At 59.3% G+C, this 54,745-nt stretch carries 48 protein-coding genes, 1 tRNA gene, 2 rRNA genes and 2 pseudogenes (2 of these 53 cut by a window edge); 35 read left to right on the top strand and 18 right to left on the bottom strand.

Annotated elements, in window-relative coordinates:
* From BA011_RS15585 to BA011_RS45100, 4 genes are all read left to right on the top strand, one after another.
* Window positions 1-2,620: ribosomal RNA gene (locus tag BA011_RS15585) — 23S ribosomal RNA — on the top strand (it extends 321 nt beyond the left edge of the window).
* Window positions 2,621-2,883: 263 nt separating this feature from the next.
* Window positions 2,884-2,998 (top strand): 5S ribosomal RNA (gene rrf / locus BA011_RS15580).
* Window positions 2,999-3,125: 127 nt separating this feature from the next.
* Window positions 3,126-3,202, top strand: a tRNA-Met gene (locus tag BA011_RS15575).
* Window positions 3,203-3,986: 784 nt separating this feature from the next.
* The gene (locus tag BA011_RS45100; protein ID WP_065281122.1) at window positions 3,987-4,235 is read left to right on the top strand and encodes a hypothetical protein; all 249 of its coding nucleotides are present in this window, start codon (window positions 3,987-3,989) and stop codon (window positions 4,233-4,235) included.
* An 84-nt stretch (window positions 4,236-4,319) separates the two neighbouring features.
* On the opposite strand, the gene rsgA is transcribed toward BA011_RS45100, so the two are convergent.
* From rsgA to BA011_RS15560, 3 genes are all read right to left on the bottom strand, one after another.
* Window positions 4,320-5,354 carry a ribosome small subunit-dependent GTPase A gene (gene rsgA, locus BA011_RS15565; RefSeq protein WP_420493430.1) on the bottom strand — a complete coding sequence of 345 codons (1,035 nt, stop codon included), beginning with the start codon at window positions 5,352-5,354 and terminating at the stop codon, window positions 4,320-4,322.
* Window positions 5,355-5,406: 52 nt separating this feature from the next.
* Entirely contained in the window at window positions 5,407-5,583 is a 177-nt protein-coding gene (locus BA011_RS44325; RefSeq protein ID WP_003549623.1) for a hypothetical protein, read from the bottom strand.
* A 326-nt stretch (window positions 5,584-5,909) separates the two neighbouring features.
* Complete coding sequence (locus BA011_RS15560; protein ID WP_065281120.1) at window positions 5,910-7,094, bottom strand: MFS transporter; 1,185 nt, start codon at window positions 7,092-7,094, stop codon at window positions 5,910-5,912.
* 443 nt (window positions 7,095-7,537) lie between these two features.
* Between BA011_RS15560 and BA011_RS15555 the strand changes: the two genes are divergently transcribed.
* Both BA011_RS15555 and BA011_RS15550 read left to right on the top strand, forming a co-directional pair.
* A complete protein-coding gene (locus tag BA011_RS15555) occupies window positions 7,538-7,834 on the top strand; it encodes a hypothetical protein (protein WP_027663749.1) in 297 nt (98 codons plus the stop codon).
* Window positions 7,824-8,414, top strand: coding sequence for a type II toxin-antitoxin system VapC family toxin (locus BA011_RS15550; protein WP_065282561.1), 591 nt, complete (start codon window positions 7,824-7,826; stop codon window positions 8,412-8,414). Before BA011_RS15555 ends, BA011_RS15550 begins: the two co-directional genes overlap by 11 nt.
* 203 nt (window positions 8,415-8,617) lie before the next feature.
* On the opposite strand, the pseudogene BA011_RS15545 reads toward BA011_RS15550, so the two are convergent.
* A pseudogene (locus BA011_RS15545) lies at window positions 8,618-9,310 on the bottom strand (transposase); the annotation flags it as partial.
* A gap of 173 nt (window positions 9,311-9,483) precedes the next feature.
* On the opposite strand from BA011_RS15545, the gene BA011_RS15540 reads away from it, so the two are divergent.
* The 10 genes from BA011_RS15540 (at window position 9,484) to BA011_RS15505 (ending at window position 21,711) form a co-directional block, all read left to right on the top strand.
* Complete coding sequence (locus BA011_RS15540) at window positions 9,484-10,104, top strand: (2Fe-2S)-binding protein (RefSeq protein WP_065281119.1); 621 nt, start codon at window positions 9,484-9,486, stop codon at window positions 10,102-10,104.
* 2 nt (window positions 10,105-10,106) lie between these two features.
* A complete protein-coding gene (locus BA011_RS15535; protein ID WP_065281118.1) occupies window positions 10,107-11,120 on the top strand; it encodes an FAD binding domain-containing protein in 1,014 nt (337 codons plus the stop codon).
* The gene (locus BA011_RS15530; RefSeq protein WP_065281117.1) at window positions 11,120-13,234 is read left to right on the top strand and encodes a xanthine dehydrogenase family protein molybdopterin-binding subunit; all 2,115 of its coding nucleotides are present in this window, start codon (window positions 11,120-11,122) and stop codon (window positions 13,232-13,234) included. The genes BA011_RS15535 and BA011_RS15530 overlap by 1 nt, the downstream gene beginning before the upstream one ends.
* A gap of 677 nt (window positions 13,235-13,911) precedes the next feature.
* On the top strand, window positions 13,912-14,640 hold the full coding sequence (locus BA011_RS15525; RefSeq protein ID WP_026158848.1) for a response regulator: 729 nt from the start codon (window positions 13,912-13,914) through the stop codon (window positions 14,638-14,640).
* Complete coding sequence (locus tag BA011_RS15520; RefSeq protein ID WP_237352485.1) at window positions 14,637-15,710, top strand: HAMP domain-containing protein; 1,074 nt, start codon at window positions 14,637-14,639, stop codon at window positions 15,708-15,710. Before BA011_RS15525 ends, BA011_RS15520 begins: the two co-directional genes overlap by 4 nt.
* A gap of 2 nt (window positions 15,711-15,712) precedes the next feature.
* Window positions 15,713-16,168 carry an ATP-binding protein gene (locus BA011_RS45095; protein WP_237352484.1) on the top strand — a complete coding sequence of 152 codons (456 nt, stop codon included), beginning with the start codon at window positions 15,713-15,715 and terminating at the stop codon, window positions 16,166-16,168.
* Window positions 16,169-16,511: 343 nt separating this feature from the next.
* Complete coding sequence (locus BA011_RS46125; protein ID WP_257785301.1) at window positions 16,512-16,640, top strand: hypothetical protein; 129 nt, start codon at window positions 16,512-16,514, stop codon at window positions 16,638-16,640.
* Window positions 16,641-16,795: 155 nt separating this feature from the next.
* Complete coding sequence (locus BA011_RS15515; RefSeq protein ID WP_151343483.1) at window positions 16,796-18,046, top strand: efflux RND transporter periplasmic adaptor subunit; 1,251 nt, start codon at window positions 16,796-16,798, stop codon at window positions 18,044-18,046.
* Window positions 18,047-18,055: 9 nt separating this feature from the next.
* Window positions 18,056-21,202 (top strand): efflux RND transporter permease subunit, encoded by a 3,147-nt coding sequence (locus BA011_RS15510; protein ID WP_065281116.1) that lies wholly within the window; start codon window positions 18,056-18,058, stop codon window positions 21,200-21,202.
* Window positions 21,203-21,291: 89 nt separating this feature from the next.
* Window positions 21,292-21,711 (top strand): DoxX family protein, encoded by a 420-nt coding sequence (locus BA011_RS15505; protein ID WP_186806559.1) that lies wholly within the window; start codon window positions 21,292-21,294, stop codon window positions 21,709-21,711.
* 224 nt (window positions 21,712-21,935) lie between these two features.
* Here the strand turns inward: BA011_RS15505 and BA011_RS15500 are convergent.
* A protein-coding gene (locus BA011_RS15500; RefSeq protein ID WP_130718853.1) for an IS3 family transposase occupies window positions 21,936-23,083 on the bottom strand; the annotation gives its coding sequence in 2 pieces (ribosomal slippage) (window positions 21,936-22,834 and window positions 22,834-23,083; 1,149 coding nt in all).
* A gap of 157 nt (window positions 23,084-23,240) precedes the next feature.
* Between BA011_RS15500 and BA011_RS15490 the strand changes: the two genes are divergently transcribed.
* The 6 genes from BA011_RS15490 (at window position 23,241) to BA011_RS15465 (ending at window position 31,670) form a co-directional block, all read left to right on the top strand.
* Complete coding sequence (locus BA011_RS15490) at window positions 23,241-24,170, top strand: XdhC family protein (RefSeq protein ID WP_065281115.1); 930 nt, start codon at window positions 23,241-23,243, stop codon at window positions 24,168-24,170.
* Between the two features lie 456 nt (window positions 24,171-24,626).
* Complete coding sequence (locus tag BA011_RS15485; protein ID WP_065281114.1) at window positions 24,627-25,286, top strand: ABC transporter ATP-binding protein; 660 nt, start codon at window positions 24,627-24,629, stop codon at window positions 25,284-25,286.
* Window positions 25,283-27,685, top strand: a complete 2,403-nt coding sequence (locus tag BA011_RS15480) for an FtsX-like permease family protein (protein ID WP_065281113.1) — start codon at window positions 25,283-25,285, stop codon at window positions 27,683-27,685. The genes BA011_RS15485 and BA011_RS15480 overlap by 4 nt, the downstream gene beginning before the upstream one ends.
* Window positions 27,675-28,745 (top strand): lipocalin-like domain-containing protein, encoded by a 1,071-nt coding sequence (locus BA011_RS15475; RefSeq protein ID WP_065281112.1) that lies wholly within the window; start codon window positions 27,675-27,677, stop codon window positions 28,743-28,745. Before BA011_RS15480 ends, BA011_RS15475 begins: the two co-directional genes overlap by 11 nt.
* 689 nt (window positions 28,746-29,434) lie before the next feature.
* Window positions 29,435-30,139: a carbonic anhydrase gene (locus tag BA011_RS15470; protein ID WP_065282558.1), complete on the top strand. Its 705-nt coding sequence runs from the start codon at window positions 29,435-29,437 to the stop codon at window positions 30,137-30,139.
* Between the two features lie 4 nt (window positions 30,140-30,143).
* Window positions 30,144-31,670 (top strand): SulP family inorganic anion transporter, encoded by a 1,527-nt coding sequence (locus BA011_RS15465; protein ID WP_065281111.1) that lies wholly within the window; start codon window positions 30,144-30,146, stop codon window positions 31,668-31,670.
* 100 nt (window positions 31,671-31,770) lie between these two features.
* Here the strand turns inward: BA011_RS15465 and BA011_RS15460 are convergent, their stop codons facing one another.
* The 10 genes from BA011_RS15460 to BA011_RS15415 all read right to left on the bottom strand — a co-directional run bounded on the left by BA011_RS15460 (window position 31,771) and on the right by BA011_RS15415 (window position 41,543).
* The gene (locus BA011_RS15460) at window positions 31,771-32,004 is read right to left on the bottom strand and encodes a YciI family protein (protein WP_065281110.1); all 234 of its coding nucleotides are present in this window, start codon (window positions 32,002-32,004) and stop codon (window positions 31,771-31,773) included.
* A gap of 88 nt (window positions 32,005-32,092) precedes the next feature.
* A complete protein-coding gene (locus BA011_RS15455; RefSeq protein ID WP_065281109.1) occupies window positions 32,093-32,671 on the bottom strand; it encodes a TetR/AcrR family transcriptional regulator in 579 nt (192 codons plus the stop codon).
* Between the two features lie 367 nt (window positions 32,672-33,038).
* Window positions 33,039-33,563: a DoxX family protein gene (locus BA011_RS15450; RefSeq protein ID WP_065281108.1), complete on the bottom strand. Its 525-nt coding sequence runs from the start codon at window positions 33,561-33,563 to the stop codon at window positions 33,039-33,041.
* The gene (locus tag BA011_RS15445) at window positions 33,560-34,342 is read right to left on the bottom strand and encodes a DNA-binding domain-containing protein (protein ID WP_151343482.1); all 783 of its coding nucleotides are present in this window, start codon (window positions 34,340-34,342) and stop codon (window positions 33,560-33,562) included. Before BA011_RS15445 ends, BA011_RS15450 begins: the two co-directional genes overlap by 4 nt.
* The gene (locus BA011_RS15440; RefSeq protein ID WP_065281106.1) at window positions 34,339-35,220 is read right to left on the bottom strand and encodes a DUF692 domain-containing protein; all 882 of its coding nucleotides are present in this window, start codon (window positions 35,218-35,220) and stop codon (window positions 34,339-34,341) included. The genes BA011_RS15445 and BA011_RS15440 overlap by 4 nt, the downstream gene beginning before the upstream one ends.
* Before the next feature lie 65 nt (window positions 35,221-35,285).
* Window positions 35,286-35,573, bottom strand: a complete 288-nt coding sequence (locus BA011_RS15435) for a DUF2282 domain-containing protein (protein WP_017961871.1) — start codon at window positions 35,571-35,573, stop codon at window positions 35,286-35,288.
* A gap of 1,397 nt (window positions 35,574-36,970) precedes the next feature.
* Window positions 36,971-38,170, bottom strand: a complete 1,200-nt coding sequence (locus BA011_RS15430) for a mandelate racemase/muconate lactonizing enzyme family protein (protein WP_065281105.1) — start codon at window positions 38,168-38,170, stop codon at window positions 36,971-36,973.
* Between the two features lie 16 nt (window positions 38,171-38,186).
* Window positions 38,187-39,548 carry a mandelate racemase/muconate lactonizing enzyme family protein gene (locus BA011_RS15425; protein ID WP_065281104.1) on the bottom strand — a complete coding sequence of 454 codons (1,362 nt, stop codon included), beginning with the start codon at window positions 39,546-39,548 and terminating at the stop codon, window positions 38,187-38,189.
* Window positions 39,549-39,611: 63 nt separating this feature from the next.
* Window positions 39,612-40,778, bottom strand: a complete 1,167-nt coding sequence (locus tag BA011_RS15420) for a mandelate racemase/muconate lactonizing enzyme family protein (RefSeq protein WP_065281103.1) — start codon at window positions 40,776-40,778, stop codon at window positions 39,612-39,614.
* 54 nt (window positions 40,779-40,832) lie between these two features.
* Window positions 40,833-41,543, bottom strand: coding sequence for a GntR family transcriptional regulator (locus BA011_RS15415; protein ID WP_065281102.1), 711 nt, complete (start codon window positions 41,541-41,543; stop codon window positions 40,833-40,835).
* Window positions 41,544-41,750: 207 nt separating this feature from the next.
* On the opposite strand from BA011_RS15415, the gene BA011_RS15410 reads away from it, so the two are divergent.
* From BA011_RS15410 to BA011_RS46110, 12 genes and pseudogenes are all read left to right on the top strand, one after another.
* On the top strand, window positions 41,751-43,229 hold the full coding sequence (locus tag BA011_RS15410) for an ABC transporter substrate-binding protein (RefSeq protein ID WP_065281101.1): 1,479 nt from the start codon (window positions 41,751-41,753) through the stop codon (window positions 43,227-43,229).
* A gap of 74 nt (window positions 43,230-43,303) precedes the next feature.
* The gene (locus BA011_RS15405; RefSeq protein ID WP_151343481.1) at window positions 43,304-44,263 is read left to right on the top strand and encodes a carbohydrate ABC transporter permease; all 960 of its coding nucleotides are present in this window, start codon (window positions 43,304-43,306) and stop codon (window positions 44,261-44,263) included.
* The gene (locus BA011_RS15400) at window positions 44,260-45,147 is read left to right on the top strand and encodes a carbohydrate ABC transporter permease (RefSeq protein WP_065281099.1); all 888 of its coding nucleotides are present in this window, start codon (window positions 44,260-44,262) and stop codon (window positions 45,145-45,147) included. The genes BA011_RS15405 and BA011_RS15400 overlap by 4 nt, the downstream gene beginning before the upstream one ends.
* 10 nt (window positions 45,148-45,157) lie before the next feature.
* Window positions 45,158-46,255 carry an ABC transporter ATP-binding protein gene (locus tag BA011_RS15395; RefSeq protein ID WP_065281098.1) on the top strand — a complete coding sequence of 366 codons (1,098 nt, stop codon included), beginning with the start codon at window positions 45,158-45,160 and terminating at the stop codon, window positions 46,253-46,255.
* A 33-nt stretch (window positions 46,256-46,288) separates the two neighbouring features.
* A complete protein-coding gene (locus tag BA011_RS15390; RefSeq protein WP_065281097.1) occupies window positions 46,289-47,452 on the top strand; it encodes a mandelate racemase/muconate lactonizing enzyme family protein in 1,164 nt (387 codons plus the stop codon).
* 21 nt (window positions 47,453-47,473) lie between these two features.
* On the top strand, window positions 47,474-48,223 hold the full coding sequence (locus tag BA011_RS15385) for a ribonuclease activity regulator RraA (RefSeq protein WP_065281096.1): 750 nt from the start codon (window positions 47,474-47,476) through the stop codon (window positions 48,221-48,223).
* Between the two features lie 134 nt (window positions 48,224-48,357).
* Complete coding sequence (locus tag BA011_RS15380; protein ID WP_065281095.1) at window positions 48,358-48,666, top strand: methyltransferase; 309 nt, start codon at window positions 48,358-48,360, stop codon at window positions 48,664-48,666.
* Window positions 48,667-48,792: 126 nt separating this feature from the next.
* Window positions 48,793-49,350 carry a c-type cytochrome gene (locus BA011_RS15375; protein ID WP_065282557.1) on the top strand — a complete coding sequence of 186 codons (558 nt, stop codon included), beginning with the start codon at window positions 48,793-48,795 and terminating at the stop codon, window positions 49,348-49,350.
* Between the two features lie 412 nt (window positions 49,351-49,762).
* Complete coding sequence (locus tag BA011_RS15370) at window positions 49,763-50,470, top strand: SDR family NAD(P)-dependent oxidoreductase (protein WP_017961853.1); 708 nt, start codon at window positions 49,763-49,765, stop codon at window positions 50,468-50,470.
* A complete protein-coding gene (locus BA011_RS46120; RefSeq protein WP_335727228.1) occupies window positions 50,409-50,834 on the top strand; it encodes an FAD-dependent oxidoreductase in 426 nt (141 codons plus the stop codon). The genes BA011_RS15370 and BA011_RS46120 overlap by 62 nt, the downstream gene beginning before the upstream one ends.
* Window positions 50,728-51,084 (top strand): annotated as a pseudogene (locus BA011_RS46115) (FAD-dependent oxidoreductase); the annotation flags it as partial. The gene BA011_RS46120 and the pseudogene BA011_RS46115, both read left to right, overlap by 107 nt.
* A gap of 29 nt (window positions 51,085-51,113) precedes the next feature.
* Window positions 51,114-51,857, top strand: a complete 744-nt coding sequence (locus BA011_RS46110) for an FAD-dependent oxidoreductase (RefSeq protein ID WP_420493415.1) — start codon at window positions 51,114-51,116, stop codon at window positions 51,855-51,857.
* A gap of 41 nt (window positions 51,858-51,898) precedes the next feature.
* On the opposite strand, the gene BA011_RS15360 is transcribed toward BA011_RS46110, so the two are convergent.
* The 3 genes from BA011_RS15360 to BA011_RS15350 are packed head-to-tail and all read right to left on the bottom strand — an operon-like array spanning window position 51,899 to window position 54,304.
* Window positions 51,899-52,234 (bottom strand): hypothetical protein, encoded by a 336-nt coding sequence (locus BA011_RS15360; RefSeq protein WP_017961851.1) that lies wholly within the window; start codon window positions 52,232-52,234, stop codon window positions 51,899-51,901.
* The gene (locus BA011_RS15355) at window positions 52,234-53,100 is read right to left on the bottom strand and encodes a DUF6772 family protein (protein WP_065282556.1); all 867 of its coding nucleotides are present in this window, start codon (window positions 53,098-53,100) and stop codon (window positions 52,234-52,236) included. Before BA011_RS15355 ends, BA011_RS15360 begins: the two co-directional genes overlap by 1 nt.
* Before the next feature lie 58 nt (window positions 53,101-53,158).
* A complete protein-coding gene (locus tag BA011_RS15350) occupies window positions 53,159-54,304 on the bottom strand; it encodes a mandelate racemase/muconate lactonizing enzyme family protein (protein ID WP_065281094.1) in 1,146 nt (381 codons plus the stop codon).
* A gap of 160 nt (window positions 54,305-54,464) precedes the next feature.
* Between BA011_RS15350 and BA011_RS15345 the strand changes: the two genes are divergently transcribed.
* Window positions 54,465-54,745, top strand: the start of a protein-coding gene (locus BA011_RS15345; RefSeq protein WP_017961848.1) for a FadR/GntR family transcriptional regulator. Its footprint extends 478 nt past the window's final position; only the first 281 of its 759 coding nucleotides appear in the window; the start codon lies at window positions 54,465-54,467; its stop codon lies off the right edge, out of view.

The following is a 54,745-nucleotide window of genomic DNA, read 5'->3' as shown; positions in this document are numbered from 1 at the left end:
CTAGGTATTGTGATAAGGTATCTACACCTGAATACATAGGGTGTAAGAAGCGAACGCAGGGAACTGAAACATCTAAGTACCTGCAGGAAAGGACATCAACCGAGACTCCGCAAGTAGTGGCGAGCGAACGCGGACCAGGCCAGTGGCAATTGTGATTAAAGTGGAACGCTCTGGAAAGTGCGGCCGTAGTGGGTGACAGCCCCGTACGCGTAGATATCATGATTGTCCTAGAGTAGGGCGGGACACGAGAAATCCTGTCTGAACATGGGGAGACCACTCTCCAAGCCTAAGTACTCGTGCATGACCGATAGCGAACAAGTACCGTGAGGGAAAGGTGAAAAGCACCCCGACAAGGGGAGTGAAATAGAACCTGAAACCGGATGCCTACAAACAGTCGGAGCCTGAAAGGGTGACGGCGTACCTTTTGTATAATGGGTCAACGACTTAGTGTAACAAGCAAGCTTAAGCCGGTAGGTGTAGGCGCAGCGAAAGCGAGTCTGAATAGGGCGATATAGTTTGTTGCATTAGACCCGAAACCGAGTGATCTAGCCATGAGCAGGTTGAAGGTTGGGTAACACCAACTGGAGGACCGAACCCGCATCTGTTGCAATAGATTGGGATGACTTGTGGCTAGGGGTGAAAGGCCAATCAAACTCGGAAATAGCTGGTTCTCCGCGAAATCTATTTAGGTAGAGCGTCGAGCGAATACCCCCGGGGGTAGAGCACTGGATGGGCTATGGGGACTCACCGTCTTACTGATCCTAACCAAACTCCGAATACCGGGGAGTACTACTCGGCAGACACACGGCGGGTGCTAACGTCCGTCGTGAAAAGGGCAACAACCCTAACCTCCAGCTAAGGTCCCCAAGTCATGGCTAAGTGGGAAAGGATGTGAGGATCCCAAAACAACCAGGATGTTGGCTTAGAAGCAGCCATCATTTAAAGAAAGCGTAACAGCTCACTGGTCTAAATAAGGGTCTTTGCGCCGAAAATGTAACGGGGCTGAAGCCATGCACCGAAGCTGAGGATGTGTAGCAATACACGTGGTAGCGGAGCGTTCCGTAAGCTGATGAAGGGAGACCTGTGAGGGCTCCTGGAGGTATCGGAAGTGCGAATGTTGACATGAGTAACGATAAAGAGGGTGAGAGACCCTCTCGCCGAAAGACCAAGGGTTCCTGCTTAAAGTTAATCTGAGCAGGGTTAGCCGGCCCCTAAGGCGAGGCAGAAATGCGTAGTCGATGGGAACCACGTTAATATTCGTGGGCCTGGTGGTAGTGACGGATTGCACAAGTTGTTCATTCTAATTGGATTGGATGGGCAGCGGAGCGGTTCCAGGAAATAGCTCCACCGTATAGACCGTACCCGAAACCGACACAGGTGGTCAGGTAGAGTATACCAAGGCGCTTGAGAGAACTATGTTGAAGGAACTCGGCAAATTGCACGCGTAACTTCGGAAGAAGCGTGACCCCATTTTACGCAAGTATGATGGGGTGGCACAGACCAGGGGGTAGCGACTGTTTATCAAAAACACAGGGCTCTGCGAAGTCGCAAGACGACGTATAGGGTCTGACGCCTGCCCGGTGCTGGAAGGTTAAGAGGAGAGGTGCAAGCTTTGAATCGAAGCCCCAGTAAACGGCGGCCGTAACTATAACGGTCCTAAGGTAGCGAAATTCCTTGTCGGGTAAGTTCCGACCTGCACGAATGGCGTAACGACTTCCCCGCTGTCTCCAACATAGACTCAGTGAAATTGAATTCCCCGTGAAGATGCGGGGTTCCTGCGGTCAGACGGAAAGACCCCGTGCACCTTTACTATAGCTTTACACTGGCATTCGTGTCGGCATGTGTAGGATAGGTGGTAGGCTTTGAAGCGGGGACGCCAGTTTCCGTGGAGCCATCCTTGAAATACCACCCTTATCGTCATGGATGTCTAACCGCGGCCCGTCATCCGGGTCCGGGACAGTGTATGGTGGGTAGTTTGACTGGGGCGGTCGCCTCCGAAAGAGTAACGGAGGCGCGCGATGGTGGGCTCAGACCGGTCGGAAATCGGTCGTCGAGTGCAATGGCATAAGCCCGCCTGACTGCGAGACTGACAAGTCGAGCAGAGACGAAAGTCGGTCATAGTGATCCGGTGGTCCCGCGTGGAAGGGCCATCGCTCAACGGATAAAAGGTACGCCGGGGATAACAGGCTGATGACCCCCAAGAGTCCATATCGACGGGGTTGTTTGGCACCTCGATGTCGGCTCATCGCATCCTGGGGCTGGAGCAGGTCCCAAGGGTTTGGCTGTTCGCCAATTAAAGCGGTACGTGAGCTGGGTTCAGAACGTCGTGAGACAGTTCGGTCCCTATCTGCCGTGGGTGTAGGAATATTGACAGGATCTGTCCCTAGTACGAGAGGACCGGGATGGACATATCTCTGGTGGACCTGTTGTCCTGCCAAGGGCATAGCAGGGTAGCTACATATGGACGGGATAACCGCTGAAGGCATCTAAGCGGGAAACCCACCTGAAAACGAGTATTCCCTATCAGAGCCGTGGAAGACGACCACGTTGATAGGCCGGGTGTGGAAGTGCGGCAACGCATGAAGCTTACCGGTACTAATAGCTCGATCGGCTTGATCGTTCTCATTGACTATGCTCATCGAACAAAGTTCGATGTGCCAGACCTTTTGTCCTGACGCGCCAATGGCGCTGCGGACGGCCCGCCAAACGATTGGCGACGGCCGCTGGCCTGTATGGGTGCCACAAGCACCCGCAGCCGGAAAAGATCCAAAGACGTGTTCAAAACCAGCGAAAGAGAACCAAATAGCGCTATTCGCTATTCGCTACTCCCTATTCGCTCAAAACAAACCCAGCTTCTCAAAACATATAGTTGCGCTTTGCCGACCTGGTGGTTATGGCGGGGTGGCTGCACCCGTTCCCTTTCCGAACACGGCCGTGAAACGCCCCTGCGCCCATGGTACTTCGTCTTAAGACGCGGGAGAGTAGGTCGCTGCCAGGTCTGCAAAACGCAACTATGTAAAACAATCTTCTCATCACAAAAACGGCCCAAAGCCGAGACAAAAGGGCCGCTCACAAGCGGCCTTTTGTGTTAGAATACATAAGCAAATCCCACGGATTTGCGCTGGCGCGGGGTGGAGCAGCCCGGTAGCTCGTCAGGCTCATAACCTGAAGGCCGCAGGTTCAAATCCTGCCCCCGCAACCAAATACGACAAAGTCCGCCCCGTGCGGGCTTTGTCGTATCTGGTAACGGATCGAGGAGTTAACGCCTCTTCAGGGGCCCGCAAGAAGGCGTAGCCGACGCAGCGGGACAGAAAACTACAAATCCTGCCCCCGCAACCAAATCTTCCCATAAAAACAATACGCAAAAAGCCCGCCTCGTGCGGGCTTTTTGCGTTCCAGAAAAGAGCAATATCGCTGGCGCGAAGACTTCATCTTCGCTGGCGACGGTAGCTCCTCGTCCTGCGGACCATAACCTGAAGGGTGAGCGGTCGATCGGGCCCGCCCGATAAAACAGTCCAGTGGACTGTTTTAAGACCCGAACGGGGCAAAGCCTGAAACCGAAACCAAATCCCTCTTAAAGATCAGCATCTACCTTCTTATCGCTGGCGGAAAAAAGCTTCGCTAGTTCGAAAAGCGGTATTAGCCAAGCGCCGCGCTTCCCAGGTCGGTGGGGAGCTGGGGTTGGGAGGCTTACTCGAACCAAATGTTCCATAAATAAGGGTTGCACATCAGCGGCTTATCCTGGTTAAGGCGTCGCCGGTTCACGCCCCTTCAAGAGCATTAAACGGGCAGGCCTCGGCTGAGTCATACCGATTTGCAACGATTGATTCGAGTCTTTCTCGCAACACCTGAGCGGGAACTGTCATCTTGGACGGATTTGGCTGGATTAGAGCGATTCAGCTGCGGTATCCGTAAGACTGCGAAGCGATTTGCGCGAGCGGGACAGCTAGAGACAGCACGTCCGCATCTCCTAAAGCAGGACCTTGATGAACGCGGATATGATAGCCGCCTGGGCGGTGGAAAATGGATTCCATGCGATGGATTCCGGGAATTATCGTCGCCATGACAATGCAGGCGTGATCACGATCGAGATAAAGAGGATGTCATTCCTCCTCATCGATGAGAGGCAAGGATTGCAACCGCGCCTCATATCGCGGTTGTTCAAAGACATATCCCTCACAAGCGGGAGCGGCCGCTTGCAGGGTCTTCTTCTTGACCGCAATCCCAATCATTGAGCGCTCACGCTTCCCCAGCCCAGCCAATTCAGGTGGCCGATCATGGCTGACGGCGGTGAGCACCGTCGCAGACATTCAACACTTTCAATATTTCTTCTTGCGAACGATCTTGTTGCCGCGGGGTCCGCTCACGACCGGTGTTCGGTCGCTGTTTTCGGCAAGCAGGCTCCGCCAGCGTTCGAGGCGATCGACGCCCAGGGCACCGCTTGCGACAGCTGCCTGGACCGCGCACCCAGGTTCATGGGCATGGGTGCAATCGCGAAAGCGGCACAGCGGCGCCAGTTCAGTTATTTCAGCAAAGAGGGTGTCTATACCGTCGGCAACATCACTCACGTAAAGCGTTCTTATTCCCGGCGTATCGATGACCCAGCCGCCGCCTGAAATTGCATGCAGGGATCGCGCCGTGGTGGTGTGTCGGCCCTGCGCGTCATATTCGCGGATGGTGCCTGTCTTTTGCTTTGTGTCAGATTCAAGCCCGGTCATGGTGTTCACCAGCGTTGATTTTCCGACACCAGAAGATCCCACCAGCGCAACCGTCTGGCCAACGCCGCACCAGGGCCTTAACAGGGAAACGGCGTCCGCGGAGCGCCCATTCAAGGCAATGACAGGCAGATCGCGTTGCAAGGTCTCGGCTTGCGCCTGGAACATGCTGGCATCTTCCGCGGTGTCAGCCTTCGTCAGCACAATCACCGGATTGCTCCCGGCCTGGTTGGCCATGATCAGGTAACGTTCCAGCCGAGCAAGATTAAAATCGGCATTGCACGAGGTCACGATCAACAGGGTGTCGATGTTGGCGGCAACAAGTTGCTGGCCACGCCCGCCTTCCGGGCGTCGTTGAAAGACGCTTTTTCGGTCGAGACGTCTGATGAGCATGTCAGTCAGTGCATCGGCCAGAACCCAGTCGCCGACCGCGTAGTCACCAGTACTGGTATTGGATGGAAATTCCAGTCCGACCGGCCCGGTGACATCGATTGCCTCGATGCGTGCCCGGTGAACCGAAGCGACGCGTCGGGGGATCAAGTCCGCTTCGCTGGGCTGGACCTGATCCGCGAAGAATTCAGACCACCCAAGCAGTTCCAGCGGTGAAGAAAGTTGGGAGCTGGTCAAATCTTGTTCCATTTTCAGTACGGCTGCCACAAAGGGTTTTTGAATGATCTTCCGTGGCTTTCGCCTAGCTGCGTGGATGATCCCGTTTTGGCAACGAGGTTGCGTAAGCAGCAGCTTCGCCGGGGTAGGGGAAATCGTCCCCGAGCTGACGGTCGCCATCGTAGACTTTGAAGGCAGGCCCTTCAACTTCAACGATCTTATAGCCATTCACGTATTCGATTTTCGGTGTTTTCCAGCCCATCAAAAGCTCTCCAGTCCGGTCCGAGGTTCTCTCTGAAGATGATGCCAAGACCTCATACTCGGCGACCTATGACCTATCAGGTGCTTCACGATTAGCCAACGCCGGTTCGATCCCGCTCAAGGCTGTCGTTCATCTGCAAATTCGACAAAGAGCCACCGCCAGGCTGGTTTACACGTGATCAATGGCGCACGATGGCGATCTCCCCCGACCAGAACGCGGGACAATCTCGCAAGGCTTAGGGAAAACACCATGCATGCCGCTACGACGTGCTCGTGTGGCCCTTGCGCTGAACCAATCGAGCGGCCGGAAACCGGCAGAGCAATCCGTCACCCGTTGACGCTGCGAGCAGTCGCAGCGCTACCGCCGCCGGCGGCCCGGCGCGTGGCAAGCGCCTTTGCCGAAAAGAACGCGTAAATGACCAGCGGAAGGCAGACGAGATAGGATATACGGATGCCAGCATGTTCGGCAATGAGACCGAGGAGCGGCGGCGCCAGGAAGAAAACGACGAAGCTCATCTGGCCGAGGGCGGCGACGTTGAGATGCGCCGCGCGATCTGTGCGCTGGGCCGCCGCCGAGACGGCCAGAGGATAGACCGCGCTGCAGCCGGCGCCCATCAAGGCAAAGCCCGCCAGCGCGACATAGGGATGCGGCGCCCCCGACACGGCGCAGATGCCGATAGCCGAAAGAACAAGCAAGATCGTGGCGACGGCCCGCGCGCCAAACCGATCGACCAGCGGATCGACGAACAGGCGCGCCAGCGCCATACAGAGGGTAAAGAGCGTCAATCCCAGTCCGCCAATGAAGGGCTCGACCGAAAACACATCGCGCATATAGATCGCCGACCAGTCGATCCCGGCACCCTCGACGAGAAAGGCGGCGATGCCGATCACGCAGAGCGGCATTAGGCCCCAGGTGGGCAGCGCTACCAGCGGTGCCTTACCTTCATGCAACGCGATCCGCGCCGGCGCACTCCGCATGCCGGAAATCGCCCAGATGCCGATGACAAGAACCGCGACAAAGGTCACGGCGAGATGGAGTTCCATCGAAATGCCGGCTTGGCGGACGACTGAGGAGACAAGCGCCGTGACGAAGAAGCCGAGACTCCAGAAACCATGCGCCCTGTTCATCACGCCGCGCCCTAGCTGCGCTTCGATGCGGTCGATCTCAACATTGAGATTGATCTCCAGCGCCCCGGCGAGCAGCCCTTCGATGAAGAGCACACAGAACACGACCGGCGCCGCACCGATCCACGGCACCAGCGATAGCAGCGCAGCCGTGCCGAGAACAGTAATGAACGCCGTCGTCCGCGCGCCGAGCCGGGCGATCAAGGGCGAAGATAAAGTCAACGAAATCAGGGCGCCGATCGCAGCCCCTATCAGCGTTAACCCAAGCTCGGACTTATTGACGCCAAGCGCAACCTGCAAATCCGGCATCCTCGACAGCAGCGCCCCCAGCGACACAGCGAAGAGAAAGAAGCAGACATAGATCCGCTGCTGCGGCGCGATTTTCATGATGCAACTCCGGGGATTGACGCGTCGAAGCAAAACACGCGCGCATGGACCGGTGATGTCTATCTCACAGGGCCTAAGATCGAAACTTGTTTTTGAGGGAATGCTTCGGAGAAGGTGATCTTGGGGACCGGCGCGATTTGCCTAGCCGCGGTGACGTGCGCGTGCCGTTTGATCAAGCTTGCAAACTGCGCCGCCGCGATTCTGAACGCGAGCTTCCCTTCGCCGGCAGATACAGTTCCGTCACTTGAGATTACAGATCGCTTTCTGCATCAACAAGGTTGAACTCTGCGCCGCCGAGCCGCCAGCCCCAGAGAATCCACCAATGTCCCCGTCGTCATTCCCATGGTGGTTTGCCGCGAACGCCAGGATCGCCTGCTTACCGCTCTTGAACCTTGCCTTCCCGTTCAACGCAACCTATATTCTGTTCAACACAGGAGAATCTCATGGGTACCCAACCACGAACTGCTGCGGAACGCGAAGCGAAAGTCGCGTTGGCCCGCAATAAGCTCGTACTCGAGCAAGCGAAGGCGGTCGGTCTCCTTGGCACGGCGAAGAATACCCGCTTGTCGGGGCGAGTGCCGTCGGAGTTGATCGAGGCAGCCAAGAAGCGTGCCCATGTTACCTCCGACACCGAGCTGCTGGAATTGGCGCTTTCTCGGCTGGCTCTCGAAGACGACTTTGGCGCGCGTCTGGTGGGCCGCAAGGGCCGCATCCCGACGGACATCGATGTTGGGATTTGATCTCTCTGAAACCCTCCGATCACTAAAGCCCCAGAAGCACGTCGGGACGCTTGAGCGCAGGCCCGACGAAGACCTTCCTTGGGTTGCTGACCAACCGGCAATCGGAGGGCCTCTGTTCCTGGATACCAGCGTCTATCTGGATGTGCTTCAAGGGCGCTCGCCGATGGAGGTCGATAGGCTGATTACGTATCGCCTATGCCACCATTCGGCGGTCTGCCTGTCTGAGCTGACCCATGCCTTCGGCCGACTGGACCCCAAGCACGCCTCTACAAAGGCGGTGCTCGAAACGGTCGCGGCGACGATCGAAGACATTCCGGAACACCGACTTCACGCCCCAGAGGCAGCCATCTGGGGACATGCCGGCGTGTTGGCGGGTCTGCTCTTTCGCTTGAGCAACCTGCCAAAGGGGGAGGGACATGAGCGCCGCTTCGTCAATGACGCCATGGTTTTCTTGCAGGCACGGCAGCTGGGTGCGAGCGTGCTGACTGGCAATGTTCGCGACTTTGATTTCCTCTCACAGATCATACCGACCGGTCGGGTCATCCTCTATCGAGCCCCAGTGGAGGCGCGATCATCATGAACGCCGAACTCTCACCCTCGGTCGCCGGAGCGGACGATCAATCATCGCTCGCTTCAAGCTTGCCAGTTCCAGAGGGACATTCAATTCGCTTGGGGGCCGGGATCCTGCCAACGAGCGCCGTAAAGCTGCCACGCCACCGAAACAGCTCCCCGGATATCGGCCGGATTTGAGCTGGCCGCAGGCGATATCCTGATCATATTGGCCTATTTGCCTCCCACAAGACACACTTCGCCCGTCGATCCGATCAATTTCGGAAGACGAATGATGTTGTAGGCGGCAAGGGCGAAAGTGAAGACCGCCTTCACCTTGTCCAGTCCGCGCACCTTGAGCTGTGAGAGACCGCCGGTCGTCTTGACCCAGCCAAAGACTTCCTCGATCCGCTTGCGGCAACGCAGGCTGATCGCATAGCCGGCGCTTTGCGCCACCTGCGGCGGCACCGCCGTCTTGCGCACCTTGCCCGTCTTGATCACCGTCCCGTTGATCGCCACATGCGGCACGATCTTGCGCGCCTTCAACTCTTCGACAAAGGCTTCCACGTCGTAGGCCTTGTCGGCACCCAACGTCACCCCTTCGCCGAGACCCTCGCTCAGTTTGGTGGCCGCCTCCCGCTCGGCCGTGCCGGTGGCATGCGTCACCGTACCGTCGACCACAAGTCCATTGCGGTTCTCCATCAGCGCATGCCCCAGACAGGCCAGCCGGCTCTCCTGGCCCTTGCTCTTACGATAGAGCCGGGCATCCGGGTCGGTGGTCGAGGCGTGCGTCTCGTTCGAGCGCTTCTCCTTGCGGAAGTCACGCTCGCCATTGCGCCCGCCCTCCGGTGGCTCGCCATGGTCGTCACCTGAGCCATCCTTGGCGCGAAAGCTCTTCATCGAGGCGAATGCCTTCAGCATCGCTCCCAAAAACCCGAGGGTTTTGCAGCAGCCTGCTAGATCTGCTGCCCGCGCGAATTTGCGACAGTTTGCGACAAATTCCCCATGCAGCGGCACAGTTGTGCGACAGCGATGAGCTATTCCTGGCGAGTAACCGCCGCGTCCAGACATTGGTTTGAAAGTCCAGGAGGAGAGCATAAATGGCAGAGCAAAGTCCCGCAGATTCTCAAGGCGTTGGTGTGACGCGTCGAGCCGTCCTTGGCACCGGTGCCGGCGTTGCAGTCGCTACGATGCTTCCACTGCAATCCGCTGCCGCCCAGGAAATTTCCGTTTCGAATGAAACGGGCACAACTCTCTTCGTTTCGACGACGGTGAATGGACGGGCCGTCGCTCTTGATATTGACTCACGCGCATCGCTTCTTGACCTGCTGCGCGAGCGCGTGGGCTTCTCGGGAACAAAAAAAGGCTGCGATCATGGCCAGTGCGGTGCATGCACGGTGCACCTCGACGGCCGAACCGTAGTGTCCTGTCTGACGCTTGCGGCGAAGGTGGACGGACGTCAGGTGATGACCATCGAAGGGCTGGCCGACGGAGATACACTTCATCCGATGCAGACCGCCTTCATCGATCACGATGCATTGCAGTGCGGATACTGCACGCCGGGCCAGATCATGTCCGCCGTCGCATGCGTTCGACACGGCCATGCAACGGACAAAGCCTCGATCCGCGAATTCATGAGTGGAAACATCTGTCGTTGCGGTGCGTATGCCGGAATCGTCGCTGCCATCGAAGATGTGGCAGCCAATTCGAAGGAGGGCTGAAGATGCGAGCTATCGATTACACCCGGGCGGACAGCCTCGAAGCAGCCGTCGAAGCCTTTGCTGCGGTCGGCCTAGACGCGCGCTACATCGCCGGCGGCACAACGCTCTATGATCTGATGAAGCTCGGCGTGGAGCGGCCAGCGCATCTTATCGACGTTACCGGCATCATGGGCCTCGACACGATCGACACCGACGGCGACGTACTGCGGTTCGGTGCCTTGGCGCTGATGAGCGACGTTGCTTACACGCCGGCAGTGCAGGAAGGATATCCCATCCTGTCTGAGAGCTTGCTGAAAGCAGCCTCGCAGCAGCTGCGCAATATGGCCACAGTTGGCGGCAACCTGCTTCAGCGAACCCGCTGTCCCTATTTCCGCAACGGCGCCGGGTCACTGTCTACAGTCGGCGTGTACCCCTGCAACAAGCGTGTCCCCGGTTCCGGTTGCGCGGCAATCGGCGGATTGGACCGAGGCCATGCGATCCTTGGCGTGAGTGACGCGTGTATCGCGGTCTCACCAGGAGACTGGCCAGTGGCATTGACGGCGATGGGCGCATCGGTCGAAATTCATGGACCCGCAGGAACGCGCACTGTTCCGATTTCGGACTTCTACAGGCTGCCCGGCGATACGCCACATCTGGAATTCAATATAGCCCCAGCCGAATTGATCACGGCCATTACCGTCCCGAAAGCGCCAAGCCGTTCCTCGACTTATCACAAGATCCGCGATCGGGAGAGTTTTGCGTTCGCGGTGGCATCCGCCGCAGTCGTGGTTGAAATGGAAGGAGCCAATGTCCGAACGGCGCGCATTGCACTTGGCGGGGTCGCAACGATTCCATGGCGAGCGCAGAGTGCCGAAGAGACGCTGCGCGGCAAGCAATTGACGCCCGAGTTCGCACTTGAAGCCGGCCGGGCCGCATTCAAGGATGCGCGTCCGGGCCAGCACAACGCCTTCAAGTCCGATCTGGGGGCCCGGGTTGTTGCCGATGCCTTGATGATTGCCGCGGAAAGGAGCGCGTGATGCCGTCACAAACCTTCTCAGAAATCGCCCGCGTCGACGCCAGGGATAAGGTACAGGGCCGCACGACGTACGCAGCCGATATCAGGCTGCCCGGCATGCTGCATGCGATGCTGGCCCCTGCCACCATTGCGAAAGGCAAAGTCACAAAAGTTGACGTCACCGCCGCGACCAAAATCCCCGGTGTCGTTCATGTCCTGTCCATCGGCGATTTTCCCTCACTTCGTCCACAAATATCGTTTCGTGGGCAGCCAATCGCATTGGTTGTCGCTGAGACGATCGAGGCCGCGATCGAGGGTGCTGAAGCCGTGTCTGCTGGCTACGAAGCGGCGCCATTCCTACCCTTGATGACCAGCCCCGGTGCTCAACGCGTTCCAGCAGAAGGGTTCAGTACAGGCGACGTCGACAAAGCGTTTCAAAATGCAGCCGTTATCGTTGAGGGCACTTTCGAGACGCCAACCCAGCACCACAATGCCATGGAATTGTTCGGGACGGTCGCGGAATGGTCTAACGGGCGACTGACGGTCCATGAGGGTTGTCAAAATATTGAAGCGGCGAAGGGCGCACTCGTTAAGGCCTTAGGCCTTGCTCCGGACCAGGTTGCGGTCAAATCCGAACATGTCGGAGGTGGGTTCGGGCAGAAATCTCCTCCCAAGCTTCAATCCGCGTTGGTTGCCCAGGCTGCCAGGCTCACAGGGCGGCCGGTTAAGCTGGTCACACCGCGTGGGCAGTTGTTCCATATCGCCAACTACCGGCCGCGCAGTATTCACAATATCCGTCTCGCCGCCGACACGCAGGGCCGCCTGGACGCCATCCTCTATGATGTGGTGCAAGAAAATATCCCTGACGGCGGATTCCGCTCAAGCGGTTACCATGAGGATATCGCACGTCTTTATGCCATCGAAAATTTTCGAGCGACGGCCGGCGATATCCATATCGACCGCCAGATGCCACGACACACCCGCGGGACGCATCCGTTCCCTGCCGGGTTTGCGCTGGAGAGCCTGATCGACGAGATGGCTTACAAGCTCGGCAAAGATCCGGTTCAACTTCGTCTCGAGCATGAAGCAAAGAACGACATCATCGCTGGGCAGTCGCTGTCGCCGCATTTCCTGAATGACTGCCTGCGGGAAGGTGCAAGGCGCTTCGGCTGGAGCCGGCGAACACCTGAACCGGGATCGATGCGACTGGACGACGGCACGATGGTCGGATACGGCGTCGCATGCGGGATTTTCGGGGCGTCGGGGTCAGCTGCCGAGACGACACTGCGGGTACGTGCGGACGGCACGACACGTGTGATTTCGTCCGGGCATGAAATGGGCCAGGGTATCCGGACTGCGGTCGCAAACACGATCATCCAGGGACTCGACATCAACCCCGATCGTCTGGAGATTTTGCTTGGGGATACGACTGTCGGTCCGCAGATGATGACCGTTGGCGAGCGTGGCACGGCCAGCATCATCCCTGTCACGGCGAAGGCCGTCACCGCATTGCGCGCCCGCTTTGATGAGCTTGCGGGACCGAACCCGCCGGCGGGCAATTTGCATGAGCAACTGGCGCGCCTGAAACGTCCCCAGATCGAAGTGGTGGTTTCGGAGCTCGCGCCCGGGCAGGATGCCTCCGCTCTTGAAGCCTTTCGAACCGGGGGTCGTGCAGGTGCGGGCCCTGAATACCCGGGTTTCACATCAATGAGTTACATCGCTCAGTTCGTCGAAATTCATATCGAACCCAGAACGGGCCGCATCCGTATGCCGCGGGTGGTCAGCATTGCCGATGTCGGCCGGGTCGTCAGTCCGGTGACCGCTCGTGGACAGATGTATGGCGGCGTTGTCTGGGGGTTCAGCACGGCGCTTCGCGAGGAGACAGACGTCGATCCGCGTTTTGCCGGCTACCTCAATGCTGATCTCGCCGACTACATGATGGCGGTTAATGCCGACATCGGTGACGTCGACGTTGGCTTCATCGACAAACCGGACACGATGGTCAACTCGGTCGGCGTCAAGGGAATGGGCGAGCTCGTCATGCTTGGCACCGCTCCTGCGATAGCCAATGCGATTTATCACGCGACGGGCAAGCGCGTCAGAAAGCTGCCGATCCGCATCGAAGATGTCCTTTGAAGAAAGTCGGCGGCCAAGCGCTGCGTCATGCGGGTCCAAATGACTAGTTTGTATTGGTCGACGGATCGCCTCTGTCGTTGTGGCGCTCCCATGTAGAAACTTGTCCCATGGCGGCATGCGCCGGCGGATCCGTCTAATGATCGAAGCAGGCACCCGCATGCTACGGGCATTGGTCATGATCTGCGCACGGCGCCGACGCGGCTGAAACTGCGCGTGGAGCGGATGGGGGAAAGCGGTCAGAAGGACGCCTGCTCTCCGATATCGATCGGATTGAGAGCCTGCTCGTCGAGAACCTGAATTATCCTCGAAACGACTATGCGACAGAGACAGTCGAGCTCGTCGACGTCGCGGGCATCTTGCAAACGGCCTGCAGCGAATTCGCCGTATCGGTCACGTCGTCCGATACACCGAGCCAAACAGGCTTCCTGCCAGATGCCGGCCACTTTCCATTGCACGCGCGGTCACCAATTTTACGACAACGCTGTTGAGTTCACAGCCCTGGTCCCATAGTGATCCGGGCAAGCGAAAGGGAGGCGTTCGATCCCGAGGCGGCCATTTGAGATCCTTTTAGGACATGTGAGAAAATGGGTTTGGCCGAACCGCTGTGAAACTTTGATACACTTTTTTCGATGCGAACCGCGCTCTCTTCTGTAAAAATAGCTCAAGAGGTTATGCAGATGCAGAATTCATCGCATGTCGTGGTTGTCGACGATCACAGCGATATCCGGGATCTGGTTCGACAGTATCTCGAGCAGCAAGGCTACAAGGTGAGCGTGGCAGAAAGCGGCGCGGCCCTTCGACGCCTGCTCGAGCGCGAGCGCCAGGTGGTGGACCTGATCATCCTCGATGTCATGATGCCGGGCGAGGACGGGTTGAGCGTGTGCCGTCAGGTGCGTGCCGCGACTGACATCCCGATTATTTTCCTGACCGCATTGGTCGAAGATACCGATCGTATCATCGGACTGGAACTTGGCGCTGACGACTACGTCGTGAAACCATTCAACCCCCGCGAACTCCTGGCTCGCATCAGAGCGGTGCTTCGGCGTGCGAGCAATCCGCTGACACAGCAGCGCATGACACAGCAGCAACGGGCCGTCCGCATCGGCCAGTGGCGCGTCAACATGGGACGTCAGGAAATTTCCGGTAGCGACGGCGTTGGAATACCCTTGAGCACTGCCGAATTCCGTCTGCTGAAAGTCTTCATCGAAAGGCCCGGCCTGATCCTGAGCCGCGAACAGCTGCTTGATCTGACCGTCGGCAGGACGGCCGACATCTTCGATCGCAGCATCGACAATCAGGTGAGCCGGCTGCGCAAGAAAATCGAAGAGAATCCTAAAAATCCGTCGATCATCAAGACGCATTGGGGCGGCGGCTACAGCTTGGCTGCCGAGGTGGCGTTCGAATGAACCGTCTCTGGAACAGAAGCCTGGCGACGCAACTTATTGCGTTTACGCTTGCGGCTTTGATCATTTCCCAGGCGCTGACGTTTCTGATTTCCTGGAAGGAGCATTCCAAAGCGCTCGACGCTGCAGCCAAGAGCGAATTTCTCAGTCGAGCGCGCACGCTGACCCGACTGGTGGAAACCGTACCGCCCGAATATCAAAAGCAGGCTCTGCTTGCGAGCGAGACGAGGGACTCGCGCTTTTGGGTGACCGATCGTGAAGCCGAAGACCCCGCCGCCTGGCGCCTGACGGCTGCTGCCGAGTTTTCCCGACCTCTGGAAAACTTCGTGGACCTCGTCAGGATCTTTCAAGACGGTTCAGCCAAGACGCAGATCCCTGATCCGAAGAGAGTCGCAGCGTCAAACGCCGGTGAGGGGTGGCGCGTCCCGATGCAGAGCCTCTGGGCTCTCCCGCAGCCGATCAAATATGTCTATTTCGACGGCTCGCGGGGCTATGGCCTTGTCATCAAGGTCGATGACAGAACCTGGCTGAACGCCGCATTCTATATGCGACAGACCGGAGGCTGGTGGACCTCCACGTCGCTCGCCTCACTCAGCCTGACGGCACTCATCCTGGCTTTGCTCGGCGTGTTTTTCGCCAGTCGCATATCAAGGCCGTTGCGACATCTTGCGACCTCGGCCGAAGCCTTGGGGCGGGGAGAAAACCTGCCGCCGCTTTCGGAAGAAGGACCGGAAGAGGTCCGGCGCACCGCCGAAGCCTTCAACAAGATGCAAGGTCGGCTGCACCGTTTCCTTGAAGACAGAACGAAGATGCTGGCCGCGATCGGTCACGATCTGCGAACGCCCCTGACGACCTTGAGACTGAGGACAGAATTCGTGCAGGATCAGGAGATCCAGCGAAAAATGCTGTCGACGATCGATGAACTTCAGGGCATGACCGAGGCCGCGATTTCTTTTGCGCGTGGCGAATCGACGGAAGAGGAACGCGCGACATCGATCTGGAAGCGCTGGTTGGAAGCATCTGTGATGACCAGTCCGATCTTGGCAAGCCTGTCAGTTTTGTCGAAGGCGTGAAAATGACCTATCGCTGCCGGCCAGATGGTCTCAGACGCGCGGTGCGAAATCTCGTTGAAAACGCCGTGCGCTATGGCGGAGAGGCACAGGTCTTCATCCGGCACACGGCTGCGACCATCGACATCGTCGTCGAAGACCGCGGTCCAGGCATTCCCGACCTTATGAAGGAAAAGGTGTTCACGCCGTTTTTCCGGCTCGAGGCTTCGCGCAACCGCGACACCGGCGGGATTGGACTTGGACTGTCGATTGCGCGTGCTGCAGCAAGGCAGCATGGCGGTGACATTTCCTTCCTAACAGGAGACGGCGGTATGCAGGCCGTTCTTTCTCTGCCACGCGATGGCCGTGTGGAAACGCTGGCTGTCCCCAAGGGGCGCGACTGGAAATCCCTGCGCGGGTCGATTGGGCTCCGTGCCCCGAACCTTGCTGAGAAGCCGACAAAGCCGCGGACGCAACATTAAATTCCGGTGCCGTTGCGCCCCCAGCGCCTTATCCTCGGCATCCGGCAGCCACCATCCACGCTCATGCATATCGATCGAAAGTGCACCTTTGACAGCTATTTTCGTAGCGGTCCCGCGTTCTCTCGGCTCATGCTGCGACACTTGATTACATTTTGACTCGTCTGCGGCAAAGCTCTGCGACAAGGCCGAATTACCTTCCCCTCATCAAGCACAAGGCGCGAACAACACGCGTCTTTCAATCGTCCCGTCGACGATCGTCGGGTGGCTGCCCTGCGCTTCAAGCGCATCGGTTCAGACCACGGTCCGATCGCCCGATGCGGAAACAACATGGAAAGGAAAGGTCATGGCAGACCACGGCTACCGGCTCGAACAACACAGCATTTCGGCGATCGCCAAAGGAGTGTTGGCCGACATCATTCTATTTGCGTCGATCATCTCATTGACGGCCTTCATGAGCCTGACGGGCAACTGATGGTGGTTGATACACTTGGTTACAGTTTTAGTCGCGTTCGGCACACCCGTGCGACAGAGCCGGCTTAAGTTCCCGCCGATCGCGCGATTCTGGTGAGGCGCAAAAGGGCGCCCCGCCTCGCGGGACGACCGTTTACAGCCGCGCAAAGGTGCCTGATGATGCGAGCCAAATGCTTTCCGCCCGTCATTGCAGCCATGATTTTTAGCCTCTCAGCCTTGCTTTCAAGTTGCAACGCTGACGTGGCGGCACAGGGGCGGCCAGCTCGTTCGAAACCTGAAGTCAGCGCGCAGACCTTGCACCGGCAGCCGGTGCCCCTGACGACAGAATTGGCGGGTCGTACCGGTGCGCAGATGGTTTCGGAGGTCCGCCCGCGCGTGTCCGGCATCATTCTCAGGCAAAGTTTCGATGAGGGCGGCTTGGTAAAAGCCGGAGACGTCCTTTACGAACTTGACCCCATGCCGTTTGAGGCCTCCTACCGCAATGCCGAGGCTGCTGTGCAGCGAGCCGAAAGTGCCCTTCCGAGCGCCCGAGCGCGCTCGCAGCGCTATGAGAGCCTGAGTGCGAGCAGTGTCGTCAGCCGCCAGGATTTCGATGAGGCACGAACACAGATGCTGCAGGCCGAGGCGGACGTCGCCGCTGCCAGGGCAGCTCTTGAAACCGCCCGCATCGAACTCGAATATGCCAAGGTCCGCGCCCCGATCAGCGGGCGTGTGGACGCTTCAAATGTCACCGAGGGTGCGCTGGTTACCGAAGATCAGGCGTCGCCAATGACGACGATCCGCCAGACGGACATCATCAATGTCGACCTTGTGCGCTCGAGCGCCAGCCTTCTCGCGCTCAACAAGGCGCTCGCGTCGCAGGATATCAAGCCACAGGAAGGCTCGGTGACCGTCGAACTCCGGCTCGAGGACGGCAGCAAATACCGCCATCCCGGAAAGTTGCAGTTCCGCAACGGCGCCGTATCGCAAACGACCGGCATGGTTCTGATGCGCGCCGTCTTCCCCAATCCGGAAGGCGCGCTCCTGCCCGGGATGTATGTGCGGGCACTCGTTGAAGACGGCTATGTCGAAGATGGCGTGCTCATTCCGCAGCGCGCGGTCTCGCGCAATAGCCGCGGAGAGGCCACGGCGCGTTTCATCAGCGCCGACGGGAAGATCGAGGAACGTGTTCTGGCCGTCGAGCGCGGCATCGGCAACAATTGGTTGGTGACCGCTGGCGTCGGGGAGGGTGATCGTGTCGTCGTCGAGGGCCTCCAGAGGGCGGCGATCGGCGAAGAGGTCCAAGTCACCGCAGTGACCGTCGATAACGAGACGGGGGAGTTCGTTGCCGTCGCCGAGGCGGGTCGGCCATCTGCAGGAAAACCCGCAGAGGTTTCCGCGCGGTTGCCTGACGCCGTAACGCGGTGAGGCGGCGCCATGTCGCGTTTCTTCATCAGCCGCCCGATCTTCGCATGGGTGCTTGCAATCGCCGTCATGATGACAGGCGCGATCGCAATCACGACCTTGTCCATATCGCAGTATCCGCAGATTGCTCCCACATCGGTTCGCATCACCGCCAATTATCCGGGCGCCGACGCGAAGACCGTCGAGGACTCGGTGACTAAGGTGATCGAGCAGGGCATGACGGGCATCGAAAATCTGGACTATGTGTCCTCGAACTCATCCTCCACCGGCGAGGCGTCGATCACATTGACCTTTACGAGCGCCGCCGACCCCGATGTCGCACAGATGCAGGTCCAGAACAATCTCCAGCTCGTCCAGGCACGTTTGCCGAGCGCGGTCCAGGACACGGGGCTGACGGTATCGAAGTCGACGTCCAGTTTCTTCCTGATCGCCTCCTTCCTGTCTGAGGACGACAGTCTGTCCGGAACGGATATCGCCGACTTTGTCGACAGCTCCCTCATGGACTCGTTGCGGCGCGTGCCAGGCATTGGCGAGGTGCAACTGCTTGGCTCCTCCCGCTATGCCATGCGCATCTGGCTTGACCCCGACCGGCTCGCCCAGCATGGGCTTATGGTCACTGATGTGACGCAAGCGATCAGAGCGCAAAACACGCAGGTGTCCGCCGGTCAATTCGGGGCTCTGCCGCAGCGGCGGGGCCAACAGCTCAATGCCACCGTGACTGCGGGAAGCCGTCTCCAGAGCAAGGAGCAGTTCGAGGCAATCATCCTCGCGCGCGCTTCCGATGGCTCGGTCGTGACATTGAATGACGTTGCTGAGGTCGAACTTGGCTCCGAGAGTTATACCACGAGCGGAACCTATAGCGGTCATCCCTCCGCAGGCGTCGGCTTCCGCCTGGCGGCCGGCGCAAATGCGCTTGAAGCTGCAGAGGCGGTGCGCGCCGAGATCGAAAGCTACAGAGGTAGCTTCCCTCCAGGCGTAGAGGTTAAATATCCCCTCGACACGTCTCCTTTCGTGCGCCTGTCGATCGAGAGCGTCGTGGTGACATTGATCGAGGCTGTCATCCTCGTCTTCATCGTCATGTTCGTTTTCCTGCAGAACCTGCGCGCGACAATCATCCCGACGCTTGCGGTACCTGTGGTGCTGTTGGGGACCTTTGCTATCATGGCTGTGTTCGGATACTCGATCAACACACTCACCATGTTCGGCATCGTTCTTGCGATCGGCCTTCTCGTTGATGACGCGATCGTCGTCGTCGAGAATGTCGAGCGGGTCATGGAAGAAGAGGGGCTCGGGCCGCGCGAGGCGACCTTGAAGTCCATGGGTGAAATCAGCGGCGCCCTGATCGGTATCACGACCGTGCTGTCGGCGGTTTTCATCCCCATGGCCTTCTTCTCTGGTTCTGTTGGAATCATCTACCGGCAGTTCTCGATCACTATCGTCTCGGCAATGGTGCTTTCCGTGCTGGTGGCCCTGGTTTTCACGCCGGCGCTCTGCGCCACGATCCTCAGACCGCCCGGATCCGGATCCGAAAAGGCCGCGCCGTTTCGCTGGTTCAATGCCGGCTTCCAGAGGTTCACCGCACTTTACCAGCGCGCCACGCTTTCGATCATCCGCCGGATCGGCGTGGCGCTCGTCCTGTTTGCGGCGCTATCGGGCGCGACCGTCCTGCTTTTCGCGAGGTTGCCGACCGCTTTTCTGCCAGAGGAGGACCAAGGCAGACTGATGACCTCTATCCAGCTTCCGCCGGGAGCGACGGCTGACCGGACGCGGCGGGTGCTGGACCAGGTGCTCGAATACTACCTGACCAGCGAGGCAAGCTACGTCGACGGCGTATTCGGCGCTACCGGCTTCAGCTTCGGTGGCCAAGGTCAAAATGTTGCGACAGTGTTCGTCGCTTTGAAGGATTTCGATCAGCGCTCGGCACCCGAAGCCTCTGCGCAGGCGATTGCCGGACGTGCGATGGCAGCCTTCGGCGCAATTCGCGATGCGCGTGTCATTGCCTTGTCGCCACCCGCCCTGCCGGGCTTCGGAAACAATAGCGGCTTCGATTTCTTCCTGCGTGACACCGGTGGCGCCGGGCATGAGGCGCTGATGGCGGCTCGTAACCAATTTCTGAGGACAGCTGCGGCGAATGAGAGGTTGTCGGGCACCAGGCCGAACGGCCAGGAGGATACACCGCAATACTCCGTTTCGATCGACCGCGGGTGGGCGAGCGCGCTCGGCATTACGCTTTCCGATATCGATGCGACGCTGTCGACGGCTTGGGGAGGCAGCTATGTGAACGACTTCGTCGACCGCGGGCGGGTCAAACGTGTCTATGTTCAGTCAGATGCGTCTTTTCGCATGCAGCCTGCCGATTTCGACCGCTGGCATGTCCGCAACGATCGCGGGGAGATGGTGCCGATTTCGGTCTTCTCGACAGGACGGTGGGATTACGGCTCGCCACGGCTTGAGCGATACAATGGCGTGTCAGCGGTACAGCTTCAGGGCGCGGCTGCCGTAGGAATAAGCTCAGGTCAGGCAATGGCGGAGATCGACCGTATGGTGGGAGAGCTGCCTGCGGGTTTTTCGCACCAATGGACGAGCCTTTCGGCTCAGGAACGGCTTTCCGGCAATCAGGCCGCATACCTCTACGCCATTTCCGTCGTGGTCGTCTTCCTGGCGCTTGCGGCGCTCTACGAGAGCTGGACGGTGCCATTCTCCGTCATGCTTGCCATTCCCGTCGGGGTCTTCGGGGCTCTGGTTGCGGCAAACACTTTCGGACAGGCCAATGACGTCTATTTCAAGGTCGGGCTTTTGACGACGATCGGTCTTGCGGCGAAGAACGCCATCCTGATCGTGGAATTTGCCATTACCGAGGAAGCCGGCGGGAAGGGATTGGTGGAGGCGACGCTTGAGGCCGCGCGCCAGCGGTTGCGGCCGATCCTGATGACATCCTTCGCTTTCATCCTTGGCGTCCTCCCGCTCGCCATCGCCGACGGCGCGGGTTCCGGTTCCCAAAACTCGATCGGTATAGGTGTCATGGGCGGCATGATATCGGCGACGGTCCTCGGCATATTCTTCATCCCCATGCTCTTCATCGTGACCCGGCGATTGTTCAGCCGCGGACCGCATCCCAAGCCTTACGCGGATGCGGGAGTAAGCGCTCCCGCCGAATAGGAGAGCATATCGACCGTCGGCGAGCGGCGCCCGCGAAGCCGCACTCTTCGACTTTCTTGAATACGCTTCGCCAGATAAGGGTCACGAACATGCAGATGGCATTTCTCCACGGCGCGGCACCGCAGCTGCTCAGCGTTTTGCGCATCATCGCCGCGACATCATTCTTCACGCATGGAATGATGAAATTGTTCGGTTGGCCGGCGCCGTTCGAATATCCGCTGAATGCGCTGCTTCTGGCGGCCGGCTTTCTTGAAGTCATCGGTGGTGTGCTTCTGGTGATTGGTCTGTTTTCTCGCCAGGTCGCTTTCCTGCTCTCCGGCCAGATGGCCTTTGCTTATTTTATTGGACACGGCTCACAAGGCTTCATTCCCGCCCTCAACGGAGGGGAGACCGCAATGTTGTTCTGCTTCCTCTTCCTCTACATCGCCGCCGCCGGCCCGGGACCATGGAGCCTCGACGAGGTGGCTTCGAAGGCGCCTCCCGTGCAGCAGGCAGGTCCGTCTAACTGACTTTTGCGGGCGAGGTGGCGCTTGATTTATGTCATCGACGGTCCGCTAAGGTTCTCCACGGGCGAGCGCGCCCTCCGCGGATGTGCGACAGATTGATACAAAGTGCGCGATCACTGACAAATCCATCAGACAAGTTCGCGCTAGATTTCGGTCGGACCGGTTCCTTCATCCCCCACAACCAAAGGACCGGGTTCTGGCCTGCTGCCGGTTTATCGGACACGAGGTTAAGCTAATCCCACCTTTGTTTCAAAGTCATTGGGGCTGAGATAGCCCAGTGTCGAGTGGCGACGCTTCGGGTTGTAGAAGCGCTCGATGTAATCGAACACATCGGCTCTGGCGTCATTCCTCGTGCGATAAACCTTCCGTGCCGTTCTCTCCGTTTTCAGTGAGGAGAAGAAGCTCTCCATTGCAGCGTTGTCCCAGACATTTCCAGAGCGGCTCATCGAGCAGGTGATGCCGTGATCTCCCATGAGGCGCTGGAACTGCTCGCTGGTATATTGGCTGCCCTGGTCGGAGTGATGCAGCAGAGCATCTGGTTTTCCTCGACGCCATATCGCCATGATCAGCGCATCTGTGACGAGTTGGGCTGTCATGTTGGCATTCATCGACCAGCCGACGACACGGCGTGAGAACAGGTCGATGACGGCTGCGACATACAGCCAGCCTTCCGCGGTCCAGATATAGGTGAAGTCAGCCACCCATTTCTGGTTCGGACGGTCTGCCACGAACTGGCGGTCCAGCACGTTAGGCATGATGACGGCACGGTCACCGGCATCCTTTGGCAAGCCACGCCGCCTCGGTCTTGCCCTGAGCGCATTCAAGCGCATCAGCCGCTCAATACGATGGAGGCCACAGGATAACCCTTCCTCCAGCACATCGTGCCAGACCCGTCGGGCACCATAGGTGCGGTCGCTGGACTGGAAACTCTGCTTGATCCTTTCCAGCAGGACCTCGTCATGGCGTGCATGTTCGCTCGGAGAACGATTGAACCAGGCGTGGAAACCTGAACGAGAAACTCCCAGCGCTTCACAGAGCCATGCCACCGGCCAGATCGAGCGGTGCTTTGCAACGAACGCGAACTTCATATCGCGTCCCTGGCAAAGTAGGCTGCGGCCTTTTTTAGGATATCGCGCTCTGCCTTCAGCTTTGCGACTTCACGACGGAGCCGCTCGATCTCAAGCTGCTCCGGCTTCATTTGCCCTTTTCCAGGAAAGGATTGGCTGGGATCGTCGCCGTATTCCCGAACCCATTTGCGCAACACATTCTCGTGGACATCAAGATCACGGGCAGCCTGCGCAACGGCAACCCCACGCTCCCTGACCAGCTTCACCGCCTCAAGCTTGTACTCGCGGCTGAATATTCGTCTTTGCATTCATGCTCTCCGGTTTCAGGAGGAACACCTTAACCTCGTGTCCATGAAACCGGCAGCAGGCCATTCCCCCGCATCGGCAGCCTGACCCCACGGTTGCCGATGCCCCCTTCAAGACGAAACAAACCTGCCGTTGCTCCGAACTTCGAGAGGATCTGATATGAACGAGATGGTAGCCATCACTCCGCTTCCTGCACCCGTCCAAGCGAGGATGTCGGACGATCCGTCAGAGATTTTGCGCTTTGCCGTTGAGTGCTTCGACCGAGGAGAGGTCGCGATCGCAACACTCGTCGACATTCGAGGCGGCGCGGCTCGTTCTCTGGGTTCGCTGGTTGCGGTCGCTGTTGACGGCAGCTACTGCGGCTATGTCTCCGGCGGCTGCGTGGAGGCTGCGGTTGCTTTCGACGCACTCCTTGCGATTGCCGAGGGTCGGGATCGGACTATGATGTTCGGCCAGGGCTCTCCCTTCTTCGACATAGCCCTGCCGTGCGGCGGCGGCATCACCGTTGCAATCCATGTCTTGCGCGACATTTCGGCGATCCGGCTTGTCCTCGAACGCCTGGAACGGAGGCAGCCGGTTGGCCTTCGTTATGCGCCGTCCCATCAGTCTCTCGTGGCCGTGGATCCGCCTGTTCAATCGGGTTGGTTCGAAGACGAGTTTCTGTCGGTATACCTTCCGCGAACCCGCATCCTGATTTCGGGTCGTTCGCTCGAGGCGCGGGCCACGGCGCGGTGTGCAAATATCCTGGGGTACGATGTGATCCGGATCGAGAACGGCAACCCCCACTATGTCGCGAGAATGATCGACGCCTTCACGGCCGTGGTGCTTTTGCATCATGATCTCGAGGCTGAAGCGCCGCTACTCGGACTGGCGCTCAGTTCGCCGGCATTCTACATCGGTGCCTTGGGCAGCATGAAAACGCACAGCAGGCGTGTCGAAATGCTGACGAGATCTGGTTTTGCCGGGACCGACATCGATCGCATCAAGGCACCGATCGGGCTGTTCGGCCCGGCGCGCGACGCGACCTCCCTTGCCCTTTCGGTGCTCGCCGACATTGCCGCGATGAGGCAAGGCATCCGTGAGTCGTAAGGCCATTGACACCAAACTCGCCCCTGTACTCGCGGGCACACCTTCTTTGCCCTGTTCGACCGTCTGTCGGTATGGAAGCTCGCCGCGATAGAAATTGCCGATAGTCAGATCTGCTGTTCCATCTCCATCATGCTGTTGGCTGCAGGCACGGACGAGGGATGATCCGGTCACGATTGCAGCCGGCCGACACGAACGACACCATGCAGTTGGAGTCGCCGCCGGCACCCTCGGACGCCGCGGGCATTGCGAGGCGGCAGCCCGCGTTGAGCGGGTCGCTCGGTTCTCGCAAGGTCAACGTTTCAGGCTGAATTTGACCGCTTGTCCTGGGTAGTGATCAAGCAATTACAAGGAATCTCCTGTTTTTGTGCTGTCGCACGGATCTTGCGATCCCTTCCGAAAGTTCTTAGGTCACCCGAGGTCTTTGCATTCTGCAAACTCCGTGCTCGAGAGACCGACATGATCCTCACCCTCACAGGCGTTAGAAAATCCTATTCCACTGCCGAGGGCCGGATCGAAATCCTGAAGGGAATCGATCTGGAAGTCGCTGCGGGGGAAAGTGTTGCGCTCACCGGAGAGTCCGGCAGTGGCAAAAGCACATTGCTGCATCTGGCAGGCGGGCTCGACCGTGCAGACAGCGGCTCGGTCGTGATGGATGGCAACGATCTGGCGCTATTTGCAGAAACCGAACGAGCCCGATACCGGAGAACGAGGGTCGGCCTGGTTTTTCAACAGTTTAACCTCATCCCATCCCTGAGCGTTGCAGCCAACATATCGTTCCACGCCAAGCTTGCAAACCGGTACGATCAGGCTTGGGAAAAGCAGTTGGTCGAGAAACTGGGGCTGGAGGAATATACCTACCGATATCCCGAGCAGCTTTCCGGAGGCCAACAGCAGCGCGTTGCCATCGGGAGAACCTTGGCTGCTCGACCCCCTCTCATCCTTGCGGACGAGCCAACCGGCAACCTGGATGAGCAGACGGGCGATGCCGTCCTCGATCTGATGCTCAATCTCGCCCGGACAGTGGGATCGGCTCTGCTTCTCGTCACTCACTCCACGAGGCTTGCTGCTCGTCTGGACCGAACGGTGGTCCTTCGCGGTGGGAAGATTGCCGAATGAACGTCGTTGCATTCGCAGCCCTGCTGTCACACTGGCGTCGGAGACCTCTCCAGCTTCTGACGCTGGTCATGGGGATTGCGCTTGCGACAGCGCTCTGGTCCGGTGTTCAGGCTATCAACGCCGAGGCGAGAGCGAGCTATACCCGGGCAGCATCAGTTCTTGAGCAAGGCAACCTCCGGCAGATCGTTGCCAAGGACGGTGACGGCATAGCGACTGAGGTCTATGGCGGCCTGCGTCGAGCGGGTCTGAATGTTTCGCCCGTGATTGAGGGCAGCTACCGCTTCGGAAGCATAAGGGTCCGTTTGGTCGGCATCGAGCCTTTGACGATGCCAAGGGACACCCAGAATGCGACGATCGCCAGCGGTTCAGATCTATCCGCCTTCTTTTCAGCCAGCGGACAGTTGCTCGTGTCGAGCGCAACTGCCGAGCGGCTTCGTGGCACCACGAACATGAGCATCAAAATCAATGGCAACGTTCCCGACGGCGCTGCCTTCGTCGATATAGCGGTCGCCGATCGATTGCTCGAGAAGCACGGAAAAATCGACCGCCTGGTGGTCGCAGGCGATCAAAAGATTTCCGCCGAAGCAATCGATCAGGCGAGATTGGCGATCCGCGAACCGGCGGAACAACCAAACGTCGCTCGCCTCACCGACAGCTTTCACCTCAACTTGACCGCCTTCGGGTTCCTATCGTTCATCGTCGGGCTCTTCATCGTGTATTCGGCCACCGGCCTGAGCTTCGAGCAGCGTCGAGGCACTTTTCGTACACTTCGATCGCTTGGTGTCTCTCTTCGAGCATTGACCACGATGCTCCTGATCGAGCTTTCGATGCTGGCGCTGATATCCGGCTTGATCGGCGTCATACTCGGCTACGTCATTGCGTGGCTTCTGATGCCGGGTGTCGCCGCGACCCTCAGGGGCCTCTATGGCGCGAGTGTGTCAGGCTCGCTTTCCATTCGGCCGGAATGGTGGTTGGCTGGACTGGCAATTGCTCTCGGAGGAACCGCTGTCTCGTCATCTCAGAGCCTGTGGCGGGTTTGGAAGCTGCCGATTTTGGCTGCCGCCCAGCCGCGGGCGTGGGCGAGACAATCCGCCGGGTTCCTTGCCTATCAGGCGGGAACCGGCGGGTTTCTGCTGATCCTGGCGGCTGCCCTTGCGATAACTGCGTCCGGGCTGGTAGCGGGCTTTGCGGTTCTTGGCTGCCTGCTTCTGGGAACAGCTCTGATACTGCCTGGACTTCTTGCGGTCATCCTGACCGCAGCGCAGCGAACGGCGCGGAGCGCCCTCATGGAATGGTTCTGGGCAGACACCCGCATACAGCTTCCCGGCCTGTCACTGGCTTTGATGGCTCTGCTACTGGCATTGTCGGCGAACATCGGCGTCGGCACGATGGTATCCAGTTTCCGGTTGACGTTCATCGGCTGGCTGGATCAACGGCTGGCCGCCGAGCTTTACGTGACGGCCAAGGACGAGGAGGAAGCTGCACGGCTCCGTGCTTGGCTTCCGCAACGCTCGACGGCAGTCCTGCCGATCTGGAGCGTGGACGGCGAGGTGCTTGGCGAACAGATCCAGATCTTTGGTGTCGCGGACGATCCAACTTACCGAGAGCACTGGCCCTTGATCGCTTCCGACAATGACGTTTGGGATAAGGTCGCTGCCGGTCAGGGCGCTCTCATCAACGAACAGATGTGGCGTCGCGGCGCAAGTAAGATCGGCCAGCCATTGGTCATGCCTGGAGGTTGGAGTGTAACCGTTGCCGGTGTGTACTCAGACTATGGGAACCCGAATGGGCAAGTGATCGTCGGGATCAATAACCTGGTCGATCATTACCCCGATGTCCCCAAACTTCGCTACGGTGTCCGTGTGGCTCCCGAGCGAGCTCAGGATCTCAAGCGCCAGTTGGTCGAGGAATTTGGTCTGTCGGATACCGCGATCGTTGACCAGGCTTCGCTCAAGCGACAATCGAGAGCGATCTTCGACCAGACATTCAAGGTGACGAGCGCGTTAAACGTCCTCACCCTTGCTGTGGCAGGATTTGCCATGTTCTCAAGTCTTCTGACACTGTCCGGTATTCGGCTTCCTCAGCTCGCGCCAGTGTGGGCCATGGGTGTACGGCGACGGGATCTAGCGCTTTATGAAGTTGCCCGGACACTTGCGCTCTGGTTCACAACATTTGTGGCGGCCGTCCCGGTCGGTCTTGCCCTGGCGTGGGTCCTGGTTGCGATTGTCAACGTGGAGGCCTTCGGTTGGCGATTGCCAATGACGGTGTTTCCAATGGATTGGCTTTGGCTGGGAGCAACCGCTTTCATAGCGGCATCGCTGTCGGTGCTGATACCGGTTCGTCGTCTCGCCTCGATTAATCCTACGGACCTGCTGAGGATTTTCGCCAATGAACGTTAGAAAGTTGGCGTCCATCCTGATGACGGCGGCTATGATTTGCGTCAGCGGTCAGGCGTTCGCACAGGGCTTCGCCGGATTGGGATCGGATGCGCAAGGTTTCGCGATCCCGGAGCGTCGCAATGGTCTTTCTTTCCCCGCCGACCATGGCGCTCATCCTGATTACCGGATTGAGTGGTGGTATGTGACCGCCAATCTCAATGGTGATGATGGCAAGCAATATGGTGCGCAGTGGACGCTGTTTCGCTCTGCGCTGGCTCCGGGAAACAAGACAGGTTTCGCAGATCCGCAAGTCTGGATCGGGCATGCAGCGATCACCACCCAGGGCCATCACTACGTTGCGGAGCGCTTGGGCCGGGGAGGCGTCGGGCAGTCGGGCGTTCAGGCAACGCCATTTCGCGCGTGGATAGACGACTGGCGGATGGAGGACGTCGAGCAAAGCGGCTCGGACACCTTTGGCAGCCTTTCAGCCTTCGCCGGCGGGCCGGACTTCAGCTATACCTTAGACCTCAAGGCCAATGGGCCGCTCGTTCTTCAGGGTGATAAAGGCTTTTCGGTAAAGTCGGCGAACGAACAGGCGAGCTATTACTACTCGCAGCCTTTTTATGAGGTGGCGGGGACGATCACGACGTCCGGATCGCCGGTTAAGGTCACCGGCAAAGCTTGGCTGGACCGGGAGTGGTCGTCGCAACCACTTGCGTCCAATCAGACGGGCTGGGACTGGTTCTCACTCCACCTGAATTCCGGCGAGAAGCTGATGGCTTTTCGCCTTCGTGACGACAAGAACGGGTTCATCTCCGCGAACTGGATATCCGCGGACGGGCGAACGACACCTCTGTCGAAAGACGACATCCAACTGGAGCCAACTCGGAACGCAACCGTCTATGGCCGCCAAATGCCGGTAGAGTGGCGTATACGCGTGCCGGGTAAGTCGCTCGATATCACGACCAAACCGTTGAACGACCAGTCCTGGATGGCGACCTCGACGCCTTATTGGGAGGGGCCGATCAACTTCACTGGCTCTACGTCAGGTGTCGGATATCTTGAGATGACCGGGTACTAGAGCGGTTCAGCTTTTAACGGAAGCGCAGAACCGCTCTATCCTTTTGTTTTTACGCAATTCCGGACGGAAAACCGCTTCGCACTTTTCCAAATTCCTACAGGATCGATCGGCGTCTGGCCTATTCAGTAAGCGTCCGGTGGTGTGTTGATCAGCGTTTCAGGGTTGATCCGTCTGAATGGATCGGGCGGCCAAGCATTGACGAAGGTCCTGAAGCGGTCGATGAGGCTCTTGTTCGCCGGCGTGTCGGTATCGGCGAGCTGTTGTACGACGGCGAGCTCGTGCGAAGAGCATGATCGTAGCCGCCACTCGGCGCCTCATAGATTTTCTCTGGTGGCGCAGGTGTCTTCGAAGGCATGGGCCTAGCGTTCGCCATTGGCGATCGCATCTTTGATCAGCGGCACAGCCGACCCTCCAGCGCCAGGCCCGATGAACTGGATCCCGTGAGCACGGTGTGGATCTTGTAGGCCGTCGATCATCTAAGACCTCAGGATTTCAACCGTCGCGCGTCGTGCGGGAGAGATCATCAGCCGGATCACTTCTCGTTCAAAAAATGTTGCGCTGCAATATGCTTCGGGGCTCTTTTTTTGCTCTCGTCTTGTCCTTTATTGTGCACGTGCGAACAGATCGCTTCTGCAACCCGCCGGACGAGAGACATTCCTCCAGTGTCCGGCCAGAAAGAGGATCCGAACATGGGTGATCTCCTGAAAGGCATCTCCAGTTTTCGCGGCGCCGTATTCCCGACCCATTCGGCGCTTTACCGCAAACTCGCTCGCGAAGGTCAGCAGCCCCATGCCCTGATGATATCTTGCGCCGACAGCCGCGTGATGCCGGAAACGATAACGCAGTCCGGCCCCGGCGATCTCTTCGTCTGCCGCAATGCAGGCAATATCGTTCCCCCCTTCTCGACCCTCAATGGTGGGGTCTCTTCCGCGATCGAATACGCCATTCTGGCGCTCGGCGTCAGTGACATTGTCGTCTGCGGTCACTCCGATTGCGGGGCGATGAAAGGGCTGTGCCACCCACAAATGCTGGAACCAATGCCCAATGTCGCAGCCTGGCTGCGGCACAGTCACGCCGCTTATTCGATTGTTTGCAAAGCCTATCCCGACGACCTTTCCGACGCTGAGCGTGTGCGTGCGGTAGCGATGGAAAATGTTGTCGTACAGATTGACCACCTGAAGACCCATCCATCAGTGGCGGCAAAGCTCGCGACCAGCGAAATCACACTCCACGGCTGGTTCTTCGACATCGAGACGGGTGAGGTCCAGGTCTATGACGGGGTTCTGGCCAGGTTTACGGAGGTACAGGAGGGGGAGCCGCTGCCGGTCGCCTTCACAGGGCGAGGCCATCCGCATGTCATGCCGCGGATTGCCGCAGCGCTTGCAGGGGAGTAGTGCCATGACAAACACCGGCTCTGTTTCACGCGACCTCGCTTCGTCTCTCGTGGTTTTCCTCGTTGCTATTCCGCTCTGCCTGGGCATTGCGATCGCATCGGGGGTGCCCGCGGCCATGGGGCTGATCTCCGGCATCGTAGGTGGCATCGTTGTCGGCCTGCTGGCGGGGTCGCCTCTACAGGTCTCCGGACCTGCCGCCGGTCTTGCCGTGATCGTCTTTGGCTTCGTCGAACAGCATGGCATTGCCATGCTCGGTCCTGTGCTGCTCGTTGTCGGACTTCTGCAGATCGTGGCGGGTTTCCTGAGAATCGGCTCCTGGTTCAGAGCGATTTCTCCGGCGGTGGTTCATGGGATGCTGGCCGGCATCGGCATTTTGATCATCCTGGGACAGATCCATGTTCTCATGGGTGCCAAGCCCGCAGCAGGTGGCATAGAGAACGTCACCGCCATCGACGAGAGCGTCAGCCGGTTAACGGGCACCAATGTCACCAACGAGGCCGTCGCACTGTTGGTCGGCCTCATCGCTCTTCTTGCGATGGTGTGTTGGGAGAAATTCCGCCCAAAATCACTGTCGCTGGTCCCGGGAGCTCTTGTCGGTGTTGCTGCCGCTACAATCTTGACAACCACGCTTGAACTCCCGATCGCCCGGGTGGACGTGCCCGCCTCTCTAGTTGACAGCATATCCTTTCCGACGGCCGGGAATTTCGCCCAGCTTGTGCAGCCGGGCATTATTTTAATGACGTTGATGATTGCCGTCATTGCAAGCGCCGAAACGCTTCTTTCCGCGGCCGCCGTCGACCGAATGCACGATGGAGAACGTACCCGCTTCAACAAGGAACTATTCGCCCAAGGCGTCGGTAACGGCCTTTGTGGATTGCTCGGGGCATTGCCGATCACGGGTGTCATTGTTCGATCATCGGCCAATATCCAGGCTGGAGCTCGCACGCGCACCTCGGCAATATTGCATGGCGTTTGGATCCTGGCCCTGGTGGCGCTTTTACCGGGCGTGCTGGCAATGGTGCCCTTGACGGCGCTCGCCGCTGTACTCCTGGTCACTGGCTGGAGGCTGATCAGTCTCCACCATGTGCGTCACTTGTTCGAGCACCATGGTCTCGTACCGGTCGGAATCTGGGCAATGACGGTGGCCATGGTCGTCCTACAGGATTTGCTGGTCGGCGTGGCGCTCGGCCTTGCGCTGTCGATTCTGGAAATTCTCCCCTATCTGCGCCGAAAGCTTGTGATTAGGCATGCTGAGGTCGATAACGAAATTCATGTCCGTTTGCGCGGAGCGGTCACCTGCAAAGACGTGCCGGCGCTACTCAGCACGTTCGAAGGGCTACCCGACGGCCGCAAAGTCAATATCATCGGCAAACACCTGTTTTACATGGATCACACCAGCGCTGAGACGATTAGCGAATGGCTCCGGCGCGAGACGAAATCTGGCCGAATCGTCGAGATCCACCCGCCCCGGGCTGCCCGACATCCCCGCCTGAAGCCGCTGTTTGACCGATTCTCAGCCGAAGCCGCCTGAACCTGCGAGGAGGGCAGCTCCATTGCTCTCCCGCCGCTCATCCTTAAACGCAGACGTCGTCAGCCGGACGAAGATATCTGACAGCCGTCGCGCTCATACCTCAAACCTTGAGAAAAGCCAGGCGGTCATCTGTGCGGCCGGGTGCGATTTCGAGGATGTCGGCGGTAACGACATCTTCCACAACAAAGGGGTCTTGCTGAACGCGTGTTTCCAGATCGGCGCGGGAGGTATTATGGGCGAAAACCGCCCCGCCTGCGCTTGGCTGAACGCTTCCGCTAAGGAGGAAAATGCCCTCGTCGAAGCCTGTTTTGAGCCAAGCATTGTGCCCCTCCATCAAAGCAGGCGCTTTGGCCTTGTTGGCAGAGAATTTGAGTGTAAGACGAACATAGGCGACCCCTCAGGAATTCTGGACGAAACGGTTTCTACTTGGGTGATGACGTGCGCTGCGCTGCCAGCCATTGGCACATGTCTTCAACCTCACGGCGCACGAACGCCTCATCGCGAAACGCGGTCGCGAGCGCGGCCACACCTTGGCTGCGCATGAGAATGTGCATGGCGAGTTCATCGGCGCCGGTGTCGTGGCCGATGTCTCTAAACTGGCGCGACAGCCAGCCGCGGAACAAAGTGAACAGCTCAGCCGCTCTGTTCTTGGCAACATGATCGAGCTTGGCGAGTTCATTGCATAGCGTTCCGACGGGGCAGCCATGGGCCATGATCTTTGCCTGGTTCATGATGAGGATGTTGATGAAGCTGCTGATGCGGTCGGTCGGCGTTTTCCCCTCAACCTCCCACGCATCGAGCATTGCCCTTGTCTTTGAAAGGCGATGGGCGATCACGGCTTCGAGAAGCTCGTCCTTGGTCTTGAAGTGATAGTAGAAGTTTCCACGCGAAAGCCCCACGACCGCCGCGATGTCTGCGAAGGACGTCGCCTCGAAACCTCGCTCGTAGAAGAGCTTGTCGGCTGCTTCAACAATCTGCTGTCGCGTAGTCGTGGTGACCAAATTCCGGCTCCTCTGAATGCGCTTTGCCGAAACCGCCCTCACTTTTTTAGGACGATTGACCTAGAGCCATTTAGGACATTTGACCTACAAAGATCAAGATTTTTTTGGGGCGGAATCCATAGTTGCGAGAGTATAGCTGTTGAACAGCTCAGCCGATTGACGCTCCCCTTGAGAGCAGCACGTTGAAGACTGTGGTGGCTTAGACGCGGACGATTATCTGCGGCTGCGCTTGTCTGCCCGCGGGCATGTTATGCCGGTGTCCCCGGCCGGTTCCGTTACCTGCTCTACCAGGCTTCAACCGTCGCTGGAATTGTGAGGACGGATGACAATTTATTTCTGAAGCGGTTCTTCAGGTTTCAATGAGTATTCAACCGTTCGAGATGGGCCGAGTTTGGTCATTCGCTGCGAAGTTGACCAAGGGATCAAGTGCGATCCTGCCGCCGCCGTACACCACAAGGGTCAGCGCCATGGCGGCCCATGGAAGATGGAAGTTGGCCCAGCCGTCCGGAATAGTGAGCTGGATCACTGCCGTCATCGCGAGCAGGCCAAGAGCCGCATAGCGGGTGAAAAGCCCCAGCACCAGCAGGACGGGCAGGGCAAGTTCGGCAATCCCGGCCGCGGCCGCCATCGCCAACGGCATAGGGTAGGAGAATTGGCTGCCGAAGATGTGCAGCTTGAATTCCTGTTCGAACAGAAATCTGGCGCCGGTCGAGAGTGTCAGGAAGCCGTCCCACTTCGTCAGCCCCGATTTGAAGAACGGGATTGCCAGGCCGATGCGCAGCGCCAGCAGCGGCAGTGACTGTGGAATTAATGCGAGCAGGTGTTCGGCGCGATGGTGAAGCGAGACAAGTGCTACGCCGAGACCGCGGGAGGAAGCACGTTCGATGGTCATGGAAGTTCTCCTTCAACAGGTTCAAAGGCGCTGAATACGCCAAGGCCGATCAGACCGATCAAAGCCGATCCGAAATCGAAATCGGGCGCGGCGGCGAATGCCGTCTGCGCCGCCTCGCCGAGGGTCGCCCCCTCAAGGAGGGAGGCCGCAAACGCCGCGTCCCGTGGAGGTAGGACATGTACCTCGACGTGCATTGCCGGCCGCACGACCAGCACCGCTTCGGGATGCCACTCGGCTACCGTTGCCACGGTCTCGCTCTGGTGGGCGCTCCAGATGGCGCCGGCCGGAAAGTCCGACCGCACGAGCCGGGCCGAGGGATGCGGAACGAGCGCCATGTCGGAAATTCGTTCTGGCGCCACGCTGGCAAGTGCGGTGACGTCGAGCGGTAGGCTATCCGCCGCATGATAGGCCCGCGTCCAGGCAACCTCGATCCGGGCGATATCGGGAAGGTAAGGGAGAGAAGCGGCGGGCGGAAACGCTGCGACGAAATCCGGGAAATCATCACCATAGTGCATGATCAGCGGCGAGGCCGGCTTATGATCTGCGGCATAGGCACGGGCCATGCCGGCGAAGAAGTCGGAGCCGACGAGCCGCTTCGTCACTGGAAAGCGCTGGCCGAGTGCCGTCGTCAGCCCGACATAGAGATTGTTGCGGTAGACGGCGAAGCGCGATGAATCGGTCACGCCGCGGGCGGTAGTGATGCCTTGCGGAGGCGGCCAATCCGGATGCAGCAGGGCGGCCGCGAAGGCATCCTGGCTTTCGGTGAGACCCATGGTCATGCCGCCCGGGTGGCGCCGCGATCCAGGACCGCGGCGGCCAGCATGGCATCGGCGCGAACTGCTTCGGCGTGAAGGGTGGCAAAATCCGGGATGTCGTTGTCCCACTCGATCAATGTCGGCAGGGGGGCTCTCCGGGACAACGTGTGTCGGTAAAGCTCCACAACATCGGTTCTGACGGTGCTGCCATGGGCGTCGATCAGCAGCCGGTCACCCACGCTGTCGACGGTTTCGTCATAGCCGGCCAGGTGGATTTCACCAACCAGTTCGATCGGGAAACGGTCGATATAGGCGACCGGATCGAGACGGTGGTTTACAGCCGAAACCATGACATTGTTGACATCGAGCAGCAGCCCGCATTCGGTTCGGCTTACGATTTCGGCCAGGAAATCCACTTCGTCTATGGTGCTCTCGGAAAACAACAGGTAGGTCGAGGGGTTTTCGAGCAACATTTGCCGGCCGAGCCATTGTTGGGTCTCATCGACATGGTCGACGACCCGAGCCAAGGTTTCGGGCGTATAGGGCAACGGCAGGAGGTCGTTGAGGAATCCGGTCTCGTGGGTCGACCAGGCCAGATGTTCCGAAAAGCTCTGTGGCCGGTAACGGTCGATGAGGCCGCGAAGTCGCTTCAGATGTTCTCTGTCGAGGTCGCGCGCTGCACCGATCGACAGGCCTACGCCATGGAGCGAGAGCGGATAGAGATCGGCGACGGCCTCGAGATAGCGGTGCGGCGGCCCGCCAGCACCCATGTAGTTTTCGGCATGAATCTCGAAAAAGCCGACATCCGGCCTATTGGCGAGAATGGTTTCGTAATGCTCCGGCTTGAGGCTGAGGCCGGCGCGTGGCGGCAAGGCGGTGGCGCGGCTTGCGGAAGCGGTCATTGCTGTTCTCCCTGTATCGACGGATAAGTCGGAGGCCCGGCCAAACCGGGCCTCCGGGTCGGGGGTCAACCCTTCATGGGCTCCAGCATGCCTTTATGGCCATTGACATTCATCGAGGTGCAGGTGCCGGCGGGGACGGCCTTCCAGGCATTTCCCTGATAGTCGACCGTCGAGGTGCCTGCGCAGGTGGTGCCGGGGCCGGCGGCGCAATCGTTCTGACCCTTCAGTGCGATGCCATAGCATTTCTCGTTGCCGACCATCTTTTCCGGCGCCAGCGGTGCGGCGAAGGAAACGGATGCGATTGCCGATGCGAGCGAGCCGGCGAGGGCGAGGGTGAGCGTGGAACGGTTCATGGATGATCTCCTCTTGAAGTCCGCAGGCCGGTGATCGGCTGCGTAACCACCTATTCGATGGTAAGAGCCCCGACGTTACGCTTTGCCGCGAACACAAGTTCGTGAGCGCTGGCGGCTTACGGGCTCGCAAACCGGGTGAGGGAAGTTTCGCCGGTTCAAACCAGCTCTGCGCGTCATAGCGGACAGTGCGGATGGCAAAGGAAAGAGAGTTTAGTCCATAACACGTCGAGGGGACGGGCATCGCGCCAGAGCGCCTTGGCCTTCCCTTCGCGTCATTCGTTGAGACCGCTTTCGGCGAAGCACCGTGGAACAGCAGCATCTGGATCTGGATTGCCGGACATTTTCCCGCCGCATCGTCGCCGAAAGCAAAGCGTTGCTACGCCAGGAATGTATATCAAGGAGGGCCGGTTTTGTGATCGCCCATCCCGGCGTAGAGCATCATGCGATGCAGCACCTCTTTAAGAGTGAACTTGCTCACAGACGATATTGCAAGTCTCCGTGCCATCAGGCCCCGCAACCAAATTCCAAGATACACATACCCAAAAGCCCGCCTCGTGCGGGCTTTTTGCGTTGGTGCGCCAGGCATGGCGCGTGGTGCGTGAGCACCGTTTGGCCGGGGTGGTATCCGGCCGATGACTTGGAGGTGAGAGTCCTCTGCGGGCCCTGGTGATGGGAACCGCTAGCCGAACAGCGAGGGCGTCGTCGCGAGGCGAGGTCTGAAGGAAGCTGCAGGCAAATTGCCGGCCTGACGAACAGGAAGCGCATATGAGGCGTCCGCATCCGGGCGAGGGGGCCAACGCACCCGAAGCCCGATATCACCCAGAGGGTGCGGGCGTAGATGCGACAGGTATATGGCACGAAGGTCACGCGTCTTACCCTGGGAGGTCTGCCGACCTGCCTCTGGAAACAGATGTGCTACCGGCGTCGCAAGGCGTCGGGATGGGGCGGCAGAAGTCAGCAGACGCCGTAGTAGCCGGACCAACCGGTGAAGGGCTGAACATGTCGACGGAGGCCGGACCGCTTTTCCGACCGCCTTGAGCAGATGCCTCGCAAGAGGGCCTAGCCGGAGGTAGCGGGCGGAACCCGCGAGACAAGGCTGGGCGCTTGTAGGGCGGCGGGCACTGGGGACCATGAACCGAGCGCGACATGAACCGCCGTGTACGGAACCGTACGCACGGTGGTGTGGGAGGAGGGACGCCGCAAGGCTCCCTCCTACCCGATCCAAAAGTGGGTCGAGGCAGGCATCCAGGATGCAGTAATCCGGATCCTTCAGTTCAATTCATTCCGGGGCAGGAATTCTGCTGCCTGTATTGTATCCAAGGCGCTCGCTGTCTCCCTGAAGTAAGGCAGGGTTTCCCAGAGGCTGCGATCGCCGACGATATAGAGTGGAGGGAGGTTCAGTCGAAAAAGCCCGCATCCTCTTCGCTGAGATATCTCCTGGCCCCTTCAGCATCGATATCAAGGCCAAGCCCCGGCGTTTCCAGTAGGTCCACCATGCTGTCCTTCACGATCTGCGGCGGCAAGCCGATTACCAGGTCCTCCCACCAGGGGTCGGAGGCGGTCGGATATTCGAAGGCGATATAATTTGCCGGCAACGTGGCGCAGACATTGATCAATGCGCCGAGGCCCAGTAAGCCGTTAGCGGTGCCGTGCTGAGCCATCAGGATCGAGTGCATGTAGGCGTGCTCGGCGACCCATTTGAGCTCGGCAATGCCGCCAACATCGGCTGGGTCGGGGCCGATGACGCGTACTGCCTGCGTCTCGATCAGTTCCTTGAAATTGTGCCGCAGGTAGATCTGCTCACCAGTGTGAATTGGCGTCGAGGTGGAAGTCGTCAGTTCCCGATAGGCCTGCGGATTGACCCACGGCACGTAGTCGCCGGTCAGCATGTCCTCGAGCCACATCAAATTGTACTTCTCGACCGCGCGAGCGAACTTGATCGCATCGGGCAGCATCCAACCCGGCCCGCAGTCGAGCGCCAGGCTGACTTTGTCGCCCAGCACTTCCTTCATCGCGATCACGCAGTCGAGCATGTGATTGAAACCGCGCTCGCTGATCATGCCCTGATCCATGGCACCGTGATAGCCTGCCTTCTTCTGCGTCACGCCGTAGTGGAAGTCCTCGAAAGTGTCCTTCATGTTGGAGTGGAAGGAGATTCCTTGCTTGACCATGAAGAAGTTCTGCGGCTGCTCCATCATCCATTTCACGTCGGCGGCGTAATCCTCCGGCCGGTCGCCCGTACGTTCCTGGCGAATCGAACCATTGTAGACGCGCACCTTGTCCCGCACCTTGCCGCCGAGCAATTTATAGACGGGCACGCCCGCGGCCTTGCCCGCAATATCCCACAGCGCATGCTCAATAGCGCTGACCGCCGCGCCGTACGGCTTGAAAGAGCCGCGTTGACGGATCTTCAACATTGCTCTTTCGACGTCGGTCGGGTCCTCGCCGATCAGCGCCTCGCGGAAATGCAGCACCCAGGGCTTGAGGTAGGTCTTGGTGAATTCGACTTCGCCCAAGCCATAGAGGCCCTCGTCCGTGACGATGCGGACGATCGGATGTCTGCCGATGACGGCGCAGCGGAGATCGGTGATCTTCATCTTCGTTCTTTTCGCCTCAGCTCCAGGTGCGATCCCAGGAATACTCATCGTCCCAGTGATCCGTAGGCAGCCAGATGCCGCTGACACCCGGCTGCAGATGCTGCGAGATCACCTCGTCGACGACGTCGTCAATCCCCAGGCCCGGCTTGTCCGAAACAGTGATGAAGCCGTCCTTCACCAGCGGCTTGGGAAGGCCGGTGACGATATCGTCCCACCAGTCGACATCGGCGGAATGGTATTCGAGCGCCATGAAATTTTCAGTCGCGGTCGCGACATGTGCCGCGGCCATTGCTGCGATTGGACTTTCTGCCATGTGGATGGCCATGGCGACACCCCGGTCCTGCGCCATGTCGCCGATCTTCTTGGTCTCGAGGATGCCCCCGCTGGTGAGCAGGTCCGGGTGGATAACGGAGACGCCGCCGCTCTTGAGCAGAGGCTCGAAGCCTTCCTTGAGGTATATGTCCTCGCCAGTGCAGATCGGCACTGTGGTGGCGTCCTGCAGTTGTCGGTATTGATCGGTATACTGCCACGGGATCACATCCTCGAGCCAGGCTGGCACGTATTTTTCAATTCGCCTGGCAAGGCGGATGCCGTTCTGCATCGAGATATGGCCGATATGGTCGATTGCGAGCGGCACTTCCATGCCGATGACCTCACGAACCTCGGCAATGTATTGCTCAAGGAAGTCGAGGCCCTTGTCGGAAAAGTGGAGGCCGGTAAATGGGTGTGGGACGTTATGCAAATCGTATGCAGCGTTGCGGACGCGCCGCTCTTCAATGGTCTTCAACGGTCCGCGGCCGGGGTGGTCGCGGTAGCCTTCAAGTGAGCCGGCAGGAGACACGACCGCCCCGGGCACATCCGCGATCTGCATCAGCCCCAGATCCATCTTGAGGAAGGTGAAGCCGAGCTCCATGCGCTGCTTGAGGCGTTTGCCGGTCTCGGTGCCACTCGGCACGGTGGCGTCGGTATCGCAATAGACCCGCACTTTCTCCCGAAAACGGCCGCCGAGCATCTGGTAGACGGGGACGCCATAGGCCTTGCCGGCAAGATCCCACAACGCGATTTCAACCGCCGATACGCCGCCGCCTTGCCGGCCGTGCCCGCCGAATTGCTTGATTCGGCGAAACAGTCGATCGATGTTGCAAGGGTTCTCGCCAAGCAACCGGCTCTTCAGCATCAGCGCATAGGTGGCGCTGGCACCGTCGCGCACCTCGCCAAGCCCGACGATGCCCTGATTGGTGTAAATCTTAAGCAGCACCGAGGCGAACGGAGCGCCGGTAATTTCGGCTACCCGCATGTCGGTGATGCGAAGGTCGGACGGCTTGGAATGCGTGTTCACACGATTCAGCGCCTCGTCGGCTCCATCTGCCTCTAGCATGGTTTATCCTCGTTTTAGTCCGCGGGGCTGCCGCCGCCCACGCTGGGGCGGCGTAGGGCGTTGCTAGTCGAGCTCTATCTCGTGGCTTTGAAGGTAGTCGCGGTTCATTTCAACGCCGAGACCAGGCTTAGGCGTAAGCTTGAGGCTGCCGTTCGAGACATCGAGTGGCCTGTCGATGAGGTGATCGTATTTGCCCAGGTTCCACTCCGACGTTTCGAGCTTGTAGAAGTTAGGAACGGTCATCATCACCTGCGCTCCCGCAACCACGTTGATCGGCCCTGCCGCGTCATGCGGCGAGACGGGGATGTAGTAGGCTTCGCATAGGGCAGAAATCTTCTTGAGTTCGGTAATGCCGCCGGTCCATGTGACATCAGGCATGATGTAATCAGCCAGTCTGTTTTCGAGCACCGCCACGAAATCCCATTTCGTATGGCCGCGCTCGCCCCACGAGATAGCGGCGCTGACCTTTTCACGGACCTGTCTAAGCGCATTGAGGCTCTCCGGTGGACAGGGCTCCTCGAACCAGTCGATCTGACCGGCTTCCTCGAGGCTCCGACAAAGGCGAATGGCGGTGGGAACGTCGAAGCGGCCATGCGCATCGATGAGGATGTCGACATCAGAGCCCGCCGTTTCGCGGATCAGAGCCGTGAGTTCGGCAGCTTCACGCTCATCCTTGCGGGTCATGCTGCCATCGAAGTAGCCGTCGCGCTGTTCGCGAGGCTGTCCGTCGGCGGTGCGGCCTTGTTGGGGGAAAGGATCGAACTTGAGCGCAGTGTGGCCGGACTCGACGATGTCTCGAATTTCGCGGACAACAGCCTCATTGCTGGTAAATTTAGCCTGGTTTGGGTGGGTGTAGAGCGCGATTTCATCGCGTACCGGCCCGCCCAACAACTCGTAAATCGGCTTACCCAAGACTTTGCCTTGGATGTCCCAGAGGGCTATGTCAATGGCGCTCACGCATTCGACCGCGGCGCCGCGACTGCCCATGTAGGTGAAGCTGCGGAATATCTTGTGCCACAGATACTCGATACGCGCCGGGTTCTCGCCTGTCACAGCGGCACCGATCTGCCTCAGGATCGTGCAGAGGGCGCGATTGGCGAGCCTCGTCGTGGTGGTGATCTCTCCCCAGCCGCTCACCCCCTCATCGGTCGTTACTTCGACGAACAGAAACTCTCCCCAATAAGAAGCATCGGACTTGATGAGCCACGGCCGAACGCTGGTGATTTTCATCTCAACTGCCCTTATCCGAGGTGGTCGGCATAGCGATATTCCCGGCCAGGTATTCTATCCTGCCCGAGCGGCGTTACGTGCACGCATGTGTTCGAGGATGTGCCGGCCAGAGCCTTCGACATGGCGTGCAATGAGTTCGCCTGCCTCGTTCGCATTTCCCGCCTTTACATGCGCGATGAGCTCGCGATGCTCGCTAAGGATCGCGGCACGCCGGGCGAGCGTGAAGTTGAAACGCCGGCTCACGGCTCGAAGCACTTCGCGATGCTTCCACCAAAGCTCGGCGGCATGGCGGTTGTAGTGCCTTTGGTACATTACGGTGTGAAAGGCGGTGTCCAACTCGCTGTGCCTGAACGTGTCGGCGAAGTTGTTCTCTTCGATCAAGCCTTGGATGCGTTCGAGTTCAGCAATGTCCTCGACGGTGGCCATATTCACGAACCATCGCGTCAGGGCCGGCTCGATCAAGACTCCTATCTCGTAGATGTCCCGAACAAAATCCTGATCTATGGGCCGGACGCGCGCTCCGCGGTTGGGAAAGAAGGTGACAAAGCCCTCACCGCGCAACAGTTGCAGAGCCTCGCGCACGGGGTTGGTCGAGGTGCCGTGGCGCCGGGCGAGATCGGTGACCACAAGCCGCTCGTTGGCAGCGAGCCGCCCTTCGATGATGTCGTCCCTGATCAATTGATAAAGCGAGGCGCCCTCGCTGGAGGCCCCGATAGCGTCAATGCCTTCTGGTGGTTGCGCTTTAAATTCGCTTGTCTCGGCCAAGGCTATCCCCATTCAATACATACATTGCTCCGATATCACGCGAGATTTCTCTAAACAATGTACGATTTCTCTTATTGACAGGAAATCTGCGATCTGAAAACGTATGATGAGGTCAAAGGGATACATTGGGTGGAAAGTCCCGCGGCCGGGGAGCAAAGACCGCTCGCTTCGACGCAGAGCGGCATGGGAGAACCTGGAGGATACCCTATGACGAGGATTTCACTCGGCGGTGCCGTCCTGCGCGGCACTGTCTCGACTGCTTTGATGGTATCATTGATGTCTGCGTCTGCGCTGGGGGCGCCGGTCGACTTGAGCAAATGGTCGCCGCAATATGTGCGCTCCATTGCCGGTACAGAGAACTTTGACACGGCAGCTGATTGCGGCAAGGTTACCCCTCTCGACTACAAGGGGCGGCTGACTTTCTGGTATCAGGGCGTGTTCGAGGGCGACCCCGACCTGCTGCGCCAGTATTACAAGGAGTTCTTCGAGACCTTCCGCAAGACCTATCCAAACATTCAGCTTGAGGAACAAGCCCTCACCTATAACGACCTCTTGGACAAGTTCCGGACCGCGCTCTTGGGCAATGCAGCGCCCATGGCGGTCCGCCTGCAAATCCTGGGCGGCACCGAGTTCGCCTCAAAGGGATATTTGGAGCCGCTCAAACCTGAGGATGTAGGGTATTCGACCGAGGATTTCTGGCCCGGCGCAATGAAGGCTGTAACCTGGGAGGACGTCACCTACGGCATTCCAACCAACAATGAGACGATGGCGTTCATCTGGAACGCCGACATCTTCAAGCGTGCAGGCCTCGATCCGGACAAGGCTCCGGCAACCTGGGACGACGTCGTCAAGTATTCCAAGCAGATCCACGACAAGCTCGGCATTGCCGGTTACGGGCTCGTGGCTCGCAAGAATGCCGGCAATACGCCGTACCGCTTCATGCCGCAGCTGTGGGCCTATGGGGGCGGCGTCTTCGACGAGGCCACCGCCGACCCGACCTATAAGAAGGTCGAGCTCGATAGCCCGCAGAGCAAAGCGGCATTGCAAGCCTCCTACGATATGTATGTTCGCGACAAGTCGGTTCCGGTTTCGGCGCTCACCAACCAGCAGGCCGACAACCAGCCCCTCTTCCTGGCTGGCCAGCTCGGCATGATGATCTCGCACCCGTCCGACTACAACGTCATGCTCGACCTGCAGAAAAAGGCGACGGCCACCGACAAGGACAAGGCGCAGACCGTGATCGACAACATGCGCTATGGCTTGATTCCGACTGGCCCCGACGGCAAGCGTGCCGTCGTGTTTGGCGGCTCCAACATTCACATCCTGAAGCCCGAATATGTCGAAGGCGGCAAGGTAGACGAGCCGGCGGCAAAAGCTATCATCTGCATGTGGACAAGCCCCGAATGGTCACTGAAGATGGCTTATGCCGGCTCGAACCCGGGAAACCTCAACGGCTTCAAGACAAAATGGATGAAGGAACGCCTGGACACCATCAAGTTCCTTGATGTCACGACCTCGATGCTACCTTACGGCATCCCGTTCCCGGCACTGCCACAGTCCCCCGAGATCATGAACATCATCGTCCCGGACATGCTCCAGAATGCTCTGACTGGGGCCATGACCGTCGACCAGGCAGCAGACGATGCGGCCAAGAAGGTCAAAGACCTGATGGACGGTGGGCTCTAGTCCAAGTCCGACGATCTGACCGGCTGCACATCGATCGCAGCCGGTTTTGTTCCCAAGGATGAGGGCTCTGCACGGTGACGATCTTGACTGGGAAGGCCGAGGTTCCCCGACGACTGCGACCTCATAGGTCCGGAGTGCTGCGAAAGGTCTGGGAGCATCGCGCTGACTACGCGTACGTGCTTCCTGCGATCGCCGTGATGCTCATCGTCATAGCCTACCCCATCTATTACACGATCGAGCTGTCGTTCTTCAATACACCGCCTGGTCTGCAGCTTCGGGACAAGATTTTCGTCGGTCTCGACAACTACACCGCCATCCTCAAAAGTCCGGTGTTCTGGACGGTTACCTCGAACACTCTTATCTGGACAGCGGGATCGACTTTCATCGCATTTGTCCTGGGGTTCGCTTGCGCCCTCGCACTTCATCGTGACTTCGCCGGCCGCGCCATCCTGCGCGCCATCCTGATCATTCCCTGGGTCATCAGCGCGGTTGCCGCGTCCTATATCTGGAAATGGATCTACCATTCGGACTTTGGGATCATTGGCTCAGTGCTGGTTGGCCTGGGATTGAGCGACCGGCCGCCGAATTTCATCGACAGCGTCAGTACGGTGTTGCCCTCGCTGATCGTCGTGAATATCTGGCGAGAATTTCCGTTCGCCATGATCATGATGATGGCTGGCCTGCAGACGGTTCCCGACCAATTGCTGCGCGCCGCAAAAGTCGACGGAGCCAATGCATGGCAGCGGTTCTGGCACGTCACCTTTCCGCACTTGAGAAACGTCTCGACGGTCACGGTCCTTCTGCTGGCAGTGGCCAACTTCAATTCTTTCATCATCCCCTGGATCATGACCGGCGGCGGGCCGTCGAATGCATCGCATATCTGGATCACTCACATTTACGAACTCGCCTTCGGCCGCCAGCGCTGGGGGGTGGCATCGGCCTATTCGGTGCTGCTGTTCCTGATCCTGATGTCGCTCGGCTACTTCTACGTTCGTGCGCTGAGCGGCAACGACCAGAAAGACGGGAGCCAATGAGCACGATTGTCGAGACTGCTCAAGGCCAGGCGCGTCGCCGTATGCGCATCGATGGATGGCGGTGGGGCGGACGCATCTTCCTTGTGTTCATGCTGCTTTACACCGCATTACCGATGATTTGGATGCTGATCACCTCGATCAAGTCCGGCTTCGCGGCCATGCAATTCCCGCCGCAATGGTGGCCGGACCAACCCACTCTTGCCAGCTACCAGAAGCTGCTCGATCCGCAAAACAGCGTCGGTCAGGACTTCCTTCGTTTCTTCTGGAACAGCCTTTTCGTCTCCACTGCTACTACCATTCTTTCGGTGATCGTGGCGGTTCCTGCGGCCTACGCGTTTTCACGCTTCACCTTCCCAGGCCGGAACTTTCTGTTCTTCGCCGTCTTGCTTCGCAACATGTTCCCGGCGGTGATCTTTCTCGTGCCGCTCTTCATCCTGATGCGCGCGATTGGGCTGGTGAACACCCATAGCTCGCTCATCCTCACTTACCTCACATTCGGCCTGCCGCTGGCAATCTGGCTCCTCAAGGGCTTCTACGACAACATCCCGGTGCAACTCGAGCAGGCCGCGCGCATCGATGGGGCAACGCGGTTACAGGCCTTTCTCCTGATCGTGATGCCGCTCTCGGCGCCAGGAATCATTGCCACAGCCATCTATTCGTTCATCGGCGCGTGGAACGAGTACATCTACGCCTACACCTTCCTCTCCAAGAACGACCAGTTGACACTGCCGGTCGGCATTCAGCGCTTCTTCTCAGAAAATACGACGGATTTTCCCGGCCTGATGGCGGCCAGCTTTATGATGAGCGTGCCCGTCGTGGTCCTGTTCCTCGTCCTGCAACGATACTTCGTACGCGCCCTCACAGAGGGCGCAGTCGAGCACTAGGGAGTTGCCGGTGGCCCACGTGGTCCTCAAAGATCTTGTCAAGACCTATGGCAGCTTCAAAGCTGTCAACGATGTTTCGCTGACGGTCAACGACGGCGAATTTGTTGCGCTCGTCGGTCCTTCAGGCTGCGGCAAGACAACCACGCTCAATCTTGTGGCGGGGCTCATCCCCATCACATCTGGCGACATCGTCATCGGCGACCGGGTGGTCAACGACCTCGACCCCAAGGACCGCGACATCGCAATGGTGTTCCAGAACTACGCGCTCTATCCGCAGAAATCTGTCTATAAAAATCTGGCTTTCCCGCTGCAGATGCGCAAACTGCCAAGGGACGAGATCGACAAGAAGGTCAAGGAAGCAGCGCGCGTGCTCGACATGACGCAGTTGCTCGAGCGCAAGCCGCGCGAACTTTCGGGCGGTCAACAGCAGCGCGTGGCGCTCGGCCGTGCCCTCGTTCGCGATCCGGCGGTATTCCTGATGGATGAACCACTCTCCAACCTCGATGCAAAGCTGCGCGTGCAGATGCGGTCGGAGATCAAGCGTTTCCACCAGGACCTCAAGGCGACGATCATCTACGTGACGCACGACCAGCTCGAAGCGGTAACCATGGCCGACAGGATGGCGGTGATGAACGGTGGCTACCTGCAGCAATACGATTCACCGGCGCAGGTCTTTGCCCATCCGGTGAACATGTTCGTCGCCAGCTTCGTCGGCAGCCCGGCGATGAGCCTTATTCCGCTAGAGGCGTCAACGGCAAGCGGCAACACTGTGTTGACCAGCGCGGAGGGCTGGCGCCTCGAGCTCTCGCCAGAAAACGCTCAGAAGGTCTCAAGGGCAACAACCAAGAAAGTCGTGCTCGGCGCACGTCACTCGACGATCAAGCTGCACAAGAGTGCGGTGCCAGGCAGCATTCCTGCTAAGGCCTACACGGTGGAGCCGACCGGAGACGTCACCTTCGTGCAGGCGTTTCTGTCTGGCGCCATCGTCAATGTCAGCGTGCCGCCGACCATTGCCGTCGCGCCCGACGAACAGATTTGGCTCGAGTTTGATCAGGAGCGGATGCATCTGTTCGACGGCGAAACAGAAATGGCCCTCAAGGCCCATTGAGACAGAGCCGATGCGTCTGAAACGAGGGTGTGGATGACTACGAAGCTTAAAATCACCTCTATCAAGCCCTATCCAGTATGGGTAGGAACGCGCAACCAGATGCTCGTCAAGGTCGAGACAGACAACGGCATCTTCGGATGGGGCGAGAGCGGCTTGAGCGGTCGCGAGAAGGCCGTGGCCGGCGCGATCGAGCACTATCGCGAGTTTCTCATCGGCCGCGATTCGATGCAGATTGGTCGGATCTGGCAAGAAGTTTATCGCAGCCAATACTTCGAGGGCGGGCGCGTTCTGCAGGCGGCGATTTCCGCCATCGACATTGCGCTTCACGACATCAAGGGCAAGGCGCTGGGCGTGCCGGCCTACGAACTGCTGGGCGGTAAGCAGCGCGACCGCATTCCTACCTTCGCCTCGACCGGTGACGAGGCCGAGGGCGATGTTGCCATCGAACGAGCCTGCGAACTACGCGCACAAGGATGGAAGGCGATCCGCTTCTTCCCCGTCGGGCAAAACAGCAAGGACATCTTTGAGCCGCGGGAGTCGATCGGCGCTACCGCAACTATGCTAAACAAGGCGCGCGAGGCGCTGGGCGACGACGTCGTCCTCGGCATAGACTATCATCATCGGCTGTCGGTGGCAGAGGCAGCGAGCTTCTGTAACAAGCTCGGCCGTGGCGTGATTGATTTCCTCGAGGAGCCGATACGGGACGAGACACCCGAGGCCTACGAATCCCTGCGCACGATGACCGACATCCCGTTCGCCATCGGCGAGGAATTTGCCAGCAAGTGGCAATTCCTGCCCTACATCGAGCGTGGCATCCATCAGTTCAACCGGCTCGATGTTTGCAATGTTGGCGGGCTCACCGAAGCGATGAAGGTCGCTGGTTGGAGCGAGGCGCACTATGTGGACCTCATGCCGCACAATCCCCTCGGCCCAGTCTGCACGGCCGCGACCATCCATCTCGCCGCCGCGGTTGCGAATTTCGCCTGGCTCGAGACCAGGGCTCCCGAAGCAAAGCTGGGCTTCGATAATTCCGACTTCTTCCCCGTGCAACCACGGCTCGACGGACCCGACTATCCGGTCAGCGATCTGCCGGGGCTCGGCGTCGAGGTCAACGAAGAGGCGGTCAAGGCGGAGAGCTTTCGTTTCTGGGAAGCGCCTCACCTAAAGCGCCGCGACGGTTCTGTCACGAACTGGTAGTTTCATCCACCGGAGCCTAAAATGACGCATGCACCCGACATAACGCGACCGACCAAAGAGCTGATCGACGCACTGAAGGAAATCGGCGCCGCGACGGTTTCCGGCACGCTTGGCCACATGGGCTTCCGCAATCCGCACATGGTCGGTCCCGTGCCGCAGAACCGCGGGAGGTCGATCGTCGGGCCGGCGCTGACGCTCCAGTTCATGCCGCAGCGGCCGGACCTCTTCACCGAGGGAGAATATGCCGATCCGGAGACGCAGTTGCACCGGCACGTGCTCTATCACGCGCAGGAGGGCGATGTGGTCGTGGTCGACGCGCGGGGCGACATGAGCTCGGGCGTCTTTGGCGATATGATGTCGACCTATTTCAAAGGCAGAGGCGGCGCTGGCATCGTGATCGATGGGTGCATGCGCGATCGGCCCAATGTCGAGAAGCTGGATCTCCCCCTATGGCTACGTGGCTGGACTCCCAACTACCATGTGCAGACCAGTATCTATCCGAATGCGGTCAACGTTCCGATTGCCTGCGGCGGTGTCACGGTAATCCCCGGCGACATTATCGTCGCCGACGATGACGGGGTGGTGGTGCTTCCAGTCGCAATGGCCGCGAAGGTGATCGAAGAGTCGCAAAAGCATCACGATTGGGAGGAGTTCTCGCGAGTGAAGCTTATGGAGGGCGGGTCGTTGCAGCGCTACTATCCGCTGCATGACGATGCCCGCGGAGAATACGAAGAGTGGCGCAAAACAAACCGCTTGGAGAACCGAAGTTAGCCTATTGATTACCCTCCGCGGGCCGCGAACCTTCTGAGGTATCGCCGACGTCTACGCAAAAAATAGGGAGTCGAATTTCGCCGTGCGAGACCGCCGGCGGCAACTTCTTCGAACAGCTTCCCGGGGATCACGAGGTGCATCTCCTGTCGATGATCCTGCACGATTGGGACGAGGCCAAGAACCGCGCCCTGCTGCGCCGGTCCTTCGAGGCTTTGCCGAGCGGCGGCGCAGTGATCATTAGCGAGCTTCTCGTCAATGACGAAAAGACCGGGCCGGCGCCGGCCGCGCTGATGAGCCTCAACATGCTGATCGAGACGGAAGGGCGAAACTACACGCCGGCCGAATATTCGGCGTGGCTCGAGGAAGCCGGCTTCCGGCACATCGAGACGGTCTGGTTCGACGCACCCGCCGCGAACGGCGCCGTGATCGGCCGCAAGCCCTAGATCAGGATGATTTACGCCCGATCGGCCTAAAATATGAAACTTGATCTAAATCAGAGCATGATGTCGTCCGAAAACCGCGCACAACTTTTCGGCGTCATGCTCCAGAGCAACGGGACGGAGGGAAGTATGAGCATTCACGACTTTGGATCTGCTGTCACGCGCGTGGCGTCGCGGGCGGTCAGGCGGGTGTTGCCCGCAGCATTCGCAGCGTTGGCGGCGGCGATTGGATCGTCGCCTGCCGGCGCGGCCGACAGCGAGCTGGTCGAACGGGGGAAATACCTGGTGACCATCGCGAGCTGCACCGATTGCCACACGCCGGGACATTTCCTCGGCAAGCCGGACATGACGCGTCACCTCGGCGGTTCCGAGGTCGGCTTCGAGATCCCTGATGTCGGAGTCTTCTACGGCCCCAACCTCACGCCCGATGAGGCGACGGGCCTCGGGCGCTGGAGCGAGCGTGATATCGTCACGGCGATCCGGACAGGCAAGCGCCCCGACGGACGCATGCTTGCTCCAATCATGCCGTGGGCCGCATTAGCGGAGCTCACCGAGTCCGACGCCGGGGCGATTGCGGCCTATCTCAAGAGCCTGCCGCCGGTGAGCAACAAGGTGCCTGGACCGTTCGGGCCGGGCGAGGCGCCGACTTCGTTCGTGATGAAGATCGTGGCGCCGGCGGAGAAATAGGGCCGGCGCATTGCAGGGCGGCGCCAATCCCATTGCCGGCTCACGACTCGCGCGGAGTCGCCCGGACGATCGCGCCGGAGTTCAGTTCGGGAAGAGAAAATCGCCCTTGCCGAGCCCGTATTTTCGCCGCCTGCCGCGCTTTTTGAAATCAGCGCGATCAACAGTTTGCCCCTCCGTCCTGAGAATTTGCCACGCGAAACTCTGTTTCCAGACTGCGTATCGCCTCCACATTACGCTTTACAACTATATAACATAGTTGCTACGTTACTAGCAATGGAGAGGCGAGCCTGCTGACTGGTCGTTGGGCTGCCCCTGATGGAAGGACGTTGCGACGATGTCTGGGACCTATGCTACTTTTTCCGACGATAGTTTTGCGGGCCGAACCGTCCTTATCACGGGCGCCGCGAGTGGAATGGGTCTTGAAACTGCAAGGGCCTTTGCCAGCAAGGGCGCGGAAGTCGTCATGGCCGATCGTGATGAGGCGGGGCTGAAGCGCTACGGCGCGGAACTGCGCAATGGCGGCGCGGCTGTTCACACCGTGACGGTGGATGTCAGCGATCAGGAAAGCATCGACAAGGCCTTCGATTATTGTGACGCCAATCTGGCGCGTCTCGATAACGTCGTGACGTGTGCAGCGATCATCACAGCCAAACGTATATTCGAGCAGGATCGGGCGCATTGGCATCGCGTGCTCGATGTCAATCTGCTCGGCAGCTTCTTCGTCGTGCAGGCGGCGGTCAAACGCATGCTCGACAACACCGATGGCGGCAACATCGTCTGTATCGCCTCGGATGCCGGCGTGCATGGCGGCGGCGGGCTGATCGCCGATACCGCCTATGCGGCATCGAAAGCCGGGACCTTGTCGATGGTCAAATCGGTGGCGCGGGAACTTGCGGGCAAGAAGATCCGCATCAACGCGCTGAACCCCGGACCGACGGATTCCCCGATGCATTCCCATATCGATCAGTCGCTGAAGGACCGCATCGCCGGCAATCTGCCGATGCGGCGCATGGGACGGCCGGAGGACATGGCGGCGGCAATCATGTTCCTGTGCTCGGATGCAGCCAGCTTTACCTACGGCGCCGCGCTCGATGTCGATGGCGGATCGATGTTCCGCTAGACCGGGAGGGGATACAGGCATGCAGCAAACAGCCCGCCGTTACGCCTATTCGGCCGATATTCCCGAACTCGATGATGTCGATGTGCTCGTCATCGGGGGCGGACCATCGGGATTATCGGCCGCGGTCGCGGCGGCACGTCTTGGCGTGCGGGTACGCCTTGTGGAGCGCTACGGCTTCCTCGGTGGCAACCTTACGGCGGGCCTCGTCGGCCCCTGCATAACTGATCCGCGGTATCTACGAAGAATTCGTTCAGCGGATGATGGCGCTCGGCGGTGCGCTGCATCCGAGTACGATCCCGGCAGGTTCGGCCTATTGCGGCTTCATCGTCTACGGCCACGACAAGGTGACACCTTTCCAGCCTGAGGCGGCGAAGGTCGCGGCGCAGCGCATGTGCGTCGAGGCGGGAGTGGAATTGTTGCTGCACACCATGGTCGTCGATGCCATCGTCGATGATCATGATGCGGACAATCCCCGGGTGCTCGGTGTTGTTTGCGCCGGCAAGGGCGGGCTGAGGAGCGTTCGTGCCAAGGTCGTCGTCGATTGCTCGGCCGACGGCGATGTCGCCCATTATGCCGGTGTCCATACCCGTCAGGGGCGGGAAAGCGACGGCCTTTCCCAGCCGCAGACACACTGTTCTTCCGCGTGCAGAACGTCGATGACCAGGCGGTGGAGGATTACATCCGCGCGCATCCGCAGGATTTTCGGCCATTCGCCTCGATCGTCGCCAAGGCGACGGCAGAGGGCCGCTTTCCCGCGCCTCGCCGCGGCATCGGCCTTTACAAAACCATGGAACCGGGCGTCTGGCGCATCAATACCGGCCGCGTCTTGCGCCGCAATGGGGCTGACGCCCTTGAACTCTCGCTTGCCGAGGTCGAAGGCCGGGAGCAGACCGTGGCGCTGCTCGATTTCTTCCGCGACAATTTGCCCGGCTTCGAACAGGTGGAACTACGGGACACGGCAACCCAGATCGGCGTACGGGAAACCCGACGGATCGATGGCGCCTACGAATTGACGCTGCAAGATTTGCATTCCGGCCGCGCCTTCGAAGATGTCGTGGCGTTGTGCGGCTATCCGCTCGATATTCACGACCCCACAGGCTCGGGCGGTGGTACCGGTGGCCAGGGGCTTGATGCGGCGAATATCTACCAGATACCTTACCGGGTCATGCTGCCGCGCGTTCATGAGGGCCTGCTGGTGTCTGGCCGCGCGGTCTCGGCGACGCATGAGGCGCTCAGCGCCATTCGCGTCATGCCGCCCTGTTTTGCGCTCGGCCAGGCGGCCGGTGTTGCCGCAGCACTTTCGGTCGGCAACAGGGCAAGCCCCCGGCATGTCGACTACGCGGATTTGCGCAGGGAACTTCTGGCCCAGGGCGCCTATCTTGGCTGACGGAAGGAGAAAGCGGGGAGCGATACCCGCGTTTTCTCAAGTCAGGCCTTCAGATGAAGGGTCACCAGCACGGTGCATTCAGCGCCATCGGCAAATCGGGTTGCAACGCGCAGCCAATTGCCGAAGGCGTTGAGCCGGGCCACGGCAACGCCGTCCTGTTCGCCCGGCATGGCGAATTCCGTTCCTTCTCGAACCCAGTGCATGCCATCAGGCGAGATTTCCACCCAGCCCTTGGGTGCAGTGCCGACGGGAGGCTTCAATGCCCGAATGAAGAACACGGCTTCATGCGCCCAGCCGGCCTCATAGGGTTCGCTCGCGGCGTCACCGCTCCAGCGCTCATTGCGGGTTATCACCGCCGTAATGTTTTCGGGAAGCATCAAAAATCCCCTGAAATGCAGATGGAATCGACGTAGAGAAAGGCGCGTTTGGCGACATCCGTCTCGGCGAACAGGCAGAAGTTCAGCATGCACCAGAGGTTCTTCATCGCCGGAATCCGGATCGACTCGAAGCCGGATACATCGAAATTCCGGTCGTTGCATTGCAAGCCGGTCGCCTTCATGGAGGCGAGGTCGAAATCGAAGCGCATATAGCTCCAGTTCACCTTCGTCGGGATCTCGTTGTAGCAGAGCCGTTGTTCACCATCCGGCAAGTCCAGCCAGCCTTCGGGCGCCAGGTGATAGTGGCTTACGGTCTTGTCTTCCCGGCCGATGGCGGTGAAGGGCGTGGTCTCGCGTTTGTACTGCCATTTCTGCAAGTGCTTGCCGTCGAGTGCATTGAGAAAGCGCAGATGCGGCATAACCCGCTCGCCGTCTCCGTCCCGATCGCCGCATTGCAGGTCGAACAGGAAGCCGATCGATCGCACGTCGGTTTCCGATAGTTTCAGTTCTGTCGCCTCCGGCTTGAACGTGAAGAAAATCTCGAAACGGATCGGCCCGCGCTTGCGGAAGGTATGGCGCTTGATTGCAACGTTTTGGGCACCCGGTTTTGCCTTTGTGGCGATCTTTAGCGCATAGGACGAATCCATGCCGCCGTGGGATCCTGCATCCCAATGCCCGAGAGTTGAGAGCATGGCGCTCGAGTGCTGGGCAAAGCCGGGCAGCATGACGTCGAGTGTGTCCTCGTAATTGCCGACCAACTGCGACCAGCCGCAATGCCCGCGCGAAAAATCGTCAAACGACAGGATGCGCGGCAGAGGATCGAAACGGCTGAGCGCCGGATCTGCGCGAAGCATGGCGAACCTCATGGCTTCCATCATGTCGCCTGTGGAAGAGGGGGCTGATTTCGTCATTATGGTGTTGACCTCACTGTACGCGGAGCCGTTTGACGGCGTCCCAATCGATTTCGATGCCGAGACCCGGCCGTGTCGGCACGTCGAGCCGGCCATTCTTCTGGCGCAGGCAGCCGGGCACCAGATCGGACAGGTCGCGCTTGAAGGGGCTAAGATCGCATTCGCATTCCATCATCCGGAAATTCGGAAGGGCGGCCGCCAGATGCGCGCTGGCCGTCTCGCAGATAATGCCGGACATGCCGATATGCGGGGCGTAGCCCACATCATGCAGGGCGGCATAGTCGGCCATGCGCCGTGTTTCGGATATGCCGCCGGCACGTGCGACATCCGGCTGCAGGATTGAAAGGGTGCGGCTGGCGACGAGACGCTGCGCCTGATCGGCGGTAAAGTTGCTCTCTCCGGCTGCGAGCGGCACGTCGCAGCGTTTGCGAAGTTCTTCGTAGCCTTGCTCGTTTTCCGGCGCCAACGGCTCCTCGAACCAGAAGTAACCGTTGGCCGAAAGTGCCCTGCCGACTTCGATCGCCTGGTCCAGATCATAGGCCCAGTTGGCGTCGACGCAGAGTTCGATATCGTCGCCGGCGCGTTTGCGCAACAGTTCGATGCGCCGGCAGGCTTCCCTGACAGGATTGGCTAGCTTGACTTTGATGCGCGGGAAGCCTTCGCCGATATAGCGCTCCAGTTCCCGATCCGCCTCAGCATCGTCGACCCAGTTTACGGCGGCGGCATAGACTTCGATCGTTTCCCGGCCGATGCCGCCAAGCAGCTTGGCGATCGGCATGCCCGCGGCCTTGCCCATGATGTCCCACAGCGCAATGTCGACGCCAGCGATCGCCTCGATCAGCATGCCGCCGGCGCGGCCTGACAGCGAGCGCCGCATCGATTGCCAGAGCGCGCCGATGTTGCGTGCGTCCTGTCCGATCAACCGTGGTTTCAAAGAGCTTTCGATCAGTTCCGCATAGGCCTTGGGTGAAAATCGGGCCAGAACCTCACCGACGCCGACGATGCCGGCATCGGTGTGCAGCTCGACGAGAACCATCGAGACTTTGTGATAGGTGCCCCAGGACGTGACGGTCGGTTTGGGCAGCGTCTGGCTGAGCGGATGGGCGATGACATCTGAAATAAGGATCGCCGGTCCGGTCGAACGTTGCACAGAATCCATCGGCTCTTTCGTTCCCAATGTTTTGCTCGTTGCTCTTGGTTTTGCTCGCTGCTTTGGGGCGTGTCTGTTATTCCTAGCTAGATGTTGGCGACTTGGCAACTGATAAACCTAGTTGCTAAGTTGGAAACTGCATGTTAGCTTTGTGAATATGAGGATCGAGATGAGTGAAATTCCCGAAAGGAAACCCGTTTTCACCGCCAAGCCGCCGAACCCTTCGCGGTTGGCGGATGGGGTGTCCGATGCGATTGCCGCCGCACTCTTTGATGGACGAATCTCGCCTGGTGAGCCGTTGCCGCCCGAAGGGGAGATCGCCAGGGAATTCGGCGTCTCGAAGCCGATCGCCCGTGAGGCGCTTCGTCAGTTGACGGCAGCCGGGCTGATCTTTACCCAACAAGGCAAGGTTGCCCGCGCCAAGGCCCTGAGCGGCGACTCGATGGACAA

Source organism: Rhizobium leguminosarum, from assembly GCF_001679785.1.
In the GTDB taxonomy this organism is placed as follows: Bacteria; Pseudomonadota; Alphaproteobacteria; order Rhizobiales; family Rhizobiaceae; genus Rhizobium; species Rhizobium leguminosarum_R.
The sequence above is the reverse complement of the archived record's forward strand: the minus strand, read 5'-3'. Positions and strand labels throughout refer to the sequence as shown.

Coding starts and splice junctions, on each gene's coding strand:
- BA011_RS45100 (WP_065281122.1), top strand. CDS start 3,987: ATGAACGCGGATATGATAGCCGCCTGGGCGGTGGAAAATGGATTCCAT.
- rsgA (WP_420493430.1), bottom strand. CDS start 5,354: ATGGAACAAGATTTGACCAGCTCCCAACTTTCTTCACCGCTGGAACTG.
- BA011_RS44325 (WP_003549623.1), bottom strand. CDS start 5,583: ATGGGCTGGAAAACACCGAAAATCGAATACGTGAATGGCTATAAGATC.
- BA011_RS15560 (WP_065281120.1), bottom strand. CDS start 7,094: ATGAAAATCGCGCCGCAGCAGCGGATCTATGTCTGCTTCTTTCTCTTC.
- BA011_RS15555 (WP_027663749.1), top strand. CDS start 7,538: ATGGGTACCCAACCACGAACTGCTGCGGAACGCGAAGCGAAAGTCGCG.
- BA011_RS15540 (WP_065281119.1), top strand. CDS start 9,484: ATGGCAGAGCAAAGTCCCGCAGATTCTCAAGGCGTTGGTGTGACGCGT.
- BA011_RS15535 (WP_065281118.1), top strand. CDS start 10,107: ATGCGAGCTATCGATTACACCCGGGCGGACAGCCTCGAAGCAGCCGTC.
- BA011_RS15530 (WP_065281117.1), top strand. CDS start 11,120: ATGCCGTCACAAACCTTCTCAGAAATCGCCCGCGTCGACGCCAGGGAT.
- BA011_RS15525 (WP_026158848.1), top strand. CDS start 13,912: ATGCAGAATTCATCGCATGTCGTGGTTGTCGACGATCACAGCGATATC.
- BA011_RS15520 (WP_237352485.1), top strand. CDS start 14,637: ATGAACCGTCTCTGGAACAGAAGCCTGGCGACGCAACTTATTGCGTTT.
- BA011_RS45095 (WP_237352484.1), top strand. CDS start 15,713: ATGACCTATCGCTGCCGGCCAGATGGTCTCAGACGCGCGGTGCGAAAT.
- BA011_RS46125 (WP_257785301.1), top strand. CDS start 16,512: ATGGCAGACCACGGCTACCGGCTCGAACAACACAGCATTTCGGCGATC.
- BA011_RS15515 (WP_151343483.1), top strand. CDS start 16,796: ATGATGCGAGCCAAATGCTTTCCGCCCGTCATTGCAGCCATGATTTTT.
- BA011_RS15510 (WP_065281116.1), top strand. CDS start 18,056: ATGTCGCGTTTCTTCATCAGCCGCCCGATCTTCGCATGGGTGCTTGCA.
- BA011_RS15505 (WP_186806559.1), top strand. CDS start 21,292: ATGCAGATGGCATTTCTCCACGGCGCGGCACCGCAGCTGCTCAGCGTT.
- BA011_RS15490 (WP_065281115.1), top strand. CDS start 23,241: ATGAACGAGATGGTAGCCATCACTCCGCTTCCTGCACCCGTCCAAGCG.
- BA011_RS15485 (WP_065281114.1), top strand. CDS start 24,627: ATGATCCTCACCCTCACAGGCGTTAGAAAATCCTATTCCACTGCCGAG.
- BA011_RS15480 (WP_065281113.1), top strand. CDS start 25,283: ATGAACGTCGTTGCATTCGCAGCCCTGCTGTCACACTGGCGTCGGAGA.
- BA011_RS15475 (WP_065281112.1), top strand. CDS start 27,675: ATGAACGTTAGAAAGTTGGCGTCCATCCTGATGACGGCGGCTATGATT.
- BA011_RS15470 (WP_065282558.1), top strand. CDS start 29,435: ATGGGTGATCTCCTGAAAGGCATCTCCAGTTTTCGCGGCGCCGTATTC.
- BA011_RS15465 (WP_065281111.1), top strand. CDS start 30,144: ATGACAAACACCGGCTCTGTTTCACGCGACCTCGCTTCGTCTCTCGTG.
- BA011_RS15460 (WP_065281110.1), bottom strand. CDS start 32,004: ATGGAGGGGCACAATGCTTGGCTCAAAACAGGCTTCGACGAGGGCATT.
- BA011_RS15450 (WP_065281108.1), bottom strand. CDS start 33,563: ATGACCATCGAACGTGCTTCCTCCCGCGGTCTCGGCGTAGCACTTGTC.
- BA011_RS15445 (WP_151343482.1), bottom strand. CDS start 34,342: ATGACCATGGGTCTCACCGAAAGCCAGGATGCCTTCGCGGCCGCCCTG.
- BA011_RS15440 (WP_065281106.1), bottom strand. CDS start 35,220: ATGACCGCTTCCGCAAGCCGCGCCACCGCCTTGCCGCCACGCGCCGGC.
- BA011_RS15435 (WP_017961871.1), bottom strand. CDS start 35,573: ATGAACCGTTCCACGCTCACCCTCGCCCTCGCCGGCTCGCTCGCATCG.
- BA011_RS15430 (WP_065281105.1), bottom strand. CDS start 38,170: ATGAAGATCACCGATCTCCGCTGCGCCGTCATCGGCAGACATCCGATC.
- BA011_RS15425 (WP_065281104.1), bottom strand. CDS start 39,548: ATGCTAGAGGCAGATGGAGCCGACGAGGCGCTGAATCGTGTGAACACG.
- BA011_RS15420 (WP_065281103.1), bottom strand. CDS start 40,778: ATGAAAATCACCAGCGTTCGGCCGTGGCTCATCAAGTCCGATGCTTCT.
- BA011_RS15410 (WP_065281101.1), top strand. CDS start 41,751: ATGACGAGGATTTCACTCGGCGGTGCCGTCCTGCGCGGCACTGTCTCG.
- BA011_RS15400 (WP_065281099.1), top strand. CDS start 44,260: ATGAGCACGATTGTCGAGACTGCTCAAGGCCAGGCGCGTCGCCGTATG.
- BA011_RS15390 (WP_065281097.1), top strand. CDS start 46,289: ATGACTACGAAGCTTAAAATCACCTCTATCAAGCCCTATCCAGTATGG.
- BA011_RS15385 (WP_065281096.1), top strand. CDS start 47,474: ATGACGCATGCACCCGACATAACGCGACCGACCAAAGAGCTGATCGAC.
- BA011_RS15375 (WP_065282557.1), top strand. CDS start 48,793: ATGAGCATTCACGACTTTGGATCTGCTGTCACGCGCGTGGCGTCGCGG.
- BA011_RS15370 (WP_017961853.1), top strand. CDS start 49,763: ATGGGTCTTGAAACTGCAAGGGCCTTTGCCAGCAAGGGCGCGGAAGTC.
- BA011_RS46120 (WP_335727228.1), top strand. CDS start 50,409: ATGCAGCCAGCTTTACCTACGGCGCCGCGCTCGATGTCGATGGCGGAT.
- BA011_RS15360 (WP_017961851.1), bottom strand. CDS start 52,234: ATGCTTCCCGAAAACATTACGGCGGTGATAACCCGCAATGAGCGCTGG.
- BA011_RS15355 (WP_065282556.1), bottom strand. CDS start 53,100: ATGAGGTTCGCCATGCTTCGCGCAGATCCGGCGCTCAGCCGTTTCGAT.
- BA011_RS15350 (WP_065281094.1), bottom strand. CDS start 54,304: ATGGATTCTGTGCAACGTTCGACCGGACCGGCGATCCTTATTTCAGAT.